The sequence below is a fragment of the Arthrobacter sp. HMSC06H05 genome, assembly GCF_001807395.1.
In the GTDB taxonomy this organism is placed as follows: Bacteria; Actinomycetota; Actinomycetes; order Actinomycetales; family Micrococcaceae; genus Pseudoglutamicibacter; species Pseudoglutamicibacter albus.
In genome coordinates this window covers 1-57,133 of sequence record NZ_KV788967.1, presented here as the reverse complement: position 1 = coordinate 57,133, position 57,133 = coordinate 1, and the positions used below count along the sequence as shown (strand labels likewise).

Sequence of the window (57,133 nt, the reverse complement as noted above, 5' to 3'; positions counted from 1 at the left end):
AAGCGTCAGCATGAACACACGCTCATAGCTATTCTGCCACTTCTAGGCGTTGACCGCTCAATCGCTACGTGCGGCGAGTCATTTCGATCGCGTCTGCGCACCGGTTGAAGGGCGTCTCAGATGAAGAGACCGCGGGCTACCTAACAGGCGGTGTCCTAGTAGAAGCGTGCGCGCCCGGAGCGTGGGCCGTCAGGATCAGTCGGATCCTCGCCCTGGGTCAGGGCGTCCCATTGGTCGATCTCATCCATGGCCTCGGCTGTATCGTCTTGGGTTCCATCATCTCCGGCGCTTTGACCTGCTGGCCGGTTGCCCGGCTTTGAGGTTGCGCTGCCGGTCTTGGAGCTCGCGCGATCATATTTGCTTGATGTCGATGCGGCGGGTGCCGACACAAAAACGCCCCATACCGCAACCAGCACCATGAGAATGCCCGCAACCGCTGTGATGATCGGAAAGATCGTGACCTCATAAACACTGCTGACCACCCCGAGGCCGAATGTTTCTCCGACCTTGGCCGATGCCGCATCCTCAGGCGAGAGTGCCGCCCAGATACTCACCCCGGCAACCCCAGCACCGGCGAGAGCTTGGACTACGGTGATGATCCAGCGCGTCACAGGCCCTGCGATGGTGAGCGCGATCGTGGCCGCGAGCATCACCACGGCGAGCGCGGGTGCTGCTGGTGTTGCGGTTCCGCCGGCGACGTTGAGGCTTTCTACTGCTACCCCGGTGTCTGGAGCGCCGATGGTGATCCAGGTTTGGGTTATGAGGATGAGCGCGGCGATGGAGAGGGTGAGGCCTGCCAGGACGATGTGTTTGCGTTGGCCGAAGCGGTGGCGGCGTGGTGTGGTTTCGCCGCCCAGTGTGGTTTCGCCGTTCTGTGGGGTTTCGGTGTCAGGCATCGGCGTCTCCGGGTGTTGGTTCCTCGGCCTGGTCGGCGTCGTGGTCTTCAGCATTGTGGTCTTCGGCACCGTGGTCTTCGGTTGCGCTGAGTTGGTCGGCGAGCCATACGGCGCGTAGCGGTGCGAAGGACTTGTTGACGGTTTCGAGGGCTTCTGATTCGGGTTGGGAGTCGGCGACGATTCCGGCGCCGGCGGATACGTAGGCGGTGCGGTCTTTGAGGACTGCGGTGCGGATGGCGATGGCCATGTCCATGTCTCCGGCGGAGTCGAAGTAGCCGACTACTCCCCCGTAAATGCCGCGCCCTACTGGTTCTAGTTCGTCGAGTAGTTGTAGTGCACGTGGTTTGGGTGCCCCGGAGAGGGTTCCGGCGGGGAATACGGCGCGGAGGACGTCGTAGGCGTTGGTGTGGGGTTCGGCTTGGCCTGTGACGGTGGATTCCATGTGCATGATGTGGCTGTAGTGGACTATCTCCATGAATTGGGTGACGTCCACGGTGCCTGGGGTGCAGACTTTGGAGAGGTCGTTGCGGGAGAGGTCTACGAGCATGAGGTGTTCGGAGCGTTCTTTGGGGTCTGCTAGTAGTTCTTTGGCCAGTTTTTCGTCTTCGGCTGGTGTTGTTCCGCGGGGGCGGGAGCCTGCGATGGGGTGGGTCACGACGTTTCCGGATTTCACGGTCACGAGCGCTTCTGGTGAGGAGCCGACGACGGAGAATGGTTGGGCATCTGCGTTGTGGTAGGTCGCGACATACATGTAGGGGCTGGGGTTGGTGGCGCGCAGGATGCGGTAGACGTCGAGCGCGTTCGCTTGGGTTGGTAGTTCGAAGCGGCGCCCTACGACTGCTTGGAACACTTCGCCGTCCACGATCGCGTCTTTGATGGTCTCGATCGCGTGCATGAATTCTGGTTCTGCCCAGGTTTCTTTGACGGTTGCGAACATTTCTTCGCGCGATACGTCGGCTGATGGCATGGGGACTGGCGCTTCGCCGGTGGAGGGTTCACCGAGTTGGTGCGCCATGTTCTGTAGGCGTGTTACCGCTTCCTCGTATGCGCCTTCGGCTCCGGTGTCGAGCCCGTTCTTGTTGTAGGCGTTGGCGACCAGGGTGAGTGATCCGTCGAGGTGGTCATAGACGGCCATGTCGGTGACCAGTTGCAGCGCGAGCATCGGCACATGCATGTCATCTGCTGGGCCTTGACCGAGGGTTTCCCAGTAGCGGACTGCGTCCCAGCCGATGTAGCCCATGAGCCCGGAGACGAAGGGGAACGATGGGCGGGCGAGATTTTGCTGGCCGCGGTTGAGGAACTGTAGAGATTCCCGCAGAACCTCCATGACGTTGCCTTCAGACGGGATACCCACGGGTGGGTTTCCTTCCCAGACGGCTTGGCCGTTGTGTTCGGTGAGCATCGCGGCGCTTGCCGCACCGATGAAGGAGTAGCGGGCCCACTGCCCGGCGGTCGCGGATTCGAGCAGGAACGTGCCGGGGCGTTCATCGGCAAGGCGGCGATACACGCCTAAGGGCGTGAGGCCGTCGGCGAGCATCCGCGCTGTCACCGGGATGACTCGTGGGCCATCAGAAGAGGCAGCAGCTGCGACGAATTCCTCGCGGGTGATGTTCGGGTTGATCCTCGGAGCGCTCATTACTTCTCCCCTGCTTCAGTCTCGTATGCTCGGCTCGCTTCGGCGGCGGCCGTGTTTGCTTGCCGCGACGGCGTGGCTACCGGGATGGAGCGGTCATCAAAACACGAGCGGCTACCGGTATGGCATGCGGCCCCCGTCTGGGCCACAGTGAGCAGTATCGTGTCCGCGTCACAGTCATAGTTCATCGCGACAACTTCTTGAATGTGACCAGATGTGTCACCTTTACGCCAGTACTCTTGCCGGGAACGAGACCAATAGGTTGCCCGCCCGGTGGTAGCGCTACGCCTCACAGCCTCGGCATCCATCCAGCCGAGCATCAAAACCTGCAACGAATCAACGTCCTGCACAACAGCAGGAATCAAGCCATCGGCGTTAAATTTCAGCGCGGAAACATCGAACACCGAAGGCGACGAGACAGCCGCTCGGTCACGATCGGCACGGATTTCAGCGGGAGTTTCAGAAGAACCAGACACGCTCCCATGCTACGTTGCGCACTCCTTACAGTGTCATAGCGTGACGTGTCAGCTGAACGTGCTACGTTTGTGAGCGTGCCTCGCTTTGTCTCTGTGTCCCGTCAAGCGCTCGCCGATGCGCTCCTCGCCGCAGGTCCGCACGCCCCTACGCTGTGCGATGGCTGGGAGACGCGGCATTTAGCGGCACACCTGGTGCTTCGTGAACACTCCGTTTGGGCCGCCGGCATCACAGGTGCCCCTGGTTTACGGCAAGGCATGGAACGTAAGCTCGAGATCCTCGCTTCCCAAGGCCAACACCCCGGAGGGTATGCGCGCCTCATCAAACAATTCGCGCAAGGGCCACAGAAGTTCTCCCCGTTCAACCTCAAACGTGTGGACGCCGCAGCGAACCTGCTCGAATACTTTGTGCACCTCGAAGACATCCGCCGCGCCCGCGAACGCTGGGTACCACGATCTCTGGATGCGGCATATACCGAACGGCTATGGCAGCGGTTCAAGAACGGCGCCAAACTGCTCTACCGGAACTCACCGGTCGGGATCATCCTCGTCCGCCCTGACGGGACCCGCTACCACGCCAAGAAAGGCACCGACTCGGTCGCGATCTACGGGTCCGTGAGCGAACTCATCATGCACGCATTCGGCCGAACCGAACACGCGCTGGTGCTCTACGAAGGAAGCCCCGAGGCCAAGAAGGCACTCGAGGCTTCAACAGCGAAAAACGCTGAACGCTGCTCTTAGCGGACCATAACAGACGCGGCACTTAACGGACGCGGTTCTTAACGGACCGTGATGCCTGCAGCCCGCATCGCGGCCTTCACTTCAGCCATCATGTGATCAGGCCCAAAGTGGAACAGCGATGCCGCAAGCACCGCATCGGCCCCCGCCTCCACCGCCGGCGGGAAATGCTCAGGCTTACCAGCCCCACCTGATGCGATCAACGGAACCGAAATAACGCGCCGGACATCGCGCAGCATCTGCGTATCGAAACCCTCTTGCGTCCCATCAGCGTCGATCGAGTTCAACAAGACCTCACCCACACCGCGTTTCTGCGCCTCAGCCGCCCACTCCAGCGCGTCCCGACCAGTACCCACCCGGCCGCCACGCACCATGACCTCATAACCGGAAGCTAGATCCGGGTTGTCGCTACGCTTAGCATCCAGAGACAACGTCAAAACCTGGGAACCGAACGCCTCGCTAATCTGGTTGATCAGATCCGGGTTCTCCACTGCGGCAGTAGCAACAGAAACCTTATCCGCGCCCGCGTTCAGCAGCTTAGAGACATCCGTGACCGAACGGATACCGCCACCGACCGTCAACGGGATGAAAACCTCAGCAGCGGTACGGCTAACAATGTCATACACCGTGTCACGCTCATCCGAAGATGCCGTGACATCCAAGAACGTCAATTCATCGGCACCCACACGGCCATAACGCTCAGCAAGCTCAACCGGATCCCCCGCATCGCGCAAACCCTCAAAGTTCACGCCTTTAACCACACGGCCAGCGTCCACATCGAGGCACGGAATCACACGAACAGCAACAGACACAACCTGCCCCTTCCTATAAACGGCAAGCGTTAATCGGGGTCACCAAAATCGCGCGCGCCCCCACGTCATAGAGCTCATCCATGACACGGTTGACCTGGTTCTCGTTAACCATGGCCCGCACCGCAACCCAATCAGGGTCAGCCAACGGGGAAATCGTTGGGGACTCCAAGCCAGGGGTCAAACGCATCGCCTCATCAACCAACGTCTTCGGGATGTCATAATCCAGCATCGCGTACTGGCGAGCCACAATCACACCACGCAAACGACGCACGAGCGTGCCTTCGGCCTTCGGGTGATGATTCTTCCGGCCAATCAAAACAGCCTCAGACTTCATCAGCTCAGGACCAAACGGCTCCAAACCGGCAGCACGCATCGTCGAGCCGGTCTCCACCACATCGGCCACCGCGTCAGCGACACCCAAACGGATCGAGGTCTCAATCGCGCCATCCAGACGCACCGTCTCCGCGTCAATACCGTGCTCTTGAAGATAGTGGTCAACCAAAACCCGGTAACTCGTAGCGATCCGCTTACCGTTCAACTGAGAAAAATCAGAGAACACACCACGCGGGCCAGCGATACGGAACGTCGAGGCGCCAATACCCAACGGCATCAGCTCCTCAACCGCATCATCAACATCCGCGTCCATCATCAAATCCCGGCCCGTGATCCCCAAATCCAAAACACCACGGCCCACATACACCGCTATATCCCGCGGCCGCAGATAAAAGAACTCAACATCGTTCTCAGGGTCCGTCAACGCCAGCTCACGCGAATCACGACGCTGCCGATACCCCGCCTCAGACAACATCTCCGTCACAGCGGAAGACAACGAACCCTTATTCGGAACAGCTACACGCAAAGTCGACACAACAACTCAACCCTTCACAAACTCACGCCACAACAACGCCTACGCCATACAACTCACAGATGCTTATACACGTCCTGCAGAGACAACCCCTTGGCGATCATCATCACCTGGACGTGATACAGAAGCTGCGAAATCTCCTCAGCAGCCTCATCATCCGACTCATATTCAGCGGCCATCCACACCTCAGCGGCCTCCTCAACGATCTTCTTACCGATCGCATGGATACCCGCATCCAGCTCTTGGACAGTGCCGGACCCCTCAGGGCGCTCGACAGCTTTGGTTTGCAGTTCAGCAAAGAGTTCCTCGAAGCTTTTCACACCACTCAGCCTAATCAAACCCACCCAGCATCAGCAGAACGTGACGACACAAAGACCACACAAAGCAACCGGCGCCGGCCCGAGGTTACCCTCGGCCCGACGCCAGCGAACATTCACACCCAACCTAGATCGAGACTCAGTTCCTGCACTGAGACTCAATTGGTGGGAACAACTCAATCCACGGTTGGGTCAAGTGTCTCCATCCGGGCAATCGATGGTTTCTCGTTCTTCTGGGCACGAGCCCACACGAAGAACCCGATCAACGTGAACACCCCGTAGAACAAATACATGAACGCGGAAGCGAAGTATCCTGCCGAGAACAACAGCGGGACACCCACAATATCCACGGCAACCCACGCGAGCCAGAACTCAGTCCAACCCTTCGCCATACCGTAAGTAGCAACCAGCGAACCAATGAACGTCCATGCATCAGCCCACACCGGATCATACGAACCCAACGCGGCAAACAGTGGGGTCAGAGCGATCGTGCCGATGACCATGACCAACACCATCCCGATCCGAACACCCCAGCCACCCCATCGTGGGGTGATCGCTTGAGAATCATCACCGCTACGCTGCTTGCGGCTTTCGTTCCAACGGACCCACCCGTAGATGGACACCACGATGAACATGATCTGACGGCCCGCCTGACCCAACAGGTGAGGCATCGTCGCGTTCGGGTCAACCAAAGAACCCAAGAACACCGTGAGCAACAACAAGTTACCGGCAATACCGATAGGCCAGGCCCACACTTTACGGCGCATACCGCCAAGAGCCGAAGCTAAACCAAAAACATTGCCAACAACCTCACGGACCACCAAAACCTGCCCTCCAGGCAGGTCAATAGTCCCGTTGAAGGTTTCGACAAGCCACCGCAGAAAATCCATTCCTAACCCTTTCTCGCTCTACGGCGGCCCCGGGTTGAGGAATACGTGAGTGGCTTCTTCGCCCAGCGCTTTCGTTCACTTGCGATGCGGCGGCGTCTTGGACTCGTCGTATGGACTCGTCCATTCGGCTGCTCGGCACGCGGTGACGTGGCTGAACTTCCCCGCAATCAGTGGCTGCGTGATACCAGCCAGCGGCTACGTGAAGAACACTGTCTCAGCGTAAACCGTGCTTCTCCCATCCAGACTTTTACTGTCGGTACTGGATTTTCACCAGTTCAGCCGTCCCCCTTCAAGAGCATTCACTCAAGCTGAGGCAACGGGTCGCGGACTATCACCGCCGGTTCGGACTTTCACCGACCCCGGAGCACGTGAACATAACTGTAACCCATGTCCATACGGGCCCCGCGCGACGGTGACACAATGTTGAGCCGACTTGCTCACTGCCCCCGCTTGAGGTCAGTTTCTATTGCCCGCCCCATCAACGGTTGCCGTTGTCAGTGCAGTTCAGTTCAACCTCCGATGGCAGCGTGGGCTTCGTCGCGCAAGTTCTGAATCGCTTCCGCTACGTCTTCGGCACCATAGACGCTGGAGCCTGCAACGAACGTGTCCGCACCGGCTTCAGCGGCGATGCGGATCGTCTCGGTTGTCACGCCGCCATCGACCTGTAGCGCGACTTGCGCTCCAGAGCCGTCAATCGCTTGACGTGCCGCGCGGATCTTCGGGACAACAACGTCGAGGAAAGCCTGCCCGCCAAAGCCCGGCTCGACCGTCATGAGCAACAGCATGTCGAGTTCAGGGAGCATGTCCATGTAGGAGTCCAGGCCCGTTGCTGGACGCAGAGCCATCGAGGCTTTCGAACCGCGTGCGCGCAACTCGCGAGCCAAACGGATCGGGGCGGTCGCGGCTTCTGCGTGGAAGGTCACCGAGTATGCTCCCATGTCCGCGTATTCAGGGGCCCAACGGTCGGGGTCTTCGATCATGAGGTGAATATCGAGCGGTAACGGGGACTCGTCCTGAATCCTCTTGACCACTGGCGGGCCGAACGTCAGGTTCGGCACAAAATGCTGATCCATGACATCAACGTGCACGGCATCTGCGGTTTTGATCGCTTGTAGCTCCTCCCCTAGCCGGAGGAAGTCAGCGGAGAGGATCGAGGGGTGGATTGCGCACGTGTGGCGGCTCATGCTTGTTCCTTCTTCGTGATGAGTGCCATGAACATGGCGTCGGTTCCGTGGGAGTGCGGGAAAAGTTGGGCTGTGGAACCGGTGCTGGTTCCGACGACGGGGTCGGCTGGGCGGGTCGCGTCACCTTCGCCGGTGAGCGTTACGGAGTCGAGGACTGCTCCGGTGTCGAGCAGTTCGATGTCTTTGCGACGGTGGAACGCGTCTTCGAGGATCGCGAGCGTTTCAGCCGGGTGCGGTGAACACGTCACGTAGGCGAGCACCCCGCCTGGGCGCAACGCGTCGAGTGCCGAGTTCAGAAGCTCCCCTTGTAGGCGGGTGAGCGCTGGGATGTCGGATGGCTGTTTGCGCCAGCGGCTCTCCGGGCGGCGGCGGAGCGCGCCGAGCCCCGAGCATGGGGCATCCAGCAGGATGCGGTCGTAGTGGTTCGGCTGTGCCTTACCGATGTCCCGGCCGTCGCCGGTCACCGAGGTCCAGGCTTTCTCTTCAACTGCCCGCAACGCTTGCTTCACAAGGTTAGAGCGGTGCTCCTGAACCTCATTCGCGGTCAGATGCGCGCCGCGTTGAGCGGCAATCACGGCCAGCAGCGCGGCTTTACCGCCCGGGCCTGCGGACATATCAAGCCAACGGCCGGCATCGGCGCCTGCAACATCGGCTTCTGCGAGGACGCGGGCGGCGAGCTGCGAGCCGTGGTCCTGCACGCGAATATGGCCTTCGGCAACACCTGGCCAGCGCAACGGATCGCCACCAGAGTTGACTGAGTATGCTTCGGGAACCCAGGTTGATGGGGTGGCTTTGAGACGCTTGAGTTCTTGCTCGGTTGCGATCCCCGGAAGCGCGGCCAGGTGCACCTCCGGCGCCACGTTATCGGCTTCGAGCAAAGCCTCGAGCTCATCGGCTGAACGCCCGTGCACAACGAGCGAGGACCGTAGCGCACGAACCACCCATTCGGGGTGGGAGTACCGCAGGGCGAGGCGCGCCATCGGGTCGGTGATGGCCGCTTCGAGCGTTTCAGCCCATTCTTCACGCGAACGTTCGGTGACCCGGCGCAGAACCGCGTTAACGAAGCCTCCCGCGCCAGCGCCTACGCAGTCGCGGGCGAGCGCCACGGTTTCATCGACCGCGGCATGCTGCGGAACACGCATATGCAGAAGCTGGTAGGTACCGATCCGCAGAACATCCAAGACCGGTGGGTCAATGTTTTTGAGTGGGCGGTCGGAGCATTCAGAGAGCACCGCATCGAGGCTTGCCAGTTCGCGTAACGAACCATAGGTGAGCTCGGTTGCGAAACCGGCATCGCGCTGATCGAGGCGGGCACGGCGAATGTGGTGCGGTAGCGCTAGGTTGGCATACGCGTTGTCAACGGCGACGGCCTGCAGAACGTCGAACGCTACTTTGCGTGCGGGGTCAGCGCTGCGGTTGCGCTGCGATGGAGCTGCGGCGCTGAACTGGCGGGGCTGTCGGCCGCCGCGGTTGCGTTCACGGCCTTTAGCGTTGCGGCGGGAGCCGTTAGCGCTACCCTGCCTATTACCGTGCCCTTGCCTATTACCCTGATTCTGCTGATGTCCCCGGCGTGGGCGATCGTTCCCGTCCTCTCGGCCGGAGCGTGGGGCGCGGTCATTCGAGCGTGAATCTCGACTCATTCGAAGTGTCCTTCCCCGTTGCCGAGGGCTCCGCGAGCCCAGTCAGCGGCAGCCATCATCTTTTTACCCGCAGGCTGCACACGCATCAGCTCAACCGGTGAAGACCCGGTGCCGACGAGGACGCGGGCTGGCTTCCGGCTGCGGAAGCTCAGCTGGCCAGGGGCAAGGTTTTTCTCGTGGGCATCGAGCTCATCAGGGGTTGTGACACGCACCCGCTCGAGTTTGATGCTGGCCCCATTGAAGTGCGTGAAGGCGCCGGGTTCTGGCGTGGTGCCAGCGATGCGTCCGCGCACCGCTTCCGCGGAGGTTGCCCAGTCGACGCGGCCGTCGTTGCGTTCGAGTTTCGGCGCGAGCGTCGCCTCTCCCTTTTGCGGTTGTGGAACCACCGCCCCGGAAACGTAGCCGGTGATCGCTTGGCTCAACAGCACCGCGCCTTCTGTGGAGAGGCGTTCGAGGAGGTCGCCCGCGGTGTCGTTTGGCTGCACGGCTTCCGTCATGACCCCGAGCACCGGCCCGGTGTCCATACCTTCATCGAGCACAAAAGCTGTGGCGCCTGTGATGTCGTGGCACCGGATGAGCGCGTGCTGAACGGGAGCGGCCCCGCGTAGATCTGGCAGGAGCGAGAAGTGAAGGTTGACCCACCCGAATTCTGGGAGGTCGAGTGTGCGTCGTGGGATCATCGCGCCGTACGCGACAACCGCGGCGACATCGATCTCTAATGCGGCGATCGCATCATGGGCTTCGTCCGTGATCTTGTCCGCTTTGATGACGGGCAGCCCGTGATCTTCGGCGTAGGCCGCTACCGGAGACGGTGTCATGACCCGTTTACGGCCGATGGGCGCGTCAGTTCGTGTCAATACTGCTGCGATCTCGTGGCCGTCGTTGATGAGCTGCGCTAGCGGTGCGACAGCAACATCAGGGGTTCCGGCGTAGAGGATTCGTGCCATGTGCGCATCAGCTCCTGAGGAATGAGTTACCGGTTTTGTTTGAGAAGGCGCTGCCGATGGTGGCGGCACGTTGGTCTTGCACGTGGTCGACGTTGCTTTGGAAGGCTTTGTGGCGCAGCTGTTGTTGTGCGCGGCGGCGGTCGTCTCCTGTGAGCCGATCGATGAAGAGTCTGCCGTTGAGATGGTCGGTTTCGTGTTGGAAGCAACGCGCAAGCAGGCCCTCGGCGATGATCTCTACTTCCTCGCCAGTGACATCGACGCCGGTGAGCCGGACTTTCCTGGGGCGTGCCAGCGGCATCTGGATCCCTGGTACCGATAGGCAGCCTTCGATCGTGCGATCGTCTTCGATGGTTTCTTCGTCCAGGATCTCAAGAACCGGATTGCACACTGTGCCTTGGTGTCCGTCGATATTGTAGGTGAAGATGCGTTTGCTGATGCCGATCTGTGGTCCTGCTAGGCCCACACCGTTGACCTTGTTCATGGTCTCGTGCATGTCTCGGGCCAGCGAGGCTAAAGATGAATCGAAAACAGTGACGGGCTCCGCCGCTGTCCGTAGAACCGGGTCCCCTACTGTACGAATCGCGTGAACTGTCACGCTTCCCCTCTTTCTGAAATGTTCTTCGCTCAAAAACGTGCGTTGCTCAATGATTGTTTGTCGCTCAACGAGTACGGCGCGGAAGCGGTGCTTACCCTCCGCTGTTTGCTTTCCATCGTATGTGAGAAAACCGTGAGATTGGCGGGCGACAGTCCGGCCTGACCGCTCACGTGTTACGCCCAGTACGTGTTGTGGCTACCGAGTAGCTGGTGGCGGGACGGGCTGAAGTTCTGCGGCTGCGCTGAAGGCCACGGATTCGGTTTCCCATACTTGACGTAGAGCCCAGAACCTTTTCCACGCGTTTTCGAGGCTGTGAGGCTGGGCCCGCATCGGTAGCACCTCAGTTTCACCGAGAGCCACGGCGAGCAGAACACTGTTTTTAGGGAACGGCCACGGCTCCCACGTCCCTTTTTCTGGATCGCTCAGATATTCCTCGGCCTGCGCGCCGGCGGCGAGTTGCATCACAACCTTAGGGTCTGGCGCTTTAACACGGCCATCCCGGGTAGTGCCGCGCGTCTTATAGTCGATCAGGCAGGTCGCTCCCCCGATCTCGGCAACCAGATCGAGTGTGCCGGCGTAGCCGACAGTGTGGTTCCAGATAGTGACTTCCGGTTCGATAGGCCGAACACCAAAGAGATCCCACCATTCATCGAAACGATCCGCGTAGGCGCCTTCCCCGTGTTCTTTGAGGATTTCACGCATCTGTGCGGCCTCGTGCGGGCGGCCAAGCTCACGCAGAGCCTTGTGTTCGGCATAGTTGTGGACCCGGTCTCCACGGGCCGCTGCCTCGTCACGGTATTTCTCCGCCGCGGAAGAGGCCTGCCGTGCAATCTGCTTGAGCTGGATCTTATTGCCCACTGACGTTGGTAAACGCTCGTCATTGATGACCGCGGTCGCGGCCATATGCCCAGCCCAGCCCGTCATATCCACCGCGTGGCGGGAAATCACGGTGGTGATCGAGGGAACTTCGGGGAGCCCGCCCACGGTGCGTGAATACATGCGCCCGAGGGAGGTCTGATGCGCGAGCAATGGCTGTGTCATGCTCCCAAGTTTGTCACCTACCCCTGACACATTGCTCACCGACACATTGCTCACTGACACTTTGTTCACGCGACCTGGACCGGCAAACCGCTACCTCATCAACCGAAAGGTTGAGCTGACTTTCAACACAGATCGCGATGTTTCTGCCTCTTCAAAGAAGTTGAATGACGTTAAAGTCCGGACCCCATTCCCGAACCCCAATAAAGACCGAACCCGTTGCGCCTCTGCCGGAACCTGAAGCGCCGGAACCGAAAGGAACTGAACCGTGAAGAAGCTGCTGAACGCATCCTTGATCTATTTGATCGCAGGCTTGACCGCCGGCGTTTTCTACCGTGAATTCACCAAGATCAACGAATTCCCAGAAGGCCAGTTCACGCAGCTTGGCGTTGTGCATACACACTTGCTCGCGCTTGGTTTCATGGGGTTTCTCATATTCCTCGTGGTCGAGAAGGTTTTCTCGATTTCTGACAGCCCCAAACTGTTCGCCTGGTTCTTCTGGCTCTACAACGCCGGTCTCGTTGTGACGTCAGCGATGCTCACCTGGCACGGCAGCCTCACCGTACTTGGCCGGGACTCTTCGGCCATGATCTCCGGCATCGCAGGCTTGGGACACATCGCCATTTCGGCCGGCCTCATCGTCTTTGTTGTGGCTGTGCGCCGCGCAGTCACACCTAAAATTGATGCTGCATCTTCCACCAACGGAGCGACCATTCGATGACCACTACATCACCAAGCAAGCCTGTCAGCCCTCGCCTGCTGTTCCGCACCTTCGCCATCGCAGAAATATTCACATGGGCAGGGCTCATTACCGCGCTGATCCTTCGCGCACTCGATGTCGCCAACATCGTGCCGTTTGCCGGCGGCATCCACGGGTTCGTGTTCTTGAGCTATGCCACCTCCACTGTTTTCGTGTGGGTCAACCAAAAGTGGCCGGCCCGCATCGGCCTCACGGGTGTGTTGCTTGCAGTCGTCCCGTTCGCAACCCTGCCGTTTGACCTCTACGTAGACCGCAGGGGCCTGTTGAAGGGCGGATGGCGATTAGCGCCGGGAGGTGAGGAACCGAAAGGTTTCATCGAGCACGTTCAGGCGTGGGTTTTACGTCATGTGTGGCTCGCGGCCGTGCTGTTGGTTGCGTTCGTTGCGTTGCTGTTCGTGGCGTTGCTGTGGCTTGGACCGCCAGTGCCTCGAAGCTAACGGCACGATGCGTTGCCAGCTTTGCTCGGGCGGCGCGCTCACTCGTGAGCTGGGGCATTCTGGGGACGGCCAGCGCATATCGCAGGTCTTGAGACACTCGGTCTGACCCCGATTTGGCATCGAGGCAGAATCTGGTCTAGAGTAATCACTCGTTGGCATCACACCGGAAACGGTTTCCGAACAGGAAACTAACTGCGGGTGACACCACGTGCGGACATAGCTCAGCTGGCTAGAGCGCCACCTTGCCAAGGTGGAGGTCGCGGGTTCGAATCCCGTTGTCCGCTCGCAAACCACTTGCTGGCCTGTCATAGGCACCGTAGTTCTACGGATGTGGTGGGGTGGCCGAGAGGCGAGGCAGCGGCCTGCAAAGCCGTATACGCGGGTTCGAATCCCGTCCCCACCTCCACTAAGTGATTTGCAGCCTATATAGGCGCGATTGGCGCAGCGGTAGCGCGCTTCCTTGACACGGAAGAGGTCACTGGTTCGAACCCAGTATCGCGCACGAGAACCGCGGTTCTTCAGACTTGAACCACGGTTTCTATAAATACGGTCCTGAACTGGACTGTCATTTGCGGACATAGCTCAGCTGGCTAGAGCGCCACCTTGCCAAGGTGGAGGTCGCGGGTTCGAATCCCGTTGTCCGCTCTCATGACGGAAGGCCGGGAACATCAAAAGATGTTCCCGGCCTAACGCGTTAAGGTGCAGAGCTCTCACCCGGCACCGCCCTACCACGCAGCACCGTCCTGCCGTCTAGCACCGGCCTGCCCCCTAGCGCCTGGCGGCAACCCGCCAGACGCTAGGAAGCTCGCTTAGGATTCAGCGCCCTGGCCTTCGCGAACCAGCGCGGTCAAACGAGAAACTGCGCGGAAGTATTTCTTCATGTAGCCACCGGCCATCATTTCTTCCGTAAAGAGGTGATCGAACGAGCCGCCGGAAGCAACGATCGGCACGTCCTTGTCATAGAGGCGGTCAGCGAAAACCACAAACCGTAGAGCGATCGCCTGGTTGGTAATCGTCTCGACGTTGTGCAGTACCAGCACATCGGTATCGCTCAGAAGCTTGCGGTAACGCGACGGATGGACTTTCGATAGATGCTCTACGAGCTCGCCGAAATCGTCTTCGGCGATGTGCGCATCCGGGTAACGTTCCTCCGCAAACGACAACAGCTCGCTGTCATTCATTGGCTCCGGAGCGTCCGGCAGGCCACGATGGCGGTAGTCCTCACCGTCCACGCGGATGATCTCGAACTGATCCGCCAAAACCTGGATCTCACGCTGGAAGTCCTGGGCGGCAAAGCGTCCCTCCCCCAGCGCACCAGGCAACGTGTTCGATGTCGCAGCCAGCTTGACCCCGGCATCGGCCAGTTCACGCATCAAGCGGGACATCAAGACGGTGTCGCCCGGGTCATCGAGCTCAAACTCATCGATGCACACAAGGTTATAGGTCTTGAGGATCTCAACCGCCCGTGGGAAGGTGAGCGCGCCCACAAGGTTGGTGTACTCGACGAACGTGCCGAACGCACGCTTGCCTTCCGTCGCATGCCACAGCGAAGCCAGAAGGTGGGTTTTACCCACACCGAAACCACCGTCAAGATAGATGCCTGCCGGACCTTTCGCTTTCTTCTTTTTACCGAACAGCTTCTTGAGGCCCTTCGCGGGCGCGGCATCCGCGTTGACGGTTTCTGCGAACTCCTGCAGACGTTTCACCGCGGCCGCTTGGCTCGGCTGGGATGGGTCGGGGATGTAGGTGTCGAAGGAGACCTCCCCGAACCGATACGACGGATGCATTCCGTCTAGAAGTGCCTCTGCGGCGACGTTGGGGGTGATGTCGGTCAACTTGTGAATGGTTGCCACGTAGATGCGTTTCCTCAGGTTGCAGTGCCTCATATGCGTCGTCAAGTTGATGTGCCAGCAAGCACGCCTGCGTTCGCAACCGCTCCTCGAGGCACTTTCTCAACGATGTCTCTGCCTGTGATCTTACGCAATCTGGCGTTTGTTTCCTTTTGTGTGCGCCACATCCAAGCTGTGTTTTATTTGTCACTAGGCTGGAAGGGAATCATTGCGCACCCATTCTGGTTGTTCAAGATAGGTGCATTTCCGCGTCAGCGTAATGCTGTCGCTAGGTCCGAACGTGAACAAAATATAAGGAGATCGTTCAGGTATGTCAGAGGTTTTAACGGAGGAAGCTCGCCACGCGCAATATGCGCACCCGGAGAAGCTGGTATCCACGCAGTGGGTCGCGGATCATCTGCATAAGCCCGGCGTTGTGATCGTGGAGTCCGATGAGGATGTTCTGCTGTATGAGACCGGACACATCGAGGGTGCGGTCAAGCTGGATTGGCATACCGAGCTTAACGATGCGGTGACCCGTGATTACCTCGATGGTGAGGCGATGGCGGCGTTGTTGAGCCGTAAGGGCATCAGTCGTGAGGACACCGTGGTGGTGTATGGCGATAAGTCCAACTGGTGGGCAGCGTATGCGCTGTGGGTTTTGGAGTTGTTTGGTCACCCGGATGTTCGCTTGATGGATGGCGGCCGCGATAAGTGGGTTGCGGAAGGCCGTGAACTGACGCGTGAGGTGCCTGAGCGTGAGGCGACGGATTATCCGGTGGTTGACCGTGATGATTCGAAGTTGCGTGTCTTCTTGCCCGAGGTTCTTTCACTGCTCGGTTCTACCCCGTTGATCGATGTCCGTTCCCCTCAGGAGTACACGGGCGAGCGCACGCACATGCCGGATTATCCGGAGGAAGGTGCGTTGCGTGGCGGCCATATTCCGACGGCGGCTTCAGTTCCGTGGTCAAGCGCAGTTGGTGAGGGTTCGGTGATCAAGCCTCGCGCTGAGCTTGAGGCGCTCTACATGGATCAGGCCGGTTTGAAACCAGGCGATGACGTGATTGCGTATTGCCGTATTGGCGAGCGTTCGGCGCTGACGTGGTTCATTTTGAAGTACGCGCTCGGCTTCGAGAATGTCCGTAACTATGACGGCTCGTGGACTGAGTGGGGCAATGTTGTGGGCGTCCCGATTGTTGTGGGTGAGCAGCCGGGTACCGTGAAGCCTGGCTCTACCGTCCGCGGCGCTTAGGAGGGAGCTTCGATGGCTTTGCCAGCTGCTTTGGCAGAGATCGCAGAGGATTTCAACGCGCTACCTGAACCGCAGCGGCTTGAGTTGCTGCTCGAGTTTTCAGATAACCTGCCCGAGCTTCCTGAGCGTTACCAAGATGCTGATCTTGAACAGGTGATTGAGTGCCAGTCCCCTGTGTTTTTGACGGTTGAGGTCGCTGATGATGCCGAGCATACGGTGGGCGTGTTCATTACGGCCCCGCCTGAGGCGCCTACTACGCGCGGTTTCGCAGGCGTGTTGGTTGAGGGCCTCCATGGGCTACCGGCTGAGGAGGTTCTTGCAACCCCGGATGATTACCCGTCAACTATCGGCTTATCGCGCGCTGTTTCACCGTTGCGTTTGCGTGGGATGACGGCGATGCTGGGGCGGATTAAGAACCGTGTGCGGAAGGAACTCGCGCACACTTGACCGTGTTTCACGGTGCTTCATGCTGTGACAGCGCGCTCACCCGTTTCGGGTGGGCGCGCTGTCGTTTATATGCGCTGTCGTTTATATCCGGAGAGTTTTCTGGAGCCAGTTTTTGAGTGTTGTTTCCCATTTGTGTGGGTCGACGTTCCATTCGCGTACATGCCCGGCGCGTGTGAATGGTACGAGCGTGACGTAGCGTGGGTTCTTTTTCGCGAGCCGTTCGGATGAAATGTATGGCACAAACCGGTCGTCGCGGGAATGCTGGATCAGCACAGGAGTGGTGATCTGGTCGGCGCGTTCAACCCAGTTCAGCGCCTTGAGGTCGATGGGTGAGGTCAGGCCGGTGAGCTTCTTCCCGATACGCTGGCCTAGTAGCCACTCCCCGATCCGTCCCGAGAGGTACGGGATGTTGTTGATCTTCGCTTGATACCGCAGGATCTCGAACCAGTCGACTGCAGGGCCGGTCAGTGCCAACGCACGGATGCGGTGCCGGTAACGCGACAGCTCGAGGGTGCGTAGCGAGATGGCTCCGCCCATCGACCAGCCCACAAGCACGATGTCTTGGGCGCCGTGGCTGAGCGCGTACCTGATAGCCGCATCCACATCGTGCCATTCGGTCGCGCCTAAGCCGTAGCGGCCGTTGTTGACTTCCGGGCCTTCGCCGTCGTTGCGGTAGCTCATGGAAAGCACCGTGAGGCCAAGTTCACTCAATGGTTTGAGCCCGCGCAGGGTTTCAAGCCGGGATGCTCCGCGCCCGTGGATCAGAATCGCCCACGTTTCCGGGTGGGTGGTGCCCTCAACGAGCCACGCCGGCGCAGGGCCAGCTGTGAGTGGCACGTACACTTGCGTTGCCTGCACGCCAGCATCCGCTGGGTTGATGTAGTAGTTGCCGCCAATGCTGCCGCTGGTTGCCTGGCTGATGTCGCCGTGGTCGATGCTGATGATGCGGCGGCGCACACTGTTGCGTGACGGCGTCGGGACGATGTCCCCGATCTTCATGTGCCCGGTGTAGTTGTTGAACCACAAGGAGTAACGGCCGGGGGCTGTGATTTCTGGGCCGCGGGATTGCAGATCGATGTATGGGCCGATGTGGTCCTCGCCTGTGTCGAGGATCTTCACGTGTTCGGGGTTGTTTCGTGAAGGAGTCACGACTGCGCGGGCGAAGAGGGACCCTAAACCGGTGATCACGCCGGCCCCGACGATTCCTGCTCCTAGCCCTGCGACAGCCCATTTTGGCGTGCCGGCGTGGTTGGTTCTGTGCAGTTTCTTGTTGGCTGCGGATCCCATGCACCCCATCATCTCACCTATTGGTGGCGCCTCGTAGACTGACTCTATGCATTCCTTTGTTGACGATCCGTTGGGCCGCGGCGATGACGCGTGGCGTGAGCAGCTGAGTCCTGAAGAGTACGTTGTGTTGCGTCAGGCTGGCACAGAACGGCCAGGTACGGGCGCGTACACGGACGATGCCACCGAGGCGGTGTATGCGTGCCGCGGCTGCGGGGCTGAACTGTTTTCTTCGGACACGAAATTTGATGCCCGATGCGGTTGGCCGGCGTTCTATGCGCCGGAGGATTCTTCTGCTATCCGCTATCTGGTGGATGATTCGTTAGGGATGCGCCGCGTTGAGGTGCGGTGCGCGAGGTGTGATTCGCATCTGGGGCACGTTTTTGAGGGTGAAGGCTTCAACACCCCAACGGATCAGCGGTACTGCATCAATTCGATCTGCTTGGTTCAGAAGCCGGTCTCATGATCCATAAAACGAAGCAAAACAAAACTGCCTCGCCCGAAAGGGCGAGGCAGTCGATGGGCCCGGATGGTACTAGACCAACGTGTATTAGACCGAAACCTGCTTAGCAACCTGCTTGAGCTTGTGGCGGGCCAATGCCAGGTTAGCCTTCGCACGGTCAAGGGTCAGGTACAGGAACAGGCCTGCGGTGCCCTCAGTGGCGAGGATGTTGACCAGGTGGTACTGGTCGTTCAACGTGATCATGATGTCTTCGATCCGGCCGTTGAGACCAATGTCGTTCATGGTGTTCATCTTTGCACGAACCACGTTCGAGTTACCGGCGGCTGCAACGTTCAGGTCGAAACCTGGCGCGCCACCGAACGCGAGCGCCATGCCCGAGTCGATGTCAACGATTGCGGCACCAGTTGCGCCGTCAATGGAGAGTAGTTCGTTTACAGTCTGGTCAAGTTGTGCCATGGGCGTCTTCCCTTCATTTCCTGGGGCGGCACCGTCAGTTGCATCGGTGCTCGCGGTTTCCGTTTCCGATTGCGCGGAAACAGAGCTTCGTACGGCGGAGCCTGTCGGCTCCGTCGAGTCTTCAAAAGCAGGTGCGAACGCGTTTTCTTCGCTCGTCGGACTTTTGTCTTTTTCTACTTTATTTTCGTCCAGGACACGCAACTCGGGGCGTCTGCCTGACTCCCCGATAGGTAAATTATCAAAAAATGACCCACCTGAATGACGCGCGTTGTATCGCGAACGGTCACGGGGCCGCGGATTGACAGCAGCCACCGATTCCTCTTGAACCGGCTCCGGTTTCGGTCGTGGTTCTGTGCTAGGTCGCGACTCCGGTTTCGGTTGTGGTTCTACGTTAGGTTGTGGATCCGGTTTTCGTTCCGGCCTCGGTGACTGCTCCTGCCTCTGCTCTGGAGCAGGCTTCGACTCTGTCGTTGGCTTCGGCGTTGTCGCTGGCTTCGGTTCCTGCTGGGCCGCAGGCTTCGGCGTCGCAGCTGATTCGCGTGCGGAATCACGGTTCGGCTGCGGCGCTGGTTTGGGTGCCGCTGCTGGCTTGGAACCAGGTGCTGGCCTCCGCCTCGCGCCGGCTTCGGATACCGGCACTAGCCTCGTTGCAGGTTCGTGAGTCGGCTCAGGCGTTGCCCTGTGTTCTGGCGTCCGTTCCGACTTCGAATCTGCAGGCGTTGACTCAGCCCGTGCCTCTGGCCGTGAAGCGGGCGCCGGCCGTGACTTCACCTCTGGCCTTGGCATCGCAACTGGCCGTTGCCGGTTTGTTGGCCGTGGTTGTGCTCCTGGCTCCGTCTCGTCGGAGTGTTTCAGCACATCGTCGAATGAAGCATCAGCCTCATCTGGCGAGGACGCTGCATGTTCAGGCCTGCGCCGTGGCTTCTCATCCCTGCTTCGGTCCTGATGCTTGGGTGCTCTCCACGCTGATGTGTTGGAGGTCCCTTCAGCACCGCCAGAGGATAGACCGGTCTCGTCGAGTTCATCGGAAGCTGCGTACGGTTGTTGCAGGTCGAGGTCATCGTCCCTCGATTCTCCGCCACGTTTGAACCAGCTAAAGAACCCAGCCATCGTTCTACCTAGCTATCGTTGCCGTTCGGCGATACTGCACGGCGGCCAGAGCCACCCGTCTTCCACTGGCTGCCAAGAGCGATCATGACCAGCATGTCCTCCGTGAGCCCCGCGTTCGGGTACACGTCGATGAGGTCACCGTCACGCATGACAGCTACGCGGTTCGAGTTATCGAGCACCTCGGTCATGTCGCTCGAGATCAGGATGACAGCGCCACCGTGGCCGGTGATTTCGCTAATCATTTCGTAAACCACTTCACGCGAGGCAACGTCAACACCGCGGGTCGGGTGGCTGAGCACAACAACATCGGCGTCAGCCTGCAGCCACTTCGCCAGCGCTACCTTCTGCTGGTCACCGCCGGAGAGGTTACCGATCGATTCGTGTGGGCCGACCGCGCTGATGTCGAGGCGCTGCATGGTTGCCACAACTTCACGGAAACGCTTAGCTTCCTCAACGAAAGAGGTGCCTTCCATCGGCTGCATCGTGGCGCTCGCCATCGTGTCATCCTTGGTGATGCCGCGAGCGTTGTCTTCGTCGTGCAGGTAGGCGATGCCGTTCTTGGTGGCATCTTCCGTGGACTGGACGCTGATTTCGTTGCCGTTGAGTCGCAACGTTCCACCGGTCGACGGGTTGAGGCCGCCGATGGCCGCGCCGAGTTCGATGTGGCCGGAACGGCGCATACCCGTGATGCCGAGAACTTCGCCGCGGTTGACCGTGAGCGTGACAGGGTTGACACCCTTGGCTTCGAACGCCTCAAGCTCAAACAACGGTTCAGGGTTCTCGAGTTCTGTTGGCCTCTCGACTGGGGCGAACTCGCGCATGAAGATCGCGTTGGCGATGCCAGGCGCGCCACCGGATTCGCTTGGCTCGAGTTCGCCGAAGATTCTTCCGTCACGAATGATGACGATGCGGTCGCTGAGGGACTGCACCTCATCCAGACGGTGGGAAATGTAGACGACAGAACGGCCTTGTTTGGTCAGGCGGTTGGTGATGGCGTGCAACACAGAGATCTCGAGGTCATTGGAGACCGCGGTGATCTCGTCCAGAAGCAGCAGGTGAGACTCTTCGAAGGAGAGGCGGAGCAACCGCACGCAGACCTGTTCAGCGCGTGCGAGGTCGCCTAGACGCGCGTTAGGGTCGATGTTGATCCCGTCGGCTTCGAGCAGTTCTTGAGCCTGCTTGACTTTTTCTTCATACGGAGCGCTGGCTTGGAACGAGGTGGCGAAGATCTCCTCGGCCACCGTGAGCTCTGGGTCGACTGTGAAATCTTGCGGGATTGCACTGACTCCAGCGGCCAAGGCTGCCTCACGTGAATCGGGGTTGTAAGGCTCCCCCGCGAGGATCATTTCGCCCTCGTCAGCCTTGTAGGCGCCGCCAATGACGTTGAGCAGCGTTGACTTTCCGGCACCGTTCTGGCCCACCAGGCCGATGATCTCGCCGCGTGCGATGTCGAGGTTGATATCGACAAGCGCGTCCTTGGAGCCGTGGCGCTTTTGGAGGCCGCGAGTTGAAAAGAGGATGGAGTCCTGGTCGAGCATGGTTTATGAAGCTACCTTTCAAGACTGCCGTGATGGCGCAACAAAACGTGGTCGACGTCGGAGCATGGTCGACGTCCACGCCAGCGGACAGCTTGGATTCTCTTGAGTTCTCTACAAACGACAGAATGCTATAACTGAATTCTAACCTACGCCAGGAAGCGTTACGCACAGTCGCTGGCAGATGACCCGGGTTGAGCGTTATCGGCGTGCCGTCACCAAAAGATTTTCGTGTTCCATAAGCTAGCGGTGTGGGTTTTAGCGCAGACACGACACGGTTGAGGTCAACCGGTGTTCCGCACGAATTTTCGATGGTGCTGGACGGTCTGAAGCGCGCCCTGGTTCGTCCTGAGATGACGCTCGAGGAGATCCCCGCACCTAAACGTCTAGCCCCCTACGCGGTCGCGCTCAAAGCGAATGTCGCAGCCGTTCAAGGTGACGTTAAAGACGAAACCATCAAGGGTTCAAGCGCTGTTCCAAGCGCTGAAACGGACTCTAGCTCGGAGCTTGCCACGGGCAGGTTCATTTTGCTGTTTGATCCGCAAGGCAACACGGTATGGGACGGCACGATGCGCATCGTGACCTATATCCGCGCCGAAGTTGATGGCGAGATGGGTAACGATCAGCTCGCCGCTTCTGTCGCGTGGACGTGGCTGGTTGAGGCCCTCGAGGAACACGGCGCACCCTACCGCCGCGCCGGCGGGACAGCAACACGTGCCTTAAGCGAGAACTTCGGCGATCTTCAACAGCGGCCGGACTCTGTCAACATCGAGCTTCGGGCCTCCTGGACCCCGGGCAACTACAACGTCCAAAACCAGCTTGAAGCCTGGTGTGACATGGTCTGTTCGTTCGCGGGGCTCCCCCCTCTCGAAGATGGGATTACACCGCTTCCCAACGTCCGCCTCACTTAAGCGAGTTCCCTGCTGAGGCGGCGTGAGCATCGGGTAAAGTACGCCTCACCTGGTCACCGGCCAGTATGATAAGAAGAACCATGAAGCTTGATCCCCCGCCGGCAGCACTTCTCGCCTCTGGTCAGTTCCCGGAGCGCGATCCTTCAACTCTCCCCCTGCTTGATTCTCCAGCAGACGGGATCCCGCCGGTGATTTCCACGCGCGCCGCATTAGATAACGCGGTAGCGAGTTTACGTGAGGGGCACGGCCCTGTAGCGGTCGATGCGGAGCGGGCTTCCGGTTTTCGTTACGGTCAGCGTGCATTCTTGGTGCAGTTGCGTAGGGCCGGTGCCGGGACGTTTTTGATTGATCCTGAAGCGTTCGATGATCTTCTGGACGTGAATGAAGCGCTGGCTGATGCCGAGTGGATTTTGCATGCTGCACATCAGGATCTGCCGTGCTTGCGTGAGCTTGAATTACAGCCGAATAAGTTATTCGATACCGAGCTGGCGGCCCGTTTGGCCGGCCTGCCTCGGGTTGGTCTGGCGTATGTCACTGAGACGATGCTGGGTGTGCGTTTAGCTAAAGAGCATTCAGCGGCGGACTGGTCGGTGCGGCCTTTGCCTCAAGATTGGCTGAATTACGCAGCCCTCGATGTTGAGGTTTTGATCGAGTTGCGGGACCAGCTTGAAATGCTTCTTCGGGGTCAAAAGAAGTGGGAGATGGCGCTCGAGGAGTTCGAGTATGAACGCCTCAAACCCGGGCCTCAACCAAAGAAGGACCCGTGGCGGCGCACCCACGGTTTGCATCAGCTGAAAGATAAGCACCAGATCCTAGCGGTTAAGGAACTGTGGGAAGAGCGCGAGAAGGTTGCGCAAAATAAGGACCGCGCGCCTGGCCGTCTGTTACCGGATTCTGCGATTATCGCTGCGGCGCGGAACCTCCCGGCGACCGTTCCGGCACTGTTGCGCACTGAGGGTTTCCGCGGCCGGCTAGCCTCAAAGGAAGCCCGCCGATGGGTCACAGCTATTGCTCGTGCTCGGAACGCAACCCGTTTCCCTCCCCGGACTGCGCGACGCTCAACGATGCCTCCCCCACGCTCCTGGAATGACCGCTTCCCTGATGCCGCCGAGCGCTACCAGACCGCGCGCTGGCGTTTGGAACGCGACGCCGATGCGCTAGGGATGCCGCTCGAGAACCTGCTGGCACCCGCTACTTTGAAAGAAATCTCGTGGCAGCCGCCCGAGGAGCTCACCCTTGATTCGGTGAGCGAACGATTGCGTGAGCTGCACGCCCGCGAATGGCAGATCCGCCGAACAGCCGCCGTGATCACGGTTGCGTTCTTGGAACCTGAACCGCTTGCGGACGCGTCATAAAACTCCATAGCGGGTCCGCTGCTGAGCACGAGCCTCCCCCGGATGTGATCCACCTCACTACTATGCGGTAACCTCCTGTTGAGAGGTTGAACCGCTTCCTAGGAGGAACTCACGTGACCGATTCAGTCAACCCCACCGAAAACCCTGCTGCATCCAACGACTCCGCTTCAGCTACCGCAGACCGATTCGCACGTTTCGATGACTTGCGTTCGGCGGCCCCGAACGAAATCGTAACCCGCGTTGAGGTTGAGGATCATGAGGTTGGCGGCCACACCATCGCCCTCATGACGATGGTCGCAGAGAAAGAGGGACATCCTGCAACCTTGGGGCCTGCCGGCCTAGCGAAGATCGGCCGCGCGGCCGAAGCTCAAGTCAAGCGTGCCGAAGCCGGTGAGATCGACGCGATCGCTATCACAGGTACTGGCCGCACGTTCGCTGCTGGCGCGGATCTCAGCACCATCCGCACCCTTTCGGATCCTGATGACGGACGCCGGTTAGCAGAACTCGGCCACGTGGCCTACGACGTCATCGCTGATACCGATGTTCCAAGTTTCGCGTTCATCAACGGTCAGTCCCTGGGCGGCGGTTTCGAGACCGCTCTGGCTTTCAAGTACCGCACCGTCAACACAGCCACACGCGCGCTGGGGCTTCCGGAGGCTGGCCTCGGTTTGATTCCTGGTTGGGGTGGCGTCTATCGCTTCCCGCGCATCGTGGGTATCGAAAACGGTCTGAAGGTCATGCTCGAGAACCCGCTGAAGGGCAACCGTTTCCTTACCGGTAACGAACTTGTTGAGATGGGCGGGGCTCATGTTGGTTTTGGGCCGGAGAATTTCCTGCAGGACTCCCTGGATTGGGCGGCATCCGTTCTGGATGGCACAGCGCCTGAGGCTCAGCGCGAACTCGAGGATCCCTCTGATCCTGAGGTTTCTGCCCGTTGGGATGCAGCACTGAAGTATGCGCGCGGTCTTGTTGAGAAAGCTACGCACGCTGAAACCCGGCCTGCGCCGACCGCTCTCCTTGATGCGCTGGATGCGAACCGTTCGATGACGCAGAAGCAATCTGCTGAGCTTGAGGTGGATACGCTTGCGCGCTTGATGTTCACTCCGGCATTCCAAAACACCATCTATTCGTTCTTGGAGCTATTCCAGGCGCGCGCTAAGCGTCCGGCTGGCGTGCCGGCTGTTGAGCCTCAGAAGATTTCGAAGGTCGGCGTGGTCGGTGCGGGGCTGATGGCCGCGCAGCTTGCACTCGTGTTCGCTCAGAAGCTGCAGGTGCCTGTCGTGATGACGGACATGGATGAGCAGCGCGCCCAGGCTGGCTTGGATCATGTTGCCGGTTACCTCGCTAAGAACGTTGAACGTGGCCGGATGAAGGAAGAGGACGCTCGCGCGATCCAGCAGCTCATCACGGCTGGCACCGATAAAGGTGTTTACGCGGATGCTGATTTCGTGATTGAGGCCGTGTTTGAGGAGATCGGCGTCAAGCAGCAGGTTTTCCGTGAGGTTGAGAAGATTGTGCGCCCGGATGCGATCCTCGCAACCAACACGTCTTCGCTTTCGGTCAAAGAGATGGCCGAGGTCCTGGAGCATCCTGAACGTCTGGTGGGTTTCCATTTCTTCAACCCTGTAGCGCAGATGCCGTTGATCGAGATTGTGCGCGGGCCTGAGACCTCGGACCAGGTTCTTGCTACCGCGTTCGCCGCCGCGAAGGGCCTCGGCAAGACTGCAGTGCTGGTCAAGGACGCACCGGCTTTCGTGGTCAACCGTCTGCTGTTGTTGCTGCTCGGTCTGGTTATGGACGCATTCGATCAGGGCATGGACCCGCACGAAGCGGATTCGGCGTTGGATCCGTTGGGCCTTCCGATGTCCCCGTTTGATCTGCTCGCGATGGTCGGTTTGCCGGTTGCTCAGCACGTAGCTGAGACACTGAACACGAGCTTCCCTGAGCGTTTCCCGCTTTCGAAGAACCTACAGACGCTCATCGATAACAAGATCACCTCAATCTGGTCGAAGGACGAGAAGGGCCGGAAGTTCATCCCGGAAGAGCACCTGGCCTTGCTTGAACGCGGGGACGCATCGATCACCAAGGATCAACTGCTCACAACGGTGCTCGATGCGCTGGCAACTGAAATCCGCATCATGCTCGATGAAGGTGTTGTAGCTGGCCCGCAAGACATCGACTTGTGCATGATCCTAGGTGCCGGCTGGCCGCAGCACCTCGGCGGCATCACCCCGTTCCTTGATCAGTCTGGTGGGAGCACCCGCGCCAACGGTGAAGCGTTCGGCGCGTGGAGCTTACCGGCATCCACGAAGTGACACAATGGGCAGTATGGAAAACAAAACTCCGGTAAATAACGCAGCGGCGGCAGAGGTTGCCTCGCCAGCTGAGCACGATGCGGCGCATCAGGGTTGTTGTGCCTCGCGTCGCGCTGTCCTAGGTGGCGCGGTCATGGGTGCCGCCGCCCTGGGGCTTGCCGCATGCGGACCAAGCGGCCCCGCAGAAATCCCTGAAGCCACGGGTAAGCCTGAGGCGGTTATGAAGGTCAGCGATCTTGCTGTGGGGTCTCAGGCGAGCGCGGCGGCAGGGCAGACCAAGCTCGTATTGTTCCGCCCCTCCGAGAAGGAGGTGCTGGCGTTTTCGGCGGTCTGCACTCACGCAGGGTGTGAAGTCAGCCCGGGTTCAGAGAACCGTTTCCACTGTCCATGCCACGAGTCCTGGTTCAAAGCCGAGGACGGCACCGTCATTTCCGGTCCAGCGAATGCGCCGCTACCGCGGTTTGCGTGCGAGGTCAAAGGCGAGGACATCCTCGTTTACATCTAGTAACTAGCAAGCCACTACGGTTTCAGGCCCCGGACAACGGGCGTTGTCCGGGGCCTGCCGTTTTTCATGGTGATTCCGGCAGGCACAGCAGTGCTGTCTGGAAGTGCTGTCTGGAAGCGCGGCATAGCAGCGCGGTCTAGAACAGTCCGCGTTCTCGGGCTTCGGCGACGGCCTGGGTGCGGGAGGTCACCCCAAGTTTTTCGAATACGTGAACCAGGTGGGTCTTCACTGTTGCTTGCGAAACAAAGAGTTTCTGGGCGATCTCGGCGTTCGTGAGCCCGTCTGAGACGCACTGCAACACTTCCAGTTCGCGCAGCGTCAGGCTCGGCAAGGGTGAGACGAGCCGTTCCATGAGACGGCTCGCTATCGCCGGGGCGAGCGCTGACTGGCCAGCGGCTGCCGCGCGCACTGCCGGCAACAGCTCCTCCGGTGGGGCGTCCTTGAGCAGGTAGCCTGAGGCTCCGGCCTCGACTGCCGCGAGAATATCGGCATCCGTATCGTGGTTGGTCAAAACCAAAACCGGCATCGTGAGCCCCGCTGCACGCAGACGCCGAATAGCTACCGCGCCGGAGCCTTCATGGTCGAGCCGCAGGTCCATCAAAACCAGGTCAGGGCGCTCCCGCTCAACCTCGGCAACAGCATCGTCTTCGCTTCCTGCCTCCCCCACTACCGTGAGGTCATCTTCCATCTCCAGCAGGGCGCGCAAACCAGCCCGCACCACGGGATGATCATCCACCACAACAATGCGGATGCGATCACGAACTTGGCTCATAGCTCCTCCTCGCGGGTGTTACTAGCTTGCCCCGCACCGCTCTGGCCTCCACCTTGTGACGCGCCGGCTTCAAGCGGGATCCGTACAGAAATCCTTGTGCCCTGACCGGGGCGGGCATCCACCACGAGTTCCCCGCCCAGCTGTTGAGCCCGCTCACGCATCAAAGCCAAACCAAAATGGCCTCTGCCCGGTGTGCCTTCCGGCGCTTTCGACGGACTAAAACCAACCCCATCATCGCTGATCGTGAGTGTCGCCGTGGCGTCATCGTGCTCAAGTGAAACCAAAACCCGGTGGGCCCGGGAATGCTGGCGGGCATTACCCACCGCCCCTTGAGCGATCCGCAGCAGCGCAGACTGTTGGCTCATCGTCAACGGAGGGTCATCACTCATCACGACCACGGCCGGGCCCGCCCCCACATCGGCAAGCCGCTCCAGGGCACCGGTGAGCGTTTCATCAGAGAGCGCCGCCGGTGCCATCCTGCGCAGCATCCCTCGCGTCTCTGACTGCGCGTCTTCGGCTACCGAACGGGCCATGACGATGTATTCCTTCGTCTTACGATGCTCATCATCGGTTGGCAGGCCACGTTCCGCGGCGTGCAACAGCATCTGGATCGAGGACAAGGACTGGGAGACACCATCGTGAATCTCTCCAGCTAAGCGGGCACGTTCAGCCTGCACCCCGGCCTCCCGCTGGCTCACGGTCAGTTCCCGCTCCGTGTCCAAGAGTCTCTGTAGCAAAGATTCACGCATTGCCGCCTGATACGCGACCGCGCGCAACGCCCAACCAATCATGATGCTGACCGATGCCCCCAGGACAGGGCCGATCACAACCGCGAAAGAAAACCCGATGTGAAGGGAAACAAAGAAAATAGCGCACGCCGTGGCGGCCGCAACAGCGACCGTGCCGAGCTTCATCCCCAAGAGGAACAGCAACGCGAAAAAGAACGGAAACACCAAATACGAGGCTTCCAGGATCTGGCTCGCCGCCAGCATCCACGCCGCCCCCATGAGGCTCAGACCGGCCACGGTTGCCGCGGTGTTTTCGTGAACCTTGCCTCGCTCAACCTGAATCGCGCCACCGGCCCACCCGGTAACGAAGAGCACAACGCCTGCCATGCCTAGCCAACCGTGATGCGTCTGCCCCGGCGTCTTGCTCAACCCCACACCGGCTGCGAAAGCAATACCAGCGCACACGAGCATCACAATGTGCAGGCCAGCCCGCAACAAGCGGAAGGCTGGGGCCATCGCTGAAACAACATGCTCCGGCTCCGGCACTGCACGGGCAGAAGAAGGCGTGAGCTCAACCATATGTATGAGAATACTGCGCTCAACCGCACGCCTTGACGCTCATGCATCAACCGAAAGGTTGATCCTCGGCCTCAACCATGTTGGCAACCAAGATCAGTCCTCCGCGGGATCTATTCATGGGCGGAAATCGATGGAATGGAGATAACGAAAAACCAGGCTGCACCGCAAAACCGCACTGCCCTGCAAAAGCGCATTGCACCGCACTGCACCGCAGGCAGTGTTGCATCGCAGCGTGGGGGAAGTTCGAACGGAAGAGGTTGAAATGTTTCTGGCTTGGCGTGATGTGTTACACGCGAAGGGACGCTTCGCGATCATCACGGTGGTGGTGATGCTCATGACTTTGCTCGTGGGGTTCCTGACCGGCTTGACCGGCGGGCTCGCCGGCGCCAACGTCGACACCGTGCGGTCTTGGAAGGCTGACCGCCTCGTGATGTCGGCCCCCACCGGCGCTCAGAGCGCAAGTATGTCCATCTCGTCCATCTCCCCTGAAGCCCAGCGCGAATGGGAAGACCAGGTTGGCCAGACCAACGTGACCGCCATCGGCGTCACACAAATCTCGGCAAGCCACGAGGAGAACACCACCGGCGTTGCGATCATGGCGCACGGCCCTGGCGCTGACCTTGGCGCCGGCACAGGCCCGAACCAGGCCGACGACGCGGCAGCACCGACCGGCAGCGACGTCACAGTGAGTGAAGACGCCGCGGAAGAACTCGGTGTTCAGGCTGGTTCCACGATCACGGTCGCAGGCCACGAGTTCACGGTCTCTGAGGTCACTGGAACCGGTCACTATTCTCACGTGCCCGTCGTAGGGATGTCGTGGACCGCGTGGCAAGAACTCTCCGAACGCACCGGAGGCAGCGGCCAACCGAACGCTTTGTTAGTGCATGCAGATGTTTCCGATGACGACGCCCAAGCCATCAACAAGGCCGCGAACACGGTCTCCCCTGCCGGGTTCGATCAGCTCTTGGCCGTTGGTTCTTTCCGTTCCGAGGTCGGCTCGCTCGGGCTCATGATCGGGATGCTCATGGCGATCTCCGCGCTCGTTGTTGGCGCGTTCTTCACCGTGTGGACGCTGCAACGTACCCGGGACATCGCCGTGATGCGAGCACTCGGCTCCCCCGTGAGCGCCCTTCTGCGCGACGCGATCGGCCAATCCTTGCTCGTTCTAGCGGTTGGTGTTGGCGCGGGCATCGGGATCATCATGCTCGCTGGGCCAGCGGTCTCTGCGAACGTACCGTTCGTCAGCAACTGGCTCACAACGCTCGTCCCTGGACTACTCATGACGCTCTTGGGGCTCATCGGTGCAGCGTTCGCCCTCCGTTCAGTGACCAAAGCTGATCCGATGCAAGCCCTCAGCTAAACCGCGAGCCCGCACTTACGCATCCATCCCGGTCTGCTTCTCGGACCGCCACTATCCTTCTGAAAGGTTCATTATGCTTTCCCTCACCAACCTGACCTTGACCTACCCGGACGGTAACGACACCGTGACCGCGCTCGATAACGTGACGCTGAGTCCTGAACCTGGCACGCTCGTCGGAATCACGGGACCATCCGGGTCAGGTAAGTCCTCGCTGCTCACGGTCGCGGCGACATTGACACAACCGGATTCGGGGTCCGTCATGATCGACGATGTTGAGGCCAGCCGCTTAAGCGCGGCACAAGCCGCGCGTCTGCGTCGCGAGAAAATCGGGATCGTGTTCCAGCAGTCCAATCTTCTGCCGTCACTAACCGCGCACGAACAGGTGCGCGCGGTGGTTGAGCTCGCGGGAACGCGAGCACAGAAACGTGCCGCGCGTATCCGTGCCGGTGAGCTACTCGAAGCAGTAGGGCTCAGCGAGCAAGCGAACCTACGGCCATCCCAGCTCTCCGGTGGGCAGCGTCAACGCGTCAACATCGCCCGCGCGCTGGTTTCCAATCCGTCGGTGCTGCTCGTGGACGAACCGACCTCCGCGCTGGATTCACGTTCAGGTGCGACCATCATCGACCTGTTGATCCGCATGACCAAGGAACTCGATGTCACCACTCTGCTGGTGACCCACGACCTACAGCACGCCCACCGCTTCGATGAAATGGTGACCCTGGTCGATGGTCGGATCACCGAGCACACCAAGGAAACCTCGCAGATCACAGTCGGCCAAGCCCAGTTCGCGTAGCGGGCACAGCCTCCGTCGGGGCTAGTCCTCGTCTGGGTTAGTCGTCGTCTGGCTTATTCGTCGTCTTGGTTGCGTTGGCCTGCACGCCAACGGATGCCGGCGTCGATGAACCCATCGATGTCGCCGTCCAGAACCGAACCGGTATTGCCGACCTCGTGGTTGGTGCGTAAGTCTTTGACCATCTGGTACGGGTGCAAAACATAGGAACGCATCTGGTCGCCCCAGGAAGCCTTGACGTCGCCCGCGAGTGCTTTCTTCTCCGCGGCTTCTTCTTCCTGTTTCAGCAGAAGCAACCGGGATTGCATAACCCGTAGTGCGGCGGCACGGTTCTGAATCTGGGATTTTTCGTTCTGCATTGAGACCACAATCCCGGTTGGGATGTGGGTCATGCGCACTGCGGAGTCGGTCGTGTTGACGGACTGTCCGCCCGGGCCGGAGGAACGGAACACATCGATTTTGAGTTCGTTATCCGGGATTTCGATGTGGTCGGTGGTTTCGATGAGCGGGATCACCTCGACTGCCGCGAACGAGGTTTGGCGGCGGCCTTGGTTATCGAATGGTGAGATGCGTACGAGCCGGTGGGTTCCGGCTTCGACTGACAAGGTTCCGAACGCGTAGGGTTCGTTGACTTCGAAGGTCGCGGATTTCAAGCCGGCTTCCTCAGCATAGGAGGTGTCGGTGACTTTGGTTTTCCACCCGCGGCGTTCCGCATACCGTAGGTACATGCGCAACAGCATCTCGGCGAAGTCAGCCGCATCCACACCTCCTGCTCCAGCGCGGATTGTGATGACTGCTTCGCGGGCATCGTAGTCCCCGTTAAGCAGGGTCATGATCTCCAGTTCGGAGAGTTTTTCTTTGATCTTGGCTAGCTCGGAGTCTGCGTCTTCTAACAGCTCCGGTTCGCCCTCTTCTTCCGCGAGTTCGATGAGGGTTTCGAAGTCATCGATGCGGGACCCCATTCCGGTGATACGGCCGAGTTCAGCCTGCTTATGGGATAGAGCGGAAGTCACTTTCTGGGCTTCCTCGGGGTTATCCCACAAGTCGGGTGCAGCGGCTTCTTTTTCGAGTCTCTCGATCTCGGTTTGAAGCTGCTCTATGTCCGAGACCTCTTCAATCTCGTGAAGAGTATGTCGGAGGTCGCGGATCTCGGCGGCAAAATCAGTTGAAGACATAGTGTTTTCAAGTCTACCCGGCATGCAACTATGCCCACCTGAAGTTCAGGCCGGTACGGTATCGGTTTCAGGCCCATCCCGCGTCGGATCGCCCCGGTGGCTGAGTTAACGCATTTCCACCCGACTGAAGGAGTGGGTGTGTACGTGGGTGGTGCCGGGCAGCATGCCGCCAAGAATCGGGATCCTGGTGGTTGCGGACATGTTCACGTGGAGTGTGAGCGATTCTCCTTTGAATTCGATGTTGTCGATCCGCAGGTTATCCAGTTGGTCTGGCAGTGGGATGCGCCGTAGCTGCGCTTCGATGTCGGCGCGTGCGGCGGAAACATCCGGGTGGCCGGTTTCTTGAATCGCTTTGGCTTGGGATTTGCTCAAGACTGCGGAGCTTGTGACCGAGTCAGCGATCGAGGTGAGTTTCCGTTGAGAGATCGCGACGTGATTCAAAGCTGAGGTTACCGCGAGCACCGCGATGAGGAGCCCGAGCAGGCCCGCGACCATGACGGTGATGCGGCCTTCCTCCTCTGTTTTCGAGGCGGTCATTCGGCTCCTCCTATCAGCATCGAGGTCTCAGACTGTGCCTTCACTATCCCCCGGACGCCTTCGGGCAGGAAAGGTAGCGGAACGTCAACGTCCACGCGTGCAGTGATGAGTGAGCCTGGTCCGGGGCATTGCCCCGAGCATGTAAGGGTGAGCCGCGCATTGTCCGGGTTGATGCCGTAGCCGTGCATGACATCCGCGATCGCGTGTTCGGCTTGGGCACGTGTTCCAGGCGGACGCGCCCCAGGAGCATCTTGGTCCTGCGTGGAACCGTTGTTGGTCATGATGCGGGCGGCTTGATCGGATGCCGCGACCGCGGCGAGGTTGCCCGCCTGAACCATCGCGACTGCGATCATCAGATACATCAGCGGGATCGCAAGCAAGATCGCTAGACCAACGAATTCGATGATCGCGCTACCCCGATCCTGCCCCGCCGCCGTCTCGTTGGGTTCGTTGCATTCAAGCGCTGTGTTCTGCGTTGTGGCGGGCATTAGAACGTCGCTTTGGTTACAACCGCGTTGGTCGAGTATTCGAACGGCGCGGGCAGGAACCCTAGGATCGGTACGCGAACGATAACGGTGACTTTGACTGCTGGCCCGTAATCTCGGCTGATGAGTTCGGCATTGGCTTGTCCCATACCTGGCAGCAGTGATGAGTCCAGCAGTTCTTGAGCTCGTTGCGCTCCTGCGCTCGCTGATTGGTCCGGGAACGCGCCAAAGCGCGCCCCGTGGGTTGCTGCGTCTGCCGCCATGTTGCGCCAATGCAGGAACACCGCGAGCTGGATCATTCCGACGAATAAGAGCGCGACGAGTCCCATGATCATCGCTGTCTCTGCTACAGAGGAACCCCGCTCCGGATGCTCTTGGCCGCCTCCAGCGCCCGCCTCTTGGCTCTCACACATCACCATCACATGCCGCCGACCTTACCGATCGCATCGTTGAACAGCTTGATCAAAGCTGGGCCTGCGACCGCGTAGATCGCTGCAACCAGCAGAGCCGACATGAGAGTCACCAGAACCCAGCCTGGAACGTCACCGCGTTCACGGTCCTCATCGGGTGCTGCCCCGGCAATGAGTGCCGAGAACTTCACCAACGCGGCCGTGACGGCTGAACCCACCCGTGAACGAGCGAATTTGTTGTTCATGATTGATTCCTTTCACTTCTGAATACAACGTTTCTATACAGACATCGTGAGCAGGCTCAGCCCCGGGAACACTGCGAAAACCACGGAGAGCGGCAAGACACCAAACACCACGGGCAACAGCATCCCGAGCTCACGTTTGCCCGCTGTTTCCATAAGGTCTCGCCGAGCTGATTCCCGGGCATCTGCGGCTTGATCCCGTAAAACCGCGGCCAGAGGGGTTCCGCGCTCCGCCGCAACACTCACGGTGGATGCGCACCGTTGGACCGTGGTGCTCTCAAGTTCTGCCGCGAATTCAACGAGTGCTTCACCAACGTTTCCGTTCACGCGCATCTGGATCAGCATGTCGCGGATCCGCTCCCCCAATACGCCAGGGAACTGATTCCCTACCCGGGCGATTGCTGAACGCATGCCATCGCCTGCCGCAACGGCGAGCGCTACGAGTTCAATGAACTCTGGCCATTGCTCGATCGCGGCTCGTCGGCGTTGTTTGATGCGTTGGTTGACGCGGGTGTCTACGATCCAGGCGCCGGCGATTGCGCTTGCGATGACTGCGATGATCGCGGCGATGGGCTGGATGCTTTGCCGGGTGCTGAGCGCTATGAAGATGGTTCCGGCGGCCCCTGCCATGACGAGTGAGGCAATGAGCCTGTGTTGTTTGTGTTCGGCCACGCTGATGTCGAGGCCGGCGGCGGTGAGCATGGCCGCGATTTTCCGATCCCGCATCGCGATGTGTGGGCCAGCGGGGTACGTGCTGTTGCGGGTTGCGCTGTTGTATCGGGCCGCCCGTGCGGCTGATGACGAGAGGTATCTCAGTGGGTTGAGCACGCCCCAGCTCCATGGCCGGGGCGTACGGGCGCCGAACTGGGCCGCGATCCTGTCGCTGATCGGAAGGGTTCTACCTCGCAATATGAAATCGATGATGAATCCGATGCCGGCTAGGCCGGTGAGTGTGAGCAGGGCGCAAGCAATGAACAGGTTCAAGCGATCACCCGCTGAGGTTCAGGTAGGCGCGCAATCCGCATCATAATGCGGTAGCTCACCACAGCCACGAGCGCTCCGCCAAGCAGAACCATGAGCCCGACTGGTGTCGAGTACGCCTGCGCTACGCGTGGTTCGAGGCAGAGAACCAACAGGATGACCCACGGCGCGCAGATCGCCAGCCGTGCAGCGTTGACTGTCCACGACTGCCGAGCTTCGAGTTCCCCTCGCGTGCGCGCATCAGTGCGCAAGAAACCCGATAGCGTGGTGAGCATGACGCTGACATCGGCCCCACCCACCTCGCGGGTGAGTTTGACTGCGCTGATGATGCGGTCAGCCACAGGGTCAGCTAGTCGCTGCGCGAGCCGGTCGAGCGTTTCTTCCATGTTGGCGGTGACCTTGAGGTCCGCCGCATAGGCCCTAAACGCTGGCTGAAGCTCTTTCGGCCCCTCGAAACTCATTTGTGCCAGCGCTTCATTCAACGGTAACCCGGCACGCACCGCCGAACGCAGATGGTCCACGACATCAGGCCATGTCTCCCGCAAAGCCTTACTACGTTGATCGGCTTTGTGCCGCAACCACCACGACGGCAAGACCGCGGTGATCCCCGCGAGCACCAGCGACACCGTGAGAGTTGAGGTCACCAACAGATAGATGCCCGTGGCTACCACCACGGTGCAACCACTAATGAGCAGGAACGTCACCGTGGTCACGTGCTGCAACCCGGCCCGGTCCATAGTCCGGCGCAACCTACTTACCGAGGTTAAGGACTTCTTCCCACCACGCGTTGGAAAACCGGACTGCCAAATCAGCAACAGGCCCAGCCCCAGCATCAACCCAAGAATCGCGCTCATAGCCGCTCCACCAAAAACATGCGTGGATCGACCCCGCGGGCCGCGAAACGAGCGTGCGCCGGGTCAGCATCACGGTTCGGAAGCAGCTCACCGCGGGAACGCTTGAAAATCGTGGAAGTCTCGATAACTCCCTGCCCGTCCGAACCTTTGAGCATCACGATCTCCTCGACCCCGCGCTCGCCGGCTGGGGTGCGGTAGCAGTGCACCACCACGTGCATTGTCGATGCCACGGTCGGAACCACGAACTCTTGGGAGATATTGGCACCGGCAAGCAAAGGCAGGGAACACATTTTGCTGATTGCTTCTCGCGCCGAGTTCGCGTGGACCGTAGCCATCCCAGGCAGGCCTGCATTGAGGGCAAGCAATAAGTCGAAACTCTCAGCCTCTCGCACTTCCCCGACCATGATCCGGTCTGGCCGCATCCGCAACGCTTCCTTTACGAGCCGCCGTAGCGTGATCTCTCCGACTCCATCGAGGTTGGCTGGGCGGCACTGCATTCCGACCACGTCACGCAACGGGACCTTGAGTTCGAAGACTTCCTCTACAGTGATGACGCGTTCCCGCGCCCCGATCGAGGCGGACAGCGCGTTCAGCATCGTGGTCTTTCCCGCGCCGGTTGCCCCGGACACCACGATGTTGAGCCCGGCTTGCACGCACGCGTCCAGAAACGCTGCCGCGCTGTTGCTGAGCGAGCCGAGCCGCACCATGTCGCTCAAACGATGGGCCTGAGCCACGAATTTACGGATGTTGACCATCCATGCTGAACGCGTGATGTCAGGGATCGCGATGTGAAGCCGGGAGCCGTCCGGCAATGCGGCGTCAACGAACGGGGAGGACAAATCGACGCGGCGGTTGGTTCCAGCCAGCATGCGGTCCACCAGCGAACGTAGCTCGTCCTGGGTCATCCTGACCGGGGTCAGCGACGCAACCCCGGAACGGGCAACGAACACCCTATCCGGGCCGTTAAGCCAGATCTCCTCAACCTCAGGATCGTCCATAAACACTTGCAACGGGCCAAGCCCGATGAGCGAATCAACGATGCGGCGCTCAACATCATCACGACGCTTCAACGGGGTCAGCGGCTCCGTGAGCGTGCGCAGGTCATAGTCTTCAAGTGCCTGCGCCACCAGCGCGCGCACGTGTGCTGGAGCAGTCACCGGGTCTACCCCATCCCGGCGCATCTGCTGGCGAACATCACGTTCGATCATCGAAGCGATCTCACTCATGTTCCACCCCTCACGCGTGTTGTCTCATGTGATGTGAATCAGGGAATTCTTTTCAGCGAATCCTGTCTCGCTGAGTTTCATAGCGAATTCTTGTGGCGAATTTTTCTCAGTGTTTGATCTTGACCCTAAAAGCACACACGCACCGGTTGCAAGCACTAAATAGAAAGATGTGGATAACGGAGCTTATCCACACCAGAGCAACTCACAGGGAGCCCACAGCCGGTTCTTCAGTACGTTGTCTTCAACCACGGAAATTCAATGATTTCACCCAGGAGTTCCCCACCATGTTGCTGCTCGATCCACGAAACCCACGCGTATTTCAGCTTCCGGGTCTTCGGAAAGACGCCGCGCAATATCTGAAACATTTGCTCCTAGAAGACACAAACACCACCACCGGGCGCAGCAAGAATGCCTCACACCGGCACCGAGACACACTCCACCTCATCGTGGACTCAGGCCCCGACAGCGGAACCGTGTTCTCACTACCCCGCGGCGAATCCCTCATCGGCCGAGGACCAGGAAGAATCCAGCTCAACGACCCCACTACCTCCCGCGAACACGCACTGCTACGAGTGGACCCGACCGGCATCACCGTCACAGCACTCGATGGCGAGGTCACCATCAGCGGCGAGCGCGTTTCCTCAGGTAGCAGTGCTCGCGGTGTTACTGATGCGGATACGGTGACGGTTGGTGACACGACGTTGCGGCTGGTGGTTGCTGTGCGGCGGCAGCGTGGTTCTGGGCCGTTGCCGCAGGGGCTTGATGTTTCGATGCAGGCTCCGCCGCGGTTCCCGTGGCTGGGTTTGGTGATGGCTATCGCGCCTTTGGGGATTGGGATTGTTCTTTGGGTCGCGTTGGGATCGTGGTTCATGATGGTTTTCGGTGCTTTGGGGGTTTTGACCGGATCATTTATGGTCGGGCAGAACATCGCGGACCGGCGGCGCTATCGCCGCACGCTACGGCAGCGAGCCTGGCAGCACATCGAGACTCTGCGCCGTCACGCGCCTACTCCCGCGCGAGTTGTCGCGTCGTGGCATCAGAGGTCTTCTCATCTCGGTTCACAACAGCAGGGCGCGAGGGGTGCGGCAGCGTGGAGCGGAGGGGCTTCGGCGAGCGCGCAGACACTTAGCCTGCGTATCGGGAGTGTGCGCGAGCGACGTATTCGGCTGACGGTCAACGGTGAGCCAAGCAGTGTTGCGCTGTCCTCTAGGTTGCGGCGCAAGCCTGTTGTGTGGCCGGCGGTTGTGCATGTACAACCCGGCGCGACGGTGACGATCTGCGGGCCGCCTGCGCGTTGCCTTGGGGTGTTGAGCGCGGTCGTTGTGTCTTTCTTGGAGCGTGGAATACCTGCGGGGTGGGGCATGGTGTTGCCGGCTTCTTCGCGTTTACCTGCCCGTCTACTGGGTATAAATGGCGTGCGCTTCGATAGCGCAGTGAACTCTTATGAATGCCTGCTCATCCCGCCAGGCAGTGCGTTCCCCTCATCCGCCGCGCATTCTCCTAGCGCAACGCACTCTCCTAGCGCAGCGCAGCCTTCAGGGGCAGCGCAGGGTTCAGGCGCGGTGCAGTCGGCGGTTACGGTGAAGCTTGAAACGCGTAGCTCTCTGGCCTCTGAGGGTGTCGCGTTGCCTGGTGATTGGGTTATTTCGTGCGCTGAGTCCAGTGCGGCTGGGCCACAAGCTGTGGTGCTGAGCGAGGGGACACGGCAGGATTTCTGCCCTGACACCATCAGCTTTGATGCGCTTGACCACGCGGCACTGACCTATCAACACAACAGTGGTTCGCAGCAGAGCGATGCTTCACAGCAGGGTGATGCTGCACAGCTGGGCGGCACGCCTGATATCGGTGGGTCACCCCACAGCAGCGGCGAGCCTCACAGTACCGATGAGCCTCACAGTAGCGACGCACCTGTCGAAACCGCTGATGCCAGGTACGGTGTGGCTACCGATTTGGGGATAACCTCGGCCGGTGCGCCGCTCGTTATTGATATCGTCAAGGACGGGCCGCATGCCCTCATCGCAGGAACCACGGGCTCGGGCAAGTCAGAACTTCTACGTTCGTGGGTGCTCGGGCTGGCTGACCGTTACTCCCCCGAAGAGCTACGGCTTGCGCTCGTCGATTTCAAAGGTGGAGCAACCTTCAGCGATCTTGAAGCGCTGCCGCACATCGAAACGTGCGTCACTGACCTTGACGGAAGTGAGATCTACCGGATCGTGGAGGCTCTGCGGGTCGAGCTGACCCGCCGTGAAGAACTGTTGAACGAGGCCTCAGTCGCAGACATTTCCGAGCTTGAGCATGCCCCGCCCCGGCTGATCCTGATGATTGACGAGTTCAGGATTCTCGCCCAAGACCACCCGAGCATCTTGACCGACATCATGCGTCTAGCCACGCTCGGGCGTGCATTAGGTCTGCATTTAGTCTTGGCCACCCAGCGGCCGCAGGGAATCGTGACTCCTGAGATCAAGGCGAACATTTCGCTCGTGTTGTGCCTCAGGCTTGTGGACGCCGCTGATTCGATGTCACTCATCAATTCTCCCGCCGCCGCGCAGATACCGGCTTCGGAGCCTGGAAGCGTCATTATTTCTTCCTCCGGTAGCCCGTTGATTCATGGGCTCGTGGAGCCCACCAGCGACGCGCCACCCACGCTACGTGTCGGTGTCCTTGGCCCGCGGGTCACTGATATTTCAGCTCGCGAGGTGTGCGGCGGAGGGATACCTACGCTTGCTCAACGCCTGGAACGGATCCTTGCCCGGGCACCGCAGCAACTGTCCGACGCCCTCATTCCGCCACCTTTACCTGAGACAGTCTGCCCGCACGAGCTCTTCACAGCCAGATCCTCGCCGGATGCAGAGCTTCCGCTGGGGCTCATGAACACGCCCCAGGTGAGAATCACGGAGTTCGCGCCGCCGATGCCGTATTCGATCGGGATGTGCGGAGCCGATGGCAATGAAGACGCCACCGTCATCCGAGGCCTCGCCCACATTCTTGGAGGCAACGCAACTGATCTTGCTACCAACGCTGATCTTGCTGCCAAGACTGACCTTGCTACTAACGCTGCTCTTGATGGCAACACCAATGGGCGCGGCCCTTCTGCCTCTTCGGTCATCGTGCTCGACGGCCTCGGACTACTGCGCTCAACCAAGCACGCGTGGGGCTGTTACGTCGGTCCCGACCAGACCAGCCTCGCAACAGAGGTGCTCCGAGAACTGAAAAACGGCCGCTTCCCGAACGCAACCGCCGATGCTCACGCGGGTGTCCCACCAACGCTTTGGATCATCTCGCCACACAGCTGGTGGTCAGACCCATCCGAGCGCGCAGCAAACTACAGGGAGCACGCGGTACGGGAGCTCGCGCTCAAAGGCGAAATCGGGATCATCATCAACGGCGGGCGAGATCTCGCGACCTCACGGATCTTCACCACGCTCACCCACCGGATCTACCTGCCGTTCGCAGTCCCCGCTGAAGCCCGCCACATATGGCCCCGCATCCGGCCCGTCCCCTCCTTACCAGGCCGCGGAGTGCTCAGTTCTGCCTCGCTGCCGGCCGACGGGTTGGCAATTCAACTGCCAACCGCTGACACAGAACCACAACTGGCGGATAACCCCCACCGCTGGGATGAGAACCGCACCCCGCACACCGTCACGCTCGGCGGTCTTACCCAGCCCACCCTAGAAAGATCAGCCCCATCGCTGCATATCACCCTAATTCCCTCGCAGACTCCCGTGCTCGTGCAAGCCAGACCAGCCGGGCTAGTGATCGGCGCTGATGACCGTGCACGCAACACGCTCATCAATGCATGGTGCAGCGGCTATACGGTCGAGCGCATCGACCCTGAAGCAACCTCTCACGAGCCCGAAGAAGATCAGGAAGAAAAAACAATCTGGGTCATCGACAACGCTGAAGCGCTCAGCCCCAGCCTCATCTCGCTATGCCAACGCCGCATCAAGGACGGCAAACCCATCATCTTCGGCGCTAGCGCCCCCGCACGTTTGCCCTACCTCATGCCCTGGTGGCGCAACACAGCACTAGGTACCCACACCATCGCTATCCCACCGTTGAACGGCAGCGACTACGAGCCTCTCGGGTGGAATCCACCCCTGGCCACCACAACGCAGCCCGGCCACGTGCTGGTCAACATCAATCAAGCAACCTACAGGGCCATCGCCTCACACGTGCCGTAACGGGCTCACCTGTGCCGTAAAAGATGAGCAGGAACCAGCTAGAACACAGCGGACGCCCACCAACCGTGTTCGCAGGTTTCAGCGTGGCACGTCGTCGATGGAAAGGTACAAACGCGTGGCCGGGGAGAAAACCATGACCAACGCAACCGCGGCCGTGACCACCATCGCAAGCCCCAACCAGATACCGCCGCCGAACATCGCTCCGCCACCGGCGAGCGCTTGGGCACCAATGATGATCTGGAACAGCTGCCACACCACGATGATCGCGCGGGTGAACGCTTTACCTAAGTAATGCTGAACCGCTGTCACTAACAAACCCGCACCGGCCGCGGCAATCAGAACCAACATGAAGATGCGACCCGGCATATTCAACGGGCCCGGCTGATTGAGGTTGACGATCGACATGATCAAAGCGGCCGCGACCCCCAAGACCTCCAGCCCAAGCATCGCCACAGTCACTTTGACAGATGCAGGAGCAACCATGCGAACCTCACGAGGCTCCGCCTGGTTGGAAGAGTGCGCCTGCTGAGAAGAATCTGCCTGCTTGGAGCGTTTGGCGGGCTGGGAAGGCTGAGTCATCATGCCCAACATTCTAGGTCTGAGAACGTGCACCCATCGAACCTCGCACGGGAAACCGTCTTCCACATATACATTTCGAACGTGTACGGATGGATAACGAAGGCCAACAGAATCTCAGCTCTTAGTGCACAAACGGTGATCAACGCCATACCAATTAGTGACTTTCAAGTAGCATTCACCCTTGTTTAGCTACCAACCCCGTGGGAAAATTGATGTCAGTACCTGATGTTGTAGACGCACCGGCCCACGTCATGTGGGCCGTCTTGTTTCTCCAGCATCGATGTAAACAAAACGAACAGCCTGCACTACCGATATGAAGACCGCAGGCACAACGAACATGTTGCGACACTGACGCAACAACACGGCGATCCCGCGGAGCATCGTGGGCTGTCGCCACAGCAACCAAGGAGCATTCACCGCATGAGTTGGCGCGATAAAGCCGCTTGCCTGGAAAAAGACCCTGACCTCTTTTTCCCAGTCGGCAACACAGGTCCTGCACTCCTGCAGATCGAAGAAGCGAAGAGCGTGTGCCGCACCTGCTCGGTCATCGAACAATGCCTCTCGTGGGCAATGGAGACCGGCCAGGACGCCGGTGTGTGGGGCGGGCTCAGCGAAGACGAACGCCGCGCAATGAAGCGCCGCGCCGCACGCGCCCGCCGCGCATCCTAAACACTCAATATTCATACCCATGTGGGCGTCCGGACTAAACACCGGACGCCCTCATGTTTAACGCAACACATTTTCAAGCACCCCAACTTCAAACCCGCCACCGCATCCAGCCCAGCGCATCCCGCCCAGCGCCGCAACCAATCAAGAGTTGCAACTATCTCTGCGCGGCTCATCCCTTGGTCGTATACCCCGGGGTAATACGGCTCGTATAGTTCGAGGTGTGACTCCCCATGAGGGTGCGCTTGAATGGTTTCTGCTCTGCTTTCCCCTAAGATCGAGGTGTGACTATGCCAGGACGCCGCGACGTATTAGTTGGCGAAGTGCTCGATGATCGTTATCGCATCGAGCGCCGAGTTGCGCGCGGGGGCATGTCCACGGTGTATTTGGGTACGGATTTGAAGCTGCGCCGCCAGGTCGCGTTGAAGGTTTTGCATCCGCACCTTGCCGAAACCAAGGAATCCGTTGAACGCTTCGAGGCGGAAGCGATCGCGGCAGCGCGGTTGAGTGACCCCAACGTTGTCAATGTCTATGACCAAGGGGTTGACGGTTCCGAAGCCTACCTCGTCATGGAGTATGTTCCGGGCGTGACGTTGCGTGATGTCATGCGGACCCAGGGCGCGATGGCTCCGCGAGCAGCGCTTGAAGTCATGGAAGCGATCCTCTCCGGCCTCGCTGCCGCGCATGAAGCGAACATGGTGCACCGTGACATCAAGCCTGAGAACGTTCTTATCTCAGCGGATGGCCGCATCAAACTCGCAGATTTCGGTCTTTCCCGGGCCGCAAGCGAACACACCGCTACCGGCGGGCTGGTCGGCACTGTCGCTTATGTCTCCCCCGAGTTGGTGACCGGGCGCGGCGCAGATGAACGCACCGACATTTATGCGTGCGGCATTCTGCTGTATGAGCTTTTGACGGGACGGCAACCCTACACCGGGGAGACGGCGTGGGATGTAGCGATGCGCCACGTCAACGAGACGGTTCCCGCGCCATCGGTCACAGTGCCGGAACTGAACGAGGACTTCGATTATCTGGTTGCGTGGGCCACCGAGCAGCAACCAGATAAACGCCCGACCCACGCCGGGGATTTCCTCAACGCGTTGCGCCACGTGGAGCGTCACCTTTCAGAAGAGGACCTCGACTTAGGTGATGAACCGGTCACCCTGCATGATCTGGTGGTCGCTACACAGAACCTGTTGGCCCGCACCCGCCCGAGCGAAGACGAACTGACTGACGCCGGGGACTCCGCTGGAGCTAAGCACCTAGCGCAGAACAGTCACCAAGCGCAGAGCAGTGACGACGATGCGGCGGATAACGATGCGCCGACAACCTACGTTCCGCTTCCGCACGATGAAGGAACATCGGTTGTCACGCCACCTCCGCCAGATTCGGATACGACTGTGGTTCCGGAGGGCGGGATCCCGCATCATCAGCTGAGTTTGCCTGATGACACCCAATCGCACGAGATCAGGCCGGGTTCCTTCGAAAGTAACGAATCCGGTTCCGTAGCAGGTGCGGGTGCTTCCGCGGTTAAGACGGGACCACGCACGGGGCGCGCGGCACGCAAACCATCTGAATCCGTGTCCCGGCCGGGAACCAAACGGAAGGCTTGGTTCATCGCGCTCATCGTCTTCATTTTGGTCTTGGGTGCCGGCCTGGGTGCGTGGTGGTTCGGTTCCGGACCGGGCGCTGAAGTAGTGGTGCCTGATCTGAGGAACCAGACGGAAGCCAGTGCGGTATCCCAGCTTGACGAAGTCGGGACCCACGCGAACACGAGCGAGGACTACTCGGCCACGGTCGCGAAAGGCAAGGTCATAGCTACTGACCCAAAAGCCGGTGAGTCGGTCCGCCGGTACCAGGGAGTGAACCTGGTGATTTCGCGCGGACCGAGGATGGTGAGCGTCCCGAACCTCAACGGTCTGGACCGTAAAGCTGCACAAGCTCAGCTGGAGGAAGCCAATCTCAAGCTCGGTAAGGTGACCGAACGCCACAACGAAGCCAAAGCCGGCAAGATCATTGAACAATCTGAGGAGTTCGGCTCAAGCATCGCGGAAGCCTCAAAGGTCGATGTGGTGGTGTCGTCCGGCCCTGCCCCTGTCGAGATCCCGCGTGTGCAGGGCCGCAACGAGTCCGATGCGAAAGATCTCCTCGAAGCCGCAGGTTTCACTGTGGTGGTCGGTGAAGCGGAGTTCTCTGACACCTACGAGGAAGGTGCGGTAATCCGCACCTCCCCTAATGGTGGCGAGAAAGTGGAACGAGGTAGCGAAATCGAGATGGTCGTCTCGAAGGGCCCTGACCTGGTAGAGGTCCCGAATGTGAGGTTCAAGAGCACGGACGAAGCCCGGCAGATCCTCGAAGACGCCGGATTCGAAGTGTCCGTTGAGGAAGGTTCCTTCGGTACAGTCCTCGATAACGTGGTGCAGCAGCGCCCCCGGGCCGGCGAGATGCTCAAGCGCGGCTCAACCGTTGTGATCGGCGTCGTCTAGCCCTCGCTCTGTCTAAGACCGGCGCCGTCTTGCCCTCAGCTGTCTTGCCCCTCAGCCGTTGAAGACCGGCGCCGGCTACTGACTTACAGCCGGGTTGCGGCCTCGATGGCGAGGTCGAGTGCGATGCCGCGGGAGGCTTTCCCCCAGCCGCGTGGGTCGTGCTGGTCGAGGTCGGCGAGCGAGTCAGCCGTGTAGAGCAACTGTCCGTAGGTTGCGCCGCGGAAGCGGGATACTGCCGCGAGCGCTGAGCATTCCATGTCCACGACGTCGCATCCGGCTGCTCGGCGGCGTTCGATGATCGCCGGAGTTTCACGCAGGAACCCGTCGGTGGTCCATACGGTGACCCGTTCCCCGGCACGGTTCTGAGCCGCAAGTGCCGCCTCAACAGCTTCAATGCCGGCGGCATCGAGGTCAATCCAGTCTTCAGCTGGCAAGTATTTGAAGCTCGTTCCCTCGTCGCGCAGCGCACGCTCCGGGATGAAGAACACGTTCTCTTCTTGAGTGTCGAGCGCCCCGCAGCTACCCACTGCAATGATTTTGTTAGCGCCTAGCGCCACACCGAATTCGAGGTTCTGTGTTGCCGCGGATGCCCCCAGCGGAGCTAACACTACGCCGACTTCTACCCCGTTGTGTTCGGTGACCCAGTACGGGTAGTCGCGGGTGATCGAATCCAGCTCAACCCGGCATTCCCAGCCGCGTTCGTGCGCGAACTCGTCCACGGTGGGCCCCAGGAAAGCAAGCACGAGTCTCTCCGGTAGCGTGTTGGGGGCGTAGTCAGCCCGCCAGAACCCGCTGATGAGGTCGTTACGGTCCTCATCGCGATCAAACAGGGCGTACGGGCCGGTTGTGAGACCGGTCTCGGTGTTCTTCTCGCTCATGGTTCCCTTCCTCTGCCCCTCTTGTGAGCTCAGCTTGCGTGTTCGGCTCGTGTTCGGCTCGTGTTGTTCGGTTCTACGGCTACGGGTTAACGGTGCGCTAGGCCATTGGCTACCTGGAACGCTAGTTCAAGGGATTGCGAATGGTTCAAGCGTGGATCACATACGGTTTCGTAGAGGTCATCGAACTGGTCTTCCCGGATCGGGTCTGCCCCGCCGAGGCATTCAGCTACGTCATCGCCAGTCATTTCGATGTGGAGACCGCCTGGCACGGTCCCGAGCGACTGGTGCACTTCGAAGAAACCCTTGACTTCGTCCATAACGTCTTCCACGCGGCGGGTCTTGTAGCCGTTGGAGCTGGTCACGGTGTTGCCGTGCATCGGGTCGGTGATCCACAAAACGTCTTCGCCAGCGTTCTTGACCGCTTCCACGATGGGTGGGAGCTTTTCGCGGATGTTGGTGGCCCCCATGCGGGTGATGAACGTCAAGCGGCCTGGGATGCGCTTGGGGTTGAGTTTCTCGATCAAACGTAGCGCGTCCTCCCCTGTGGAGGTGGGGCCAAGTTTGACTCCGAGCGGGTTTTCAACGTGTGAGAGGAAATCGACGTGCGCGCCGTCGATCTCGCGGGTGCGTTCACCGATCCACAGGAAGTGGGCGCTGGTCGCGTATGGGTTGCCGGTACGGGAATCGGTGCGGGTCAGCGCGCGTTCGTAGTCCAGTAGGAGCGCTTCGTGTGCCGCGTAGAAGTCTGTGCGCCGTAGCGCTTCGAAATCGGCTCCGCATGCATCCATGAAACGCACGGCACGGTCGATTTCTGCGGCGAGTTCTTCGTATTCCTGGTAGGCGGGGTTGGTCATGAAGCCACGGTTCCAGGAATGCACTGAACGTAGGTCAGCGAAACCGCCTTGTGTGAACGCGCGGATCAGGTTGAGGGTAGCGGCTGCAGTGTTGTAGGCCGTCACCATGCGCATCGGGTCTGGTTTGCGTGCTTCTTCAGTGAATTCGAAACCGTTGACGATCTCGCCCCGAAAGGTTGGCAGGGTCACCCCGTCGCGGGTTTCGGTCGAAGATGAGCGTGGTTTAGCGAATTGGCCTGCCATGCGCCCCATCTTCAGTACCGGCATTTGCGCACCATAGGTGAGGACCACGGCCATCTGCAGGATGGTTTTGACGCGGGCTTGGATTTTGTCTGCGGTTGCGCCGGCGAATGTTTCGGCACAGTCCCCGCCTTGCAACACGAACATTTCGCCGCGGGTTGCTCGCGCCAGTTGGTCGCGTAGCGCATCGACTTCGCCTGCGAAGACCAGCGGCGGCTTATTTCCGAGTTCAGCAACGGCACGTGCGTGGGTTTCGGTGCCCGCCCAGTCTGGTTGCTGTTTGATCGGTAGCGAACGCCACCGGTCCAGGGCCGGGTTAGCGGCCGGGCCTGTTTGGGATCCAGCGTCAGGGAATGTGGCGTTTGTCTGCATTTCTCTAGTCTACGGAGCCGAGTGGTGCGGGCATAAAGTCTTGCGTTCTAGGCGTAATACAGTCAACGCCTAGGGCACGCCGGTAGTGTGTCCACTAGCCACTCATGTCCGATGCATTTTCCAGAAAGGGCCATTGATGGGGACTCAGAATCACGGCGCTGTCCAGGGTCACGATGCCACGCACGATCACGGCGCTGTCCACGGTCACGATGCCACCCAGAGCCGCGGCGTTGCGCAGGGGCACAACGGCGTTGCGCGGGGGCAGTTCGTTGCCGGTACGAGCGGTGTGGGTGTTCTGTTGATTCATGGGTTCACGTCTAATCCGGCATGCTTGGGCGATTGGGGCAAGACCCTTCATGATGCTGGGCACACTGTTTCTATGCCCCTCCTTCCCGGCCACGGTACGCGCTGGCAGGATCTTGAGTCGGTGACCGCGGATGATTGGTGCCAGGCGGTGGAGAGCGCTTACGATGCTTTGGCCGCTGAGTGCGATTCCGTTGCGGTAGGCGGCTTGTCGATGGGCGGGACGTTGACGGCCTATCTGGGTGCGGTGCGCCGCCCGGATCACTTGTTTTTTGTGAACCCTGCGTTCACGTATCCATCTATGGCTTCGTTTGCGGGCGTCATGAAGAGGTTTTTGCCTACGGTTGGCTCAATCGGGGGTGACGTCCGCAAAGAGGGAGTTTCTGAGACCGCTTATGAACGGGTGCCTGTTACCGCGGTGGATCAGATGACGCGTTTGGTGGCCCGCACCCGTCGCATGTTGCCTGGGGTGGATGCCCCGATCACGTTGTTCCGTTCCACCGTGGATCATATTATTCCGGATTCGTCGGTGAGGGTTTTCTACCGTGACCTTCAGTCTCGTGTGCGTGATCAGGTGCGTTACGTTGAACTCCGCAACAGCTATCACGTAGCTACGTTGGATGAGGATGCCCCGCTGATCTTCTCGACGTCCCGAGATGAGGTTGATGAGATCGCTCAGCGTTTGCGTGCTTCTGGCGGCAAGCACAATTCTGGCGGCAAGCATGATGCAGTAGCGAATACCGCGAAGGGTGTGTGAGTTGCGGTGAAGGAACGCCGTGATGACGATGCGGAGTGGGCTGATCTTGTAGCTCGCCTCGAGGCCATGGACCCGGGCGTAACAGATGCTGAGGCGCAGGCACAGCGGAAGGCGGAGGAGCTCGAGGATTTCTTCGCCTCTCAGCCGTTCTATCCCATCACAAAGGCTGACGCTGATTCCACGGCTGAGCCTCCCTCCGAACCTAGCTCCGCTGTTCATTCTGCCGGCTCCGGTGCTCACCTTGCAGGTCCGCGGGATTGGTCTCCGATAGAGGATGCCGCTGGGTGGGGTGAGGACACTGATTATGTTCCTGAAGATCCGCCGTCGATTTTCTCTGGACGTCCAGACAGGGTTCTGGCGTGGTCCGTTGTGGTGGCCTTGCCGCTTGTAATACTCCTGCTGGTCATGTTCAAGGTGAGTATCGCGCCTTTCATGTGGTGGGTTTTCATCGCCGGTGAACTGGGTGCCTTGTTGTATTTGGGCTGGACGTTGCCGCGGCATCCTCGTGATCCATGGGATGACGGGGCGCGTGTTTAGCGATCTAAGAGACACCTGGTTACGCATGGGTAGGGGCAATGGCATAAAATAGTAGGTAGCCAAAGTGATGCACATCACATTTGAGGTGGTGTGGCTCGTCCCGCACGCGATAGTCAGGAGTTTGCTTGTGGAAACCGTTTCTGTTCCGGCCGAGGTTGTGAACCCAGAAGACGCTACGTTGGTTCACCTGGTCGACCGTCATTTAGAGAAGAATGGCGATATTGCATTGTTCTCTAAACCGGACGGTAGCGACGGTTGGGTTGATGTTTCCGCTAGAGATTTCGCAGCGGATGCCAAGCTCATCGCACGCGGATTGATGCATTACGGCGTGAAGCCCGGAGACCGGGTCGCGTTGATGTCAGCAACGCGTTATGAGTGGAGCCTGGTCGATTTCGCTATCGCGTATGCCGGCGGTATTTCGGTTCCTATCTATGAGACCTCCTCCCCTAGCCAGGTCGCCTGGATTTTGAAGGATTCTGGCTCGCAGATCGTTGTCGTTGAGAATTCCAGGCATGCCCAGGCTGTTAAGCGCGCTAAGGATTCCGAGTCGCTTTCTGAGATCTCAGCGACGTTGGTGATCGACGAGGACGGGTTGGATAAGCTGCGCGCTGCCGGCGAGAACGTCTCAGAGGAGCAGCGCGCTCAGCAGGAAGCTCCGCGGAAGAAGACGGACATCGCCACGATCATCTACACCTCGGGCACAACGGGGAAACCGAAGGGTTGCGAACTCACGCACGCGAACTTTGTGGACCTTTCAGACAACGCGGCCGCAGCGGTTCCCGGCGTTATCACCCCGGACGCGTCCACGATCCTGTTTTTGCCGTTGGCTCACGTTTTCGCCCGCTTCATCGCGTTGATGGCGGTCGGCGGTGGCACACGCACCGGCCATACCTCGGATTTGAAGAACCTATTGCCGGCGCTGGATTCGTTCAAGCCGACGTTCTTGCTCGTTGTTCCTCGCGTGTTTGAGAAAGTTTTCAACGGGGCGCAACAAAAGGCTGAAGATGGCGGCAAGGGCAAAATTTTCGCGCGTGCCGCGAAAGTCGCTGAAGAGTATTCGCGTCAGTCCCTTGAGGGTAAGGTTTCGCTGAGCACCCGCGTGAAGCACAAGATTTTCGATGTGCTGGTCTATAAGAAGCTGCGTGCCGCGATGGGCGGCAAGGTGACTCATGCGGTCTCTGGCGGTAGTGCACTGGGTGAACGTTTGGGCCACTTCTTCAACGGTATTGGCCTCACCGTGCTGGAGGGCTTCGGAGCTACTGAGACGGCGGCGCCTGTCACGGTGAACACTCCCGAGAAGATCAAGATCGGCACTGTCGGCCGCCCGGTCCCGGGCAATGAGATCAAACTCGGCGAGGACGGCGAGATCCTCGTCAAGGGCGTGTGTGTTTTCAAGGGCTACTACAACCGTGAAGACCTTACGGAGGACGCTTTCGTTGATGGTTGGTACGCCACGGGTGACCTGGGCACGATCGATGAGGACGGCTTCCTCACCATCACGGGCCGTAAGAAAGAGATCCTGGTGACGGCCTCCGGTAAGAACGTAGCTCCGGGCCTCATGGAGGACCGCGTCCGTAGTGTGCCGATCGTTTCTCAGTGTGTTGTGGTTGGTGAGGGCCGCCCGTATGTTGGCGCGCTAGTCACGGTTGATGAGGAAGCGCTGCCAGGCTGGATCGAACGCCATAACCTCCCTTCCGACACCAAGATTGAGGACCTTGTAGAGAATAAGGATCTTCTCGCGGACATCCAGGAAGGTATCGATTCGGCGAACGACACGGTTTCGCGTGCTGAGTCGATCCGTAAGTTCCGGGTTTTGACGACTGACCTGACCGAAGAGACAGGGCATTTGACGCCGAGCCTGAAGATCCGCCGGCAGATTGTGTTGAAGGACTTCCAGGATGAGGTCGAGAAACTCTACAAACCTTAGTGAAGGCCTGGGCAGGGCCCCACTAAGGCCTCTGCGTCTTATAGCGGCGGGTTCTTTGGCGGCTGGGTTTCCAACCCTAGGAGCGCGTTTTCGACTACTTCGGTCAGTGCCGGGTGGATCCAGTAGGGTGCCCGCGCCATCGTGTATGCGTCGGTTCCCAGCGTCATCGCTTGGATGAGCGGCTGGATCAGTGTTGGTGCCTGCTCCCCCATGATGAAAGCACCGAGGATCTTGCCCGTTGATTTCTCGGCGATGAGTTTCACGAGGCCTTCCTCATCTTCGAGTGCCCACCCGTAGGCGACGTCCCCGTAACGCTGGGTGTAGGCGATGACGTCGTTGGCGTCGCGGCCTTGGTCTTCCGCGGCACGGATCGCTTGAGCCTCAGTGAGACCTGCGGAGGCAACCTGCGGGTTGGAAAACACTGCGGAGGCGATGACGCTGTGGTCTACTGCACGCAGCTGTTTCGGGTTTTCCATGTTGTGGGAGACCACGCGGGCTTCGCGGTTAGCGACGTGTTTGAGCATGGCGTGGTTGGTGACGTCGCCAAGCGCCCACACGCCTTCTAGCGGTTTACCGTTAGAGAGCACCCGCATGTATTCGTCGGTTTGGATGAACCCTGATTCATCGGTGTCGAGTCCTGCGGCGTGAGCGTCAATCGTGTCAGAGTTCGGGACGCGGCCGGTGGCCATGAGCACGATGTCTGCGTTGAGGGTGAGTTTTTCATCGCCGCGGGTGAATTCTGCGGCGAGTTCGGCATCTCCGCCCACGCCGATGCGTTTGATGTCCCAGCCGCGGTGGATGTCCCAGCGCCGTAGGGCGACCTGTGTGAAGGCGTCGGCGATTTCGTCATCGAAGTGTTTGAGTAGTTGTTCGCCGCGCACCACTTGGGTGACTTCAACGCCCAGCCCGTGGAAGATCGCGGCGAACTCCGCGGCAATGACCCCGCCTCCGACGATCACCATGGTGCGTGGGAGGCGTTCGATGTGCATGATCGTATCCGAGGTGTGTACACCTTTGAGGTCCATGCCGCGCACCGATGGTAGTGAGGGGCGGGAGCCGTTGGCGAGCACCACGTGGTCTGCGCTGATCTTTTTGCCGGAATCGGTCACGAGTTTGTGCGGGTTCACGAGGCGAGCGTTCTCCTCGTAGAGGTCCACGTTCTCAAGCTCTTCGGCACGGTATTTACGACCGGCTTCTGAGATCGGGTCGATGCGGCCGAAGATCCGGTCACGGATTTTCGCCCAGTGCACGGCGTCGACGTGCATGTCGATGCCGAGCTTACGGAGGTGTTCGGTTTCGGCGGCCAGTGTTGAGGGCACCACGAACATTTTCGTGGGGATGCATCCTTTGTTGAGGCAGGTTCCCCCGAAGACCCCGCCGTCGATGATGGCAACTTTCTTGTTGTCCCAGAACGGGGTCACAAGCGAGTTACCTGAGCCGGAACCGACGATCACCAAATCGTAATGAGTCATGCCTTCATCTTCGCATGGAGGGCCAGTCATGTTCGCATGCGGGCCGCTACTGTGGCGCAGCCTCGGTCCCTTTCCTAGGGCCGAGGCTGCGCCACAGCGTTGGGTGTTTAGTCGCGTTCGAATTCGACGATGAGGTCGCCGCCGTTGACTTGCCCGGTCCCGTCGATCAGTACGCGGCGGACTACCCCACCGGTCGGTGAGGTGATCGCAGCTTCCATCTTCATTGCTTCGATGGTTGCTACGCGGCCGCCGCGGTCCACGGTATCGCCTGGTTTGACGCGAACGGTGACTGCACCTGCGAATGGTGCGGCCACGTGCGCCGGGTTGTCGGGGTCGGCCTTTTCGGCTTGTTCGGCCCGAGCCTCAACCGAGCGGTCACGAACTTGAATGTTGCGTGATTGGCCGTTGAGTCGGCAGTGAACGGTCCGCATGCCGTGTTCATCGGCTGGCGAGATCGCTTCGATGCTTGCCAGCAGGCGCACACCTTCTTCAAGCGGGATGAGTGATTCTTCGCCGCGTTCCGGGCCATAGAGCCAGTCGCGGGTTTCGAGCACGGAGAGGTCGCCGAACTCTTCTTGCTTCTGCTTGAATTCCTTGGTTGGCGCGGGGAAGAGCAAACGGTTGAGGGTCTCCCGAACGGTCTCATCCTCGCCTTTGAGGGCTTCGGCATCCTCAGCATCCAGCGGCACCACGGAGACGTCTTTCGCACCCGCGGCGAGCGCTTTGCTGCGGAATGGTTCTGGCCAGCCTCCTGCTGGTGTCCCGAGTTCTCCGGAGAGGAATCCGACCACGGATGCTGGCAGGTCGATCAGTGTTGGGTCTTGCTCGAAATCGGCTGGGTCGACGTTGGCGCCTACGAGCGCGAGCGCGAGGTCGCCCACAACCTTGGAGGATGGGGTGACCTTGATGAGGTGGCCGAGGATCTTGTCAACTGCCGCGTAGGCTTCTTCGATTTTTTCGAACCGGTCAGCCAGCCCCAGTGAGATCGCTTGTTGCCTGAGGTTGGAGAGTTGTCCGCCGGGGATTTCGTGGCGGTAGACTCGCCCGGTTGGTGAGCTGAGTCCGGATTCGAATGGTGCATAGACCTGGCGTAGTGCCTCCCAGTATGGTTCAAGGTCGGATGCCGCGGTCATGGACAGCCCGGTTTCGTGGTCGGTGTTGTCGGTTGCGGCGATGAGCGCGGACATGGATGGCTGGGATGTGGTGCCTGCCATCGCCGCGGATGCGACGTCCACGGCGTCGACGCCGGCTTGTGCGGCAGCGAGCAGGGTTGCTAGTTGACCGCCTGCGGTGTCGTGGGTGTGGAGGTGGACTGGTAGGTCGAAGCGTTCCCGTAGTGCTGTCACGAGTCGGGTTGCTGCGGCTGGGCGCAGTAGGCCTGCCATGTCTTTGATTGCGAGGATGTGCGCGCCGGCGTCGACCATTTTTTGGGCGAGTTCGAGGTAGTACTCGAGCGTGTAGAGCTTCTCTTCAGGGTCGAGCAGGTTGCCGGTGTAGCAGAGTGCGGCTTCTGCCACGGCGGTCCCGGTTTTGCGTACAGCGGCGATGGCCGGGGTGATTTGGTCGATGTCGTTGAGGGCGTCGAAGATGCGGAAGATGTCCACGCCGGCTTTCGCGGCTTGTTCGACGAACGCTTCAGTGACTTCTTGCGGGTATGGGGTGTAGCCGACCGTGTTGCGGCCGCGCAGCAGCATCTGGATTGGAATGTTCGGTACTGCGGCGCGGAGGAGTTCGAGGCGTTTCCAGGGATCTTCACCCAGGAAGCGCAACGCGACGTCGTAGGTTGCCCCGCCCCACGCTTCGATCGAGAGTAGTTGTGGGAGGGTGTGGGCTACCGCGGGTGCTGCGGCGAGCAGGTCGCGGGTGCGTACGCGGGTTGCCAACAGCGACTGGTGTGCGTCGCGGAAGGTCGTGTCTGTTACGGCTAGGCCTGTGTGCGCGCGTAGGGCCTGAGCGAAACCTTCAGGGCCTTGCTCATCGAGCACTTGTTTCCAACCGTCGGCTGGTGCTGGACCGCTGGCGGTGTCGAATGGGGATGCTTCCGGGTCATTGAGGGTGTGGCCCGGGTAGGCGGGTAGTTTGAGTGCGGGGTTGATGATGTCGGGGCGTGGACCGTGGGGCTGGTTCACGGTGACGTCTGCGAGGTAGGCCAGCGCTTTGGTTCCGCGGTCGCGGCTTGGCTGAATGTCGGTCAGGTCTGGGTGGCTGTCGAGGAAGTCGGTTGCGACAGGCCCGGCCTGGAATTCGGGGTGGCTCAGCACGTTTTTGATGAACGGGATGTTGGTCGCCACGCCGCGGATGCGGAATTCGTCGAGTGCGCGGAGGGCGCGACGGATCGCGATGTCGTAGGTCGCCCCGCGGGTCGATAGTTTCACGAGCAGTGAGTCGAAGTGTGGCGAGATTTCGGCGCCCGCATAGATGGTGCCGCCATCGAGGCGTACACCGGTACCGCCTGCGGAACGGTATGCGGCGATGGTTCCTACGTCGGGGCGGAAGCCTTGGGCTGGGTCTTCGGTGGTGATGCGGCACTGCACCGCGGCACCGCGCGGCTGGATCGTGTCTTGGCTCAAGCCGAGGTCGGCGAGGGTCTGCCCCATCGCGATGCGCAGCTGAGCGGCGACGAGGTCGACGTCGGTGATTTCTTCGGTGATGGTGTGTTCAACCTGAATGCGTGGGTTCATCTCGATGAACACGTATTCGTTGGCGCGTTCGCCTTCGGTGTCGAGCAGGAATTCGACGGTTCCCGCGTTGCGGTAGCCCACGGCCTTCGCGAACTTCACGGCGTCTTTGAGAATCGATTCGCGCACCTTTGGGTCGAGGTCTCGCGCCGGAGCTACTTCAACAACCTTTTGGTGGCGGCGCTGAACCGAGCAGTCACGTTCGTAGAGGTGAATCGTGTTGCCTTCACCGTCGGCAAGGATTTGGACTTCGATGTGGCGGGGCTTCAGCACAGCCTGTTCGAGGTAGACGTTGCCGTCACCAAACGCGGTTGCGGCTTCGTTCGATGCGGCTTCGAGGGCGTCACGGAGGTCTTCGATTTTCTCAACGCGACGCATGCCGCGGCCACCGCCGCCCGCGACGGCTTTGACGAAGATCGGGAAGCCGATTGTCTCGGCCTGGCTGAGTAGGTGGTCGATGTCTTCTGACGGGTCGGTCGAGGCGAGGGTTGGGATGCCGGCTTGCTTGGCGGCGTTGATCGCAGCGACTTTGTTGCCGGCAAGTTCAAGAACTTCGGCTGGCGGCCCTACGAAGGTCAAACCTTCTTCGGCAGCGCGGCGAGCAAGGTCCGGGTTCTCGGACAAGAACCCGTAACCTGGGTAAATAAAGTCCGCTCCGGAGGACTTCGCTACTCGGATGATCTCTTCAACATCGAGGTAGGCACGCAACGGGCGGCCTTCTTCGCCGATGCGGTAGGCCTCATCGGCTTTCTGCCGGTGAATGGATTTGCGGTCTTCCCACGGATATACGGCTACGGTGTCCATCCCTAGTTCAACGGCGGCTCGGAACGCGCGGATCGCGATCTCACCACGATTAGCGACCAACACTTTGCTTTTCTGCTTCACAGCCAAGCCTCCTTGTATCTAGGCCACACTGGTGCAGCCGTCTTGCTCGATGAAAACCTATCTGTCCTGGAGAGGTAGCGTCCGTGGACATATATCCAGATGGCAACATCTTATATAGATTCCTGAAATATCCTGGCTCGGGCTCACATAAGCGCTCGATGTTACGGGGCCAGCCTCGGTTCCGTGCCCTATCCCGGGGCCCTACCCCGTGCCCTGCCACGGGGTGCGGACACCGGCGATGCAACGAGCTTCGCCACCGAACACAACGGATCGAAAAAACCTTCCGGAACACAGCGGGAATCAACCCGAGGCTTAGAACCCTATTAGATATGATGTGAACAGTGTGTTGCGCATACAGGCTGGCGTGGATCTGTAGGGTTTCCCTGCGGTTGCCCGGCTCGAATACATCGTGGCGGTAGCCTAGTGAGCGCAACATAACTGCGTGCTTCATGGTTCCGTCTCATCAAGGATGTGTTTGCTTGTGCAGATCATCAGCGTGTCTTCGCTGAAGGGAGGCGTCGGTAAGACCTCCGTCACCTTGGGTTTGGCTTCTGCCGCTCTCGCCGCTGGAGTTCGTACCCTGGTTGTTGATCTTGATCCTCACGCGGACGCATCGACTGGTTTGGGTGTTTCGCCCAACGCGACGGAACCGATCGGTGAGCTGTTGAAGTCCCCGAGGAAGGCTTCGATCGATTCGGATCCCGCACCTTCCGCGTGGACCGCGCGCGAGCAAGCCAACGGCAACCCGAACGCGGTTTTGGATGTTCTGCCAGGGTCTGCGATGACCGGCTACTATGACCGCCCAGACATCCGCACGCGCGATCTGAAGCGTCTTCAGCGTGTACTCGAGGGCGCGGAAAAACATTATGACCTCGTGTTGATTGACTGCCCACCTTCACTGTCCGGGTTGACCCGGATGGCGTGGTACACCTCCGATGGTGTGCTCTTGGTGGCCGAACCGGCGCTGTTCTCTGTTGCGGGCACCGAGCGCGCACTACGTGCACTGAAGCTGTTCCGTGACGAGTTCCACACCACGATCGACACCTACGGTGTGATCGCGAACCGTTACCGCCGTGACTCCTCGGAGCATGCGTTCCGTTTGAACGAGCTGTCCGTAATGTTCGGCGAAGGCTTGGTTCAGCCTCCGATCCCGGAGACCCCGAACTGGCAGCAGATTCAGGGGGCCGCTTATGCGGTTCATCATTGGCCGGGAAGTGCTGCACGTGACACGGCCGGGGCCTTCGAGGAAGCGTTGCGCACTATCGCACCGGATTTGCCGCAGCTGAAGGAAGAGAAGAAGAAAAGGAACGCTAGCCGCCGCGGTAGTGGACGCCGCAGCCGCCGCTAAGATACTCGGCCGCGCGGCTGCCACCCTGTCATTGCGGCCGCCCCTATCACTCCTGCCGCACAGTTCCCGCCACATAGCTTCCGCCAACACCCTCTCCGCTGGAGAGTTCTCTCCCGCACATAGGATCTCTTGACTTAGAAACTT

51 protein-coding genes, 4 tRNA genes and 1 riboswitch are annotated in these 57,133 nt (G+C 60.0%); of the genes, 23 read left to right on the top strand and 32 right to left on the bottom strand.

What is annotated here, in order from left to right:
• Positions 1–155 precede the first annotated feature (155 nt).
• The 3 genes from HMPREF3160_RS00580 to hisI are packed head-to-tail and all read right to left on the bottom strand — an operon-like array spanning position 156 to position 3,005.
• A complete protein-coding gene (locus HMPREF3160_RS00580; protein ID WP_052048697.1) occupies positions 156–896 on the bottom strand; it encodes a Trp biosynthesis-associated membrane protein in 741 nt (246 codons plus the stop codon).
• On the bottom strand, positions 889–2,532 hold the full coding sequence (trpE, locus tag HMPREF3160_RS00575) for an anthranilate synthase component I (RefSeq protein WP_070506430.1): 1,644 nt from the start codon (positions 2,530–2,532) through the stop codon (positions 889–891). Before trpE ends, HMPREF3160_RS00580 begins: the two co-directional genes overlap by 8 nt.
• The gene (gene hisI / locus HMPREF3160_RS00570) at positions 2,532–3,005 is read right to left on the bottom strand and encodes a phosphoribosyl-AMP cyclohydrolase (protein WP_070506427.1); all 474 of its coding nucleotides are present in this window, start codon (positions 3,003–3,005) and stop codon (positions 2,532–2,534) included. The genes trpE and hisI overlap by 1 nt, the downstream gene beginning before the upstream one ends.
• 45 nt (positions 3,006–3,050) lie before the next feature.
• On the opposite strand from hisI, the gene HMPREF3160_RS00565 reads away from it, so the two are divergent.
• Positions 3,051–3,743 (top strand): TIGR03085 family metal-binding protein, encoded by a 693-nt coding sequence (locus HMPREF3160_RS00565; protein ID WP_256173707.1) that lies wholly within the window; start codon positions 3,051–3,053, stop codon positions 3,741–3,743.
• Positions 3,744–3,781: 38 nt separating this feature from the next.
• On the opposite strand, the gene hisF is transcribed toward HMPREF3160_RS00565, so the two are convergent.
• The 9 genes from hisF to HMPREF3160_RS00520 all read right to left on the bottom strand — a co-directional run bounded on the left by hisF (position 3,782) and on the right by HMPREF3160_RS00520 (position 12,031).
• Positions 3,782–4,552 (bottom strand): imidazole glycerol phosphate synthase subunit HisF, encoded by a 771-nt coding sequence (gene hisF, locus HMPREF3160_RS00560; RefSeq protein ID WP_070506424.1) that lies wholly within the window; start codon positions 4,550–4,552, stop codon positions 3,782–3,784.
• 13 nt (positions 4,553–4,565) lie between these two features.
• The gene (gene hisG, locus HMPREF3160_RS00555; RefSeq protein WP_218078876.1) at positions 4,566–5,411 is read right to left on the bottom strand and encodes an ATP phosphoribosyltransferase; all 846 of its coding nucleotides are present in this window, start codon (positions 5,409–5,411) and stop codon (positions 4,566–4,568) included.
• A 62-nt stretch (positions 5,412–5,473) separates the two neighbouring features.
• Positions 5,474–5,737 (bottom strand): phosphoribosyl-ATP diphosphatase, encoded by a 264-nt coding sequence (locus tag HMPREF3160_RS00550; protein WP_035757616.1) that lies wholly within the window; start codon positions 5,735–5,737, stop codon positions 5,474–5,476.
• 173 nt (positions 5,738–5,910) lie between these two features.
• Complete coding sequence (pnuC, locus tag HMPREF3160_RS00545) at positions 5,911–6,624, bottom strand: nicotinamide riboside transporter PnuC (RefSeq protein WP_141739758.1); 714 nt, start codon at positions 6,622–6,624, stop codon at positions 5,911–5,913.
• Between the two features lie 223 nt (positions 6,625–6,847).
• A riboswitch (FMN riboswitch) is annotated at positions 6,848–6,995 on the bottom strand.
• Between the two features lie 138 nt (positions 6,996–7,133).
• Positions 7,134–7,808 carry a ribulose-phosphate 3-epimerase gene (rpe, locus tag HMPREF3160_RS00540; protein WP_070490888.1) on the bottom strand — a complete coding sequence of 225 codons (675 nt, stop codon included), beginning with the start codon at positions 7,806–7,808 and terminating at the stop codon, positions 7,134–7,136.
• Positions 7,805–9,448 (bottom strand): RsmB/NOP family class I SAM-dependent RNA methyltransferase, encoded by a 1,644-nt coding sequence (locus tag HMPREF3160_RS00535; protein ID WP_070506422.1) that lies wholly within the window; start codon positions 9,446–9,448, stop codon positions 7,805–7,807. Before HMPREF3160_RS00535 ends, rpe begins: the two co-directional genes overlap by 4 nt.
• Complete coding sequence (gene fmt / locus HMPREF3160_RS00530) at positions 9,445–10,395, bottom strand: methionyl-tRNA formyltransferase (RefSeq protein ID WP_070506419.1); 951 nt, start codon at positions 10,393–10,395, stop codon at positions 9,445–9,447. The genes HMPREF3160_RS00535 and fmt overlap by 4 nt, the downstream gene beginning before the upstream one ends.
• 7 nt (positions 10,396–10,402) lie before the next feature.
• On the bottom strand, positions 10,403–10,990 hold the full coding sequence (def, locus tag HMPREF3160_RS00525) for a peptide deformylase (protein ID WP_070506417.1): 588 nt from the start codon (positions 10,988–10,990) through the stop codon (positions 10,403–10,405).
• Between the two features lie 195 nt (positions 10,991–11,185).
• A complete protein-coding gene (locus HMPREF3160_RS00520; protein WP_035757610.1) occupies positions 11,186–12,031 on the bottom strand; it encodes a PD-(D/E)XK nuclease family protein in 846 nt (281 codons plus the stop codon).
• Positions 12,032–12,296: 265 nt separating this feature from the next.
• Between HMPREF3160_RS00520 and HMPREF3160_RS00510 the strand changes: the two genes are divergently transcribed.
• The 6 genes from HMPREF3160_RS00510 to HMPREF3160_RS00485 all read left to right on the top strand — a co-directional run bounded on the left by HMPREF3160_RS00510 (position 12,297) and on the right by HMPREF3160_RS00485 (position 13,870).
• Positions 12,297–12,749 (top strand): DUF2871 domain-containing protein, encoded by a 453-nt coding sequence (locus HMPREF3160_RS00510; RefSeq protein WP_070506412.1) that lies wholly within the window; start codon positions 12,297–12,299, stop codon positions 12,747–12,749.
• Positions 12,746–13,225: a DUF3817 domain-containing protein gene (locus HMPREF3160_RS00505; RefSeq protein ID WP_070506410.1), complete on the top strand. Its 480-nt coding sequence runs from the start codon at positions 12,746–12,748 to the stop codon at positions 13,223–13,225. Before HMPREF3160_RS00510 ends, HMPREF3160_RS00505 begins: the two co-directional genes overlap by 4 nt.
• Positions 13,226–13,435: 210 nt before the next feature.
• A tRNA-Gly gene (locus tag HMPREF3160_RS00500) sits at positions 13,436–13,509 on the top strand.
• Between the two features lie 48 nt (positions 13,510–13,557).
• Positions 13,558–13,631: transfer RNA gene (locus HMPREF3160_RS00495), tRNA-Cys, on the top strand.
• Between the two features lie 24 nt (positions 13,632–13,655).
• Positions 13,656–13,727 (top strand) — tRNA-Val (locus HMPREF3160_RS00490).
• Between the two features lie 69 nt (positions 13,728–13,796).
• Positions 13,797–13,870: transfer RNA gene (locus HMPREF3160_RS00485), tRNA-Gly, on the top strand.
• A 164-nt stretch (positions 13,871–14,034) separates the two neighbouring features.
• Here HMPREF3160_RS00485 and zapE read toward each other — a convergent pair.
• Positions 14,035–15,078 (bottom strand): cell division protein ZapE, encoded by a 1,044-nt coding sequence (zapE, locus tag HMPREF3160_RS00480; protein WP_035757606.1) that lies wholly within the window; start codon positions 15,076–15,078, stop codon positions 14,035–14,037.
• 307 nt (positions 15,079–15,385) lie between these two features.
• Between zapE and HMPREF3160_RS00475 the strand changes: the two genes are divergently transcribed.
• Positions 15,386–16,306 carry a sulfurtransferase gene (locus HMPREF3160_RS00475; protein ID WP_035757605.1) on the top strand — a complete coding sequence of 307 codons (921 nt, stop codon included), beginning with the start codon at positions 15,386–15,388 and terminating at the stop codon, positions 16,304–16,306.
• A gap of 12 nt (positions 16,307–16,318) precedes the next feature.
• Positions 16,319–16,753 carry a SufE family protein gene (locus HMPREF3160_RS00470; protein WP_035757603.1) on the top strand — a complete coding sequence of 145 codons (435 nt, stop codon included), beginning with the start codon at positions 16,319–16,321 and terminating at the stop codon, positions 16,751–16,753.
• An 81-nt stretch (positions 16,754–16,834) separates the two neighbouring features.
• Here HMPREF3160_RS00470 and HMPREF3160_RS00465 read toward each other — a convergent pair whose 3' ends face one another.
• A complete protein-coding gene (locus HMPREF3160_RS00465) occupies positions 16,835–18,040 on the bottom strand; it encodes an alpha/beta hydrolase family protein (RefSeq protein WP_052048693.1) in 1,206 nt (401 codons plus the stop codon).
• Positions 18,041–18,086: 46 nt separating this feature from the next.
• Here HMPREF3160_RS00465 and msrB point away from each other — a divergent pair, with 46 nt between their 5' ends.
• Positions 18,087–18,503: a peptide-methionine (R)-S-oxide reductase MsrB gene (msrB, locus tag HMPREF3160_RS00460; RefSeq protein ID WP_052048691.1), complete on the top strand. Its 417-nt coding sequence runs from the start codon at positions 18,087–18,089 to the stop codon at positions 18,501–18,503.
• 84 nt (positions 18,504–18,587) lie between these two features.
• Here the strand turns inward: msrB and HMPREF3160_RS00455 are convergent, their stop codons facing one another.
• Both HMPREF3160_RS00455 and HMPREF3160_RS00445 read right to left on the bottom strand, forming a co-directional pair.
• Positions 18,588–18,956, bottom strand: coding sequence for a roadblock/LC7 domain-containing protein (locus tag HMPREF3160_RS00455; protein WP_035757698.1), 369 nt, complete (start codon positions 18,954–18,956; stop codon positions 18,588–18,590).
• A 1,118-nt stretch (positions 18,957–20,074) separates the two neighbouring features.
• Complete coding sequence (locus tag HMPREF3160_RS00445) at positions 20,075–21,604, bottom strand: ATP-binding cassette domain-containing protein (RefSeq protein ID WP_083285194.1); 1,530 nt, start codon at positions 21,602–21,604, stop codon at positions 20,075–20,077.
• A gap of 248 nt (positions 21,605–21,852) precedes the next feature.
• Here HMPREF3160_RS00445 and HMPREF3160_RS00440 point away from each other — a divergent pair, with 248 nt between their 5' ends.
• The 4 genes from HMPREF3160_RS00440 (at position 21,853) to HMPREF3160_RS00425 (ending at position 26,687) form a co-directional block, all read left to right on the top strand.
• On the top strand, positions 21,853–22,512 hold the full coding sequence (locus tag HMPREF3160_RS00440) for a DUF3000 domain-containing protein (protein WP_370977307.1): 660 nt from the start codon (positions 21,853–21,855) through the stop codon (positions 22,510–22,512).
• Positions 22,513–22,592: 80 nt separating this feature from the next.
• The gene (locus HMPREF3160_RS00435) at positions 22,593–23,867 is read left to right on the top strand and encodes an HRDC domain-containing protein (RefSeq protein WP_052048683.1); all 1,275 of its coding nucleotides are present in this window, start codon (positions 22,593–22,595) and stop codon (positions 23,865–23,867) included.
• A gap of 203 nt (positions 23,868–24,070) precedes the next feature.
• Positions 24,071–26,182 carry a 3-hydroxyacyl-CoA dehydrogenase NAD-binding domain-containing protein gene (locus HMPREF3160_RS00430; protein WP_070506451.1) on the top strand — a complete coding sequence of 704 codons (2,112 nt, stop codon included), beginning with the start codon at positions 24,071–24,073 and terminating at the stop codon, positions 26,180–26,182.
• Between the two features lie 13 nt (positions 26,183–26,195).
• Positions 26,196–26,687, top strand: a complete 492-nt coding sequence (locus tag HMPREF3160_RS00425; protein ID WP_176744670.1) for a Rieske (2Fe-2S) protein — start codon at positions 26,196–26,198, stop codon at positions 26,685–26,687.
• Between the two features lie 136 nt (positions 26,688–26,823).
• Here the strand turns inward: HMPREF3160_RS00425 and HMPREF3160_RS00420 are convergent, their stop codons facing one another.
• On the bottom strand, positions 26,824–27,459 hold the full coding sequence (locus HMPREF3160_RS00420; protein WP_035757599.1) for a response regulator: 636 nt from the start codon (positions 27,457–27,459) through the stop codon (positions 26,824–26,826).
• Complete coding sequence (locus tag HMPREF3160_RS00415) at positions 27,456–28,766, bottom strand: ATP-binding protein (protein WP_070506407.1); 1,311 nt, start codon at positions 28,764–28,766, stop codon at positions 27,456–27,458. Before HMPREF3160_RS00415 ends, HMPREF3160_RS00420 begins: the two co-directional genes overlap by 4 nt.
• 232 nt (positions 28,767–28,998) lie before the next feature.
• On the opposite strand from HMPREF3160_RS00415, the gene HMPREF3160_RS00410 reads away from it, so the two are divergent.
• Both HMPREF3160_RS00410 and HMPREF3160_RS00405 read left to right on the top strand, forming a co-directional pair.
• Entirely contained in the window at positions 28,999–30,126 is a 1,128-nt protein-coding gene (locus HMPREF3160_RS00410; protein WP_256173703.1) for an ABC transporter permease, read from the top strand.
• A gap of 73 nt (positions 30,127–30,199) precedes the next feature.
• Positions 30,200–30,919, top strand: a complete 720-nt coding sequence (locus HMPREF3160_RS00405; protein WP_070506402.1) for an ABC transporter ATP-binding protein — start codon at positions 30,200–30,202, stop codon at positions 30,917–30,919.
• Between the two features lie 53 nt (positions 30,920–30,972).
• Here HMPREF3160_RS00405 and prfB read toward each other — a convergent pair whose 3' ends face one another.
• The 8 genes from prfB to HMPREF3160_RS00365 form a co-directional block, all read right to left on the bottom strand.
• A complete protein-coding gene (prfB, locus tag HMPREF3160_RS00400) occupies positions 30,973–32,091 on the bottom strand; it encodes a peptide chain release factor 2 (RefSeq protein WP_070506400.1) in 1,119 nt (372 codons plus the stop codon).
• A 105-nt stretch (positions 32,092–32,196) separates the two neighbouring features.
• The gene (locus HMPREF3160_RS00395; protein WP_035757592.1) at positions 32,197–32,628 is read right to left on the bottom strand and encodes a hypothetical protein; all 432 of its coding nucleotides are present in this window, start codon (positions 32,626–32,628) and stop codon (positions 32,197–32,199) included.
• The gene (locus HMPREF3160_RS00390) at positions 32,625–33,116 is read right to left on the bottom strand and encodes a hypothetical protein (protein ID WP_052048676.1); all 492 of its coding nucleotides are present in this window, start codon (positions 33,114–33,116) and stop codon (positions 32,625–32,627) included. Before HMPREF3160_RS00390 ends, HMPREF3160_RS00395 begins: the two co-directional genes overlap by 4 nt.
• Complete coding sequence (locus HMPREF3160_RS00385; protein ID WP_070506449.1) at positions 33,116–33,526, bottom strand: TadE family protein; 411 nt, start codon at positions 33,524–33,526, stop codon at positions 33,116–33,118. The genes HMPREF3160_RS00390 and HMPREF3160_RS00385 overlap by 1 nt, the downstream gene beginning before the upstream one ends.
• 5 nt (positions 33,527–33,531) lie before the next feature.
• On the bottom strand, positions 33,532–33,768 hold the full coding sequence (locus HMPREF3160_RS00380) for a hypothetical protein (RefSeq protein ID WP_035757590.1): 237 nt from the start codon (positions 33,766–33,768) through the stop codon (positions 33,532–33,534).
• A 33-nt stretch (positions 33,769–33,801) separates the two neighbouring features.
• Positions 33,802–34,593 (bottom strand): type II secretion system F family protein, encoded by a 792-nt coding sequence (locus tag HMPREF3160_RS00375; RefSeq protein ID WP_141739757.1) that lies wholly within the window; start codon positions 34,591–34,593, stop codon positions 33,802–33,804.
• 152 nt (positions 34,594–34,745) lie between these two features.
• Positions 34,746–35,600 carry a type II secretion system F family protein gene (locus HMPREF3160_RS00370; protein ID WP_070506397.1) on the bottom strand — a complete coding sequence of 285 codons (855 nt, stop codon included), beginning with the start codon at positions 35,598–35,600 and terminating at the stop codon, positions 34,746–34,748.
• On the bottom strand, positions 35,597–36,826 hold the full coding sequence (locus HMPREF3160_RS00365) for a TadA family conjugal transfer-associated ATPase (protein WP_070506395.1): 1,230 nt from the start codon (positions 36,824–36,826) through the stop codon (positions 35,597–35,599). Before HMPREF3160_RS00365 ends, HMPREF3160_RS00370 begins: the two co-directional genes overlap by 4 nt.
• A 446-nt stretch (positions 36,827–37,272) precedes the next feature.
• Here HMPREF3160_RS00365 and HMPREF3160_RS00360 point away from each other — a divergent pair, with 446 nt between their 5' ends.
• A complete protein-coding gene (locus HMPREF3160_RS00360) occupies positions 37,273–41,007 on the top strand; it encodes an FtsK/SpoIIIE domain-containing protein (protein ID WP_176744669.1) in 3,735 nt (1,244 codons plus the stop codon).
• Between the two features lie 78 nt (positions 41,008–41,085).
• On the opposite strand, the gene HMPREF3160_RS00355 is transcribed toward HMPREF3160_RS00360, so the two are convergent.
• Positions 41,086–41,589 (bottom strand): hypothetical protein, encoded by a 504-nt coding sequence (locus HMPREF3160_RS00355; protein ID WP_035757581.1) that lies wholly within the window; start codon positions 41,587–41,589, stop codon positions 41,086–41,088.
• A gap of 417 nt (positions 41,590–42,006) precedes the next feature.
• Here HMPREF3160_RS00355 and HMPREF3160_RS00350 point away from each other — a divergent pair, with 417 nt between their 5' ends.
• Complete coding sequence (locus tag HMPREF3160_RS00350; protein WP_035757578.1) at positions 42,007–42,255, top strand: WhiB family transcriptional regulator; 249 nt, start codon at positions 42,007–42,009, stop codon at positions 42,253–42,255.
• A 287-nt stretch (positions 42,256–42,542) separates the two neighbouring features.
• Positions 42,543–44,738 carry a Stk1 family PASTA domain-containing Ser/Thr kinase gene (locus HMPREF3160_RS00345; RefSeq protein ID WP_070506390.1) on the top strand — a complete coding sequence of 732 codons (2,196 nt, stop codon included), beginning with the start codon at positions 42,543–42,545 and terminating at the stop codon, positions 44,736–44,738.
• Positions 44,739–44,821: 83 nt separating this feature from the next.
• On the opposite strand, the gene HMPREF3160_RS00340 is transcribed toward HMPREF3160_RS00345, so the two are convergent.
• The 3 genes from HMPREF3160_RS00340 to HMPREF3160_RS10115 all read right to left on the bottom strand — a co-directional run bounded on the left by HMPREF3160_RS00340 (position 44,822) and on the right by HMPREF3160_RS10115 (position 47,389).
• Positions 44,822–45,616: a nucleoside phosphorylase gene (locus tag HMPREF3160_RS00340; RefSeq protein ID WP_035757572.1), complete on the bottom strand. Its 795-nt coding sequence runs from the start codon at positions 45,614–45,616 to the stop codon at positions 44,822–44,824.
• Between the two features lie 86 nt (positions 45,617–45,702).
• On the bottom strand, positions 45,703–47,082 hold the full coding sequence (locus tag HMPREF3160_RS00335) for a class II 3-deoxy-7-phosphoheptulonate synthase (protein WP_035757569.1): 1,380 nt from the start codon (positions 47,080–47,082) through the stop codon (positions 45,703–45,705).
• 94 nt (positions 47,083–47,176) lie between these two features.
• On the bottom strand, positions 47,177–47,389 hold the full coding sequence (locus tag HMPREF3160_RS10115) for a hypothetical protein (protein ID WP_256173717.1): 213 nt from the start codon (positions 47,387–47,389) through the stop codon (positions 47,177–47,179).
• Between HMPREF3160_RS10115 and HMPREF3160_RS00330 the strand changes: the two genes are divergently transcribed.
• The 3 genes from HMPREF3160_RS00330 to HMPREF3160_RS00320 all read left to right on the top strand — a co-directional run bounded on the left by HMPREF3160_RS00330 (position 47,369) and on the right by HMPREF3160_RS00320 (position 50,606).
• On the top strand, positions 47,369–48,142 hold the full coding sequence (locus HMPREF3160_RS00330; RefSeq protein WP_256173712.1) for an alpha/beta hydrolase: 774 nt from the start codon (positions 47,369–47,371) through the stop codon (positions 48,140–48,142). The two genes, HMPREF3160_RS10115 and HMPREF3160_RS00330, sit on opposite strands and share 21 nt — an antisense overlap.
• 6 nt (positions 48,143–48,148) lie before the next feature.
• A complete protein-coding gene (locus HMPREF3160_RS00325) occupies positions 48,149–48,679 on the top strand; it encodes a hypothetical protein (protein WP_052048665.1) in 531 nt (176 codons plus the stop codon).
• 127 nt (positions 48,680–48,806) lie between these two features.
• Complete coding sequence (locus tag HMPREF3160_RS00320; RefSeq protein ID WP_070506385.1) at positions 48,807–50,606, top strand: AMP-dependent synthetase/ligase; 1,800 nt, start codon at positions 48,807–48,809, stop codon at positions 50,604–50,606.
• Between the two features lie 38 nt (positions 50,607–50,644).
• Here HMPREF3160_RS00320 and HMPREF3160_RS00315 read toward each other — a convergent pair whose 3' ends face one another.
• The gene (locus HMPREF3160_RS00315) at positions 50,645–52,078 is read right to left on the bottom strand and encodes a mycothione reductase (protein WP_141739756.1); all 1,434 of its coding nucleotides are present in this window, start codon (positions 52,076–52,078) and stop codon (positions 50,645–50,647) included.
• Positions 52,079–52,185: 107 nt separating this feature from the next.
• Positions 52,186–55,641 (bottom strand): pyruvate carboxylase, encoded by a 3,456-nt coding sequence (locus HMPREF3160_RS00310; protein ID WP_141739755.1) that lies wholly within the window; start codon positions 55,639–55,641, stop codon positions 52,186–52,188.
• 481 nt (positions 55,642–56,122) lie between these two features.
• On the opposite strand from HMPREF3160_RS00310, the gene HMPREF3160_RS00305 reads away from it, so the two are divergent.
• Entirely contained in the window at positions 56,123–56,989 is an 867-nt protein-coding gene (locus tag HMPREF3160_RS00305; protein ID WP_083285184.1) for a ParA family protein, read from the top strand.
• Positions 56,990–57,133: the final 144 nt, after the last annotated feature.

Coding starts and splice junctions, on each gene's coding strand:
- HMPREF3160_RS00505 (WP_070506410.1), top strand. CDS start 12,746: ATGACCACTACATCACCAAGCAAGCCTGTCAGCCCTCGCCTGCTGTTC.
- HMPREF3160_RS00345 (WP_070506390.1), top strand. CDS start 42,543: ATGCCAGGACGCCGCGACGTATTAGTTGGCGAAGTGCTCGATGATCGT.
- HMPREF3160_RS10115 (WP_256173717.1), bottom strand. CDS start 47,389: ATGAATCAACAGAACACCCACACCGCTCGTACCGGCAACGAACTGCCC.
- HMPREF3160_RS00435 (WP_052048683.1), top strand. CDS start 22,593: ATGAAGCTTGATCCCCCGCCGGCAGCACTTCTCGCCTCTGGTCAGTTC.
- HMPREF3160_RS00415 (WP_070506407.1), bottom strand. CDS start 28,766: ATGGTTGAGCTCACGCCTTCTTCTGCCCGTGCAGTGCCGGAGCCGGAG.
- HMPREF3160_RS00445 (WP_083285194.1), bottom strand. CDS start 21,604: ATGCTCGACCAGGACTCCATCCTCTTTTCAACTCGCGGCCTCCAAAAG.
- HMPREF3160_RS00405 (WP_070506402.1), top strand. CDS start 30,200: ATGCTTTCCCTCACCAACCTGACCTTGACCTACCCGGACGGTAACGAC.
- HMPREF3160_RS00425 (WP_176744670.1), top strand. CDS start 26,196: ATGGAAAACAAAACTCCGGTAAATAACGCAGCGGCGGCAGAGGTTGCC.
- HMPREF3160_RS00380 (WP_035757590.1), bottom strand. CDS start 33,768: ATGAACAACAAATTCGCTCGTTCACGGGTGGGTTCAGCCGTCACGGCC.
- HMPREF3160_RS00315 (WP_141739756.1), bottom strand. CDS start 52,078: ATGACTCATTACGATTTGGTGATCGTCGGTTCCGGCTCAGGTAACTCG.
- HMPREF3160_RS00365 (WP_070506395.1), bottom strand. CDS start 36,826: ATGAGTGAGATCGCTTCGATGATCGAACGTGATGTTCGCCAGCAGATG.
- HMPREF3160_RS00520 (WP_035757610.1), bottom strand. CDS start 12,031: ATGACACAGCCATTGCTCGCGCATCAGACCTCCCTCGGGCGCATGTAT.
- HMPREF3160_RS00465 (WP_052048693.1), bottom strand. CDS start 18,040: ATGGGATCCGCAGCCAACAAGAAACTGCACAGAACCAACCACGCCGGC.
- HMPREF3160_RS00420 (WP_035757599.1), bottom strand. CDS start 27,459: ATGAGCCAAGTTCGTGATCGCATCCGCATTGTTGTGGTGGATGATCAT.
- HMPREF3160_RS00340 (WP_035757572.1), bottom strand. CDS start 45,616: ATGAGCGAGAAGAACACCGAGACCGGTCTCACAACCGGCCCGTACGCC.
- pnuC (WP_141739758.1), bottom strand. CDS start 6,624: ATGGATTTTCTGCGGTGGCTTGTCGAAACCTTCAACGGGACTATTGAC.
- HMPREF3160_RS00470 (WP_035757603.1), top strand. CDS start 16,319: ATGGCTTTGCCAGCTGCTTTGGCAGAGATCGCAGAGGATTTCAACGCG.
- HMPREF3160_RS00395 (WP_035757592.1), bottom strand. CDS start 32,628: ATGACCGCCTCGAAAACAGAGGAGGAAGGCCGCATCACCGTCATGGTC.
- HMPREF3160_RS00335 (WP_035757569.1), bottom strand. CDS start 47,082: ATGCAGACAAACGCCACATTCCCTGACGCTGGATCCCAAACAGGCCCG.
- HMPREF3160_RS00355 (WP_035757581.1), bottom strand. CDS start 41,589: ATGATGACTCAGCCTTCCCAGCCCGCCAAACGCTCCAAGCAGGCAGAT.
- msrB (WP_052048691.1), top strand. CDS start 18,087: ATGCATTCCTTTGTTGACGATCCGTTGGGCCGCGGCGATGACGCGTGG.
- fmt (WP_070506419.1), bottom strand. CDS start 10,395: ATGGCACGAATCCTCTACGCCGGAACCCCTGATGTTGCTGTCGCACCG.
- prfB (WP_070506400.1), bottom strand. CDS start 32,091: ATGTCTTCAACTGATTTTGCCGCCGAGATCCGCGACCTCCGACATACT.
- HMPREF3160_RS00390 (WP_052048676.1), bottom strand. CDS start 33,116: ATGCCCGCCACAACGCAGAACACAGCGCTTGAATGCAACGAACCCAAC.
- HMPREF3160_RS00455 (WP_035757698.1), bottom strand. CDS start 18,956: ATGGCACAACTTGACCAGACTGTAAACGAACTACTCTCCATTGACGGC.
- HMPREF3160_RS00475 (WP_035757605.1), top strand. CDS start 15,386: ATGTCAGAGGTTTTAACGGAGGAAGCTCGCCACGCGCAATATGCGCAC.
- HMPREF3160_RS00535 (WP_070506422.1), bottom strand. CDS start 9,448: ATGAGTCGAGATTCACGCTCGAATGACCGCGCCCCACGCTCCGGCCGA.
- HMPREF3160_RS00385 (WP_070506449.1), bottom strand. CDS start 33,526: ATGTGTGAGAGCCAAGAGGCGGGCGCTGGAGGCGGCCAAGAGCATCCG.
- HMPREF3160_RS00350 (WP_035757578.1), top strand. CDS start 42,007: ATGAGTTGGCGCGATAAAGCCGCTTGCCTGGAAAAAGACCCTGACCTC.
- trpE (WP_070506430.1), bottom strand. CDS start 2,532: ATGAGCGCTCCGAGGATCAACCCGAACATCACCCGCGAGGAATTCGTC.
- HMPREF3160_RS00580 (WP_052048697.1), bottom strand. CDS start 896: ATGCCTGACACCGAAACCCCACAGAACGGCGAAACCACACTGGGCGGC.
- HMPREF3160_RS00370 (WP_070506397.1), bottom strand. CDS start 35,600: ATGAGCGCGATTCTTGGGTTGATGCTGGGGCTGGGCCTGTTGCTGATT.
- rpe (WP_070490888.1), bottom strand. CDS start 7,808: ATGAGCCGCCACACGTGCGCAATCCACCCCTCGATCCTCTCCGCTGAC.